This window comes from Caulobacter sp. GW821-FHT12A07 (assembly GCF_058807655.1).
The window spans coordinates 112,513-167,974 of the sequence record NZ_JBXAQX010000005.1; the positions used below are offsets into that span (position 1 = coordinate 112,513).

A 55,462-nucleotide genomic window follows, 5' to 3' on the forward strand; every position below is an offset into this window, starting at 1 on the left:
GCGCCCTGGCGCAAGGGATTCCTCAGCGCGTCGAGATCCGCACGATCCCGGCGCCGCCCCAGCCGGGCGCGATCCCCCTCTGGCCCGGCGTCGCGCCGGGTTCGGAGGGCGCGACCCAGGTGGAGCACTGGAACTACCTGATCGACGGCGTGGCCGTGCGCAACGTCACCAAGCCGACCCTGACGCCGTACCTGCCGGCCAAGGGCAAGGCGACGGGCGCGGCGGTGATCGTCGCCCCGGGCGGCGCCTACATGCTGCTGTCGATGGAGTGGGAAGGCGAGCGGGTCGCGCAATGGCTCGCCGATCACGGCATCGCCGCCTTCGTCCTCAAGTACCGCCTCGACCCGACGCCGGACAACGACCAGGAGACGCTGCAGGTGCTGGGCGCGCGCTTCGGCGCGGCGGCCAAGGCGGGCGCCGACAGGGCCCCGCCGATCAGCCAGCCCCTGGCGCTGGACGACGCCCAGCAGGCCCTGCGCCTGGTGCGCTCGCGGGCCGGCGAGTGGGGCGTGGATCCCAAGCGGGTAGGGCTGATGGGCTTCTCCGCCGGGGCCATGACCACCCTGGGCGCGACCCTGCGCAACGCTCCGGACGCCCGGCCCGACTTCATCGCGCCGATCTACGGCCCGATGAACACGGTGAACCCGCCGGCCGATCCGCCGCCGATGTTCACCGCCATCGCCAATGACGACCCGCTGTTCGGCAATACTGACTACGGCCTCGTCCAGGCCTGGAAGCAGGCCGGCGGCAAGGTCGAGATGCACGTCTACGAGAAGGGCGACCACGGTTTTGGCCTGCACAAGCGGGGCACGACCAGCGATCTCTGGATCGACCAGTTCTACGCCTGGATGGCCGCCCGCGGCCTGCTGAAGCCCGCCCAGTGACCCTTCCAGTGACCCTTATTGCGTTCCTTTTCCGGAGATCCCGATGACCTTCCGTGACCTCCCGCTCACCCGCCGGCTGCTGATGGCGGCCGGCGCCGCGGCCGCCGCCACTCCCGCCGTCTCCCAGGCCAAGGCCGCCAGCGGCGACTTTCCCAAGGGCTTCCTCTGGGGTGCGGCGACCTCCGGCCACCAGGTCGAGGGCAACAACGTCAACGGCGACACCTGGGCCCTGGAGCAGTTGAAGCCCAGCCCCTTCAAGGAGCCCTCGGGCGACGCCTGCGACCACTATCACCGCTATGAAGCCGACATCGCCATGCTGGCGAAGCTGGGCTTCAACACCTACCGATTCTCGCTGGAATGGGCGCGGATCGAGCCCGCGAAGGGCCAGTTCTCGGCCGCCGAGCTGGAGCACTATCGCCGGGTGGCCCAGACCTGCCGCCGGCACGGCGTGACGCCGATGATCAGCTTCAACCACTTCACCGTGCCGCTCTGGTTCGCCGCCCAAGGCGGGTGGGAAAACCCGGAGTCGCCGGCGTTGTTCGCCCGCTACTGCGCCTACGCCGTCAAGGGCGTGGGCGACCTGGCCGGCGCGGCCACGACCTTCAACGAGCCCAATCTCGGCACGCTGCTGGGGTGGATCCTGCCGCCGTTCATCCTCGACCAGATGGCGCAGGCCATGACCGGCGCGGCGAAGGCCTATGGCGTCGAGCGCTTCTCCAGCGCCCAGTTCGGCCGCCAGGACGTCATGCTGCCCAACCTGATCGAGGCGCATCGCCTGGGCTATGCGGCGATCAAGGCTGGACCGGGCGACTTCCCGGTGGGCGCGTCGCTGGCGATGCTCGACGATCAGGCCGTGGGCGAAAACAGCCGCCGCGACGAAAAGCGGGCCAAGTGCTACGTGCCCTGGCTGGAAGTGCTGAAGGCGACGGGCGACTTCGTCGGCGTCCAGACCTACAGCCGCGCCCAGATCGACTCCAAGGGCCAGATGCCGCCGCCCCAGGGCGCCGAAGTGACCCAGACCGGGGAAGAGTTCTCGCCCCAGGCCCTGGGCGGGACCGTCCGCTACGCTCACGCCCTTACCGGCAAGCCGATCTACGTCACCGAGAACGGCGTCGCCGTCGAGGACGACACGCGTCGCGTGGCCTACATCAAGACCGCGCTGCAGGAACTGAAGGCGGCGATGGACGACGGGGTCCCGGTGAAGGGCTACGTCCACTGGTCGCTGCTGGACAATTTCGAGTGGGTGTTCGGCTATGGGCCGAAGTTCGGCCTCGTCGCCGTCGACCGCGCCACCCAGGCCCGCACGCCCAAGCCCAGCGCCGTGCTGCTGGGCCAGATCGCCCGCGCCAACCGGATCTGACGCCATGAAGAACGCCATCATCGCCGGCCTGATCGGCGGGCTCATCGGCGCGGTGATCAGCGCCGCCGTCGGCTATGTCGTCCCGTTGCCGCCCCACGCCGCCGCAAACGCGCTCGGCAACGGGATCAGCGGCTTGTTCAGCGGCTTCTTCGGCGGCTTCATGGCCCTGCTGGTCGAGGGCCTGAAGGCCCGTCGCGCCGCTTCCGCCGCCTGACGTCCTGTTTGTTTGGGCGGCCGGCGCGCGGCCGCCTCTGGAGTATCTGCCCATGACCCTCGCCCGACGCCTGATCGCCGGAGCGGCCCTGGCCGCCATGCTCGCCGGATCGCCGGCCCTGGCCCAGCAGCAGGCCGACGCCCTCGGCGCGAGCTTCGTCGATCCGCCGAACACGGCCCGGCCGCGGGTCTGGTGGCACTGGATGAGCGGCAACGTCACCCAGGACGGCATCGACAAGGACCTGGCCTGGATGAAGCGCATCGGCCTGGCCGGGGTGCAGAACTTCGACGCCGGCTTCAACGACGGCGGCTTCTTCGACACCCCGCACATCGTCGACAAGCGCCTGGTGTTCATGACGCCGGAGTGGCGGGCGGCGTTCAAGCACGCCGTCGAGACGGCCGACGCCGACGGCTTCGAGTTCGCCATCGCCGGCTCGCCCGGCTGGAGCGAGACCGGCGGCCCGTGGGTCAAGCCCGAGCAGGCGATGAAGAAGCTGGTCTGGAGCGAGACGATCGTCGAAGGCGGCCGCAAGCTCGACAAGCCCCTGGCCGCGCCGCCGTCGGTGGCCGGACCGTTCCTGGGCGTGCCGGGCGGCGGCTCGGCCATGGCGGCGATCAAGGGTCCGCTGCCGACCTATTATCGCGACGCGGCCGTGGTCGCCTACCGCCTGCCGGCCGCCGAGCAGGCTCCGCTCGCACCCGCGAAGATCACCGCCAGCAACCCGGTCGACGTCGGCCTGCTGACCGACGGCGACCTGGTGCGCCAGGTCGAGCTGCCCTTCGCGCCCGACAAGGAAACCTGGATCCAGGTCGAGTACGCCAAGCCCCAGACCCTACGGGCGCTGCGGCTGGTGGCCGCCCACGCCGGCGGTTTCGGCGAGTTCGGGGCCACCGCGCCGGAGGGCCGCATCGAGGCCAGCGACGACGGCAAGACCTTCCGTCCGGTCGTCAAGCTGCCGGTCCACGGCGCGTTGCAGCAGACCGTGGCCTTCCCGGCGACGACGGCGCGCTACTTCCGGGTCGTCTTCCTGCCGCGCCCCTCCAATCCGGCCCTGGCCATGGCCGGGCTGAAGGATCCGACCAGCCACCAGATCGCCGAACTGGCCTTCGAGGCCGGCGCGCGGGTGCACCGTTTCGAGGACAAGGCCGGCTGGTCGTCGGCCGGCGGCCTGGACGAGGATCCGACGCCGCAGGCCTCGGCCGACACCATCGTGCATCGCGCCGACGTCATCGACCTGACCGACCGTCTCAAGCCCGACGGGACCCTGGACTGGACGCCGCCGGCCGGCCGCTGGGAGGTGCTGCGCTACGGCTATTCGCTGACCGGCCGCCAGAACAGCCCGGCCTCGGCCGAAGGCACCGGCCTGGAGGTCGACAAGCTCAGCCGCGAGCACGTCACCGCCTATGCCGACACCTATCTGGACCTCTACCAGCAGACCGTCGGCCCCGAGCTGATGGGCAAGCGCGGCGTCCAGGCGATGATCACCGACAGCTGGGAGGCCGGCTCGGCCAACTGGACCGAAAAGATGCTGGCCCAGTTCCAGGCCCGGCGCGGCTATGACCCCAGGCCATGGCTGCCGGTGCTTAGCGGCCGGGTGGTCGAGAGCGCCGCGGCCAGCGACGCCTTCCTGTGGGACTTCCGCAAGACCATCGGCGACCTGATCGCCGACGAGCACTACGGCGCGCTGTCGGACGCCCTGCATGCGCGAGGCATGAAGCGATACGGCGAGTCCCACGAGACCGGCCGCGCCTTCGTCGGCGACGGCATGCAGGTCAAGAAGAGCGCCGACGTGCCGATGGGCGCGACCTGGACCGAGGTGCCGGTCACCAACGATCCCTTCAGCTACGACGCCGACATTCGTGAATCAGCGTCGGTGGCCCACCTCTACGGCCAGAACCTGGTGGCGGCGGAGTCGTTCACCAGCGCCAGCAGCACCTTCGGCTACGACCCGGCCAAGCTGAAACCGACCGCCGACGCGATGATGGCCAACGGCCTGAACCGCTTCATCATCCACACCTCGGTGCATCAGCCGCTCGACACGGCTGGGCCCGGCATGACCCTGGCCATCTTCGGCCAGTGGTTCACCCGCAAGGAGACCTGGGCCGAGCAGGCGGGGCCGTGGATCGACTATCTGTCGCGCAGCTCGCTGCTGCTGCAGCAGGGCCGCTTCGTCGCCGACGTGGCCTGGTTCTACGGCGAGGACGGCAACATCACCGAGCTCTACGGCAAGGCCATGCCGAAGGTCCCGGCAGGCCACGCCTACGACTTCGTCAACGGCGACGCCTTGGTGAACCTGCTGGACGCTAAGGACAGCCAGGTCGCCACGCCTTCGGGCATGCGCTACCGCGTGCTGGCCATCGATCCGGCGGTGCGCCGCATGACTGTGCCGGTGCTGCGCAAGCTGGCGGCGCTGAAGGCGGCCGGCGTGCCGATCGTCGGCGTCCGCCCCGACGCCACGCCCAGCCTGTCGGACGATCCGGCCGAGTTCCAGCGCCTGGCCGACCAGGTCTTCGCGGGCGTGAGCGCCGACCTCGGCGCGGCCCTGGCGGGGATCGGTCCGGACGCCGACGACGGCGGCGCGGGCCTGCGCTTCGTGCATCGCCAGCTGCCGGACGGCGACCTCTATTTCGTCAGCAATCCGGGCGAGGCCAAGACCGCCTCTGTCAGCTTCCGCACCAACGGCCGCGAGGCCGAGATCTGGCGGGCCGACACCGGTTCGATCGCGCCGGCCAGCTACAAGACCGCCGGCGGCCGCACCACCGTGCCCCTGGCGCTGAACGCCCATGACGCGGTGTTCGTGGTGTTCCGCAAGCCCGGCCCGCCCGAGCGCGCCGTTCCGGCCAAGGTCCGCACCGTGGCCGCCACGATCGACGGCGGCTGGACGCTGAGCTTCCCGCAAGGCCCGACCGTGAAGGACGTCAAGCCCGGCTCCTGGACCGACAGCGCCGACCCCGCCGTCCGCTACTTCTCCGGAACGGCAGCCTACACGACCAGCTTCAAGGCTCCGAAGGCGGGGAAGGGGGCCCGCGTCGTGCTCGACCTGGGCGCGGTCAAGAACCTGGCCAGCGTCAGCGTCAACGGCAAGGACCTGGGCGTGCTGTGGAAGGCGCCGTTCGAGGTCGATGTCACCGACGCCCTGAAGGCCGGCGACAACAAGCTCGAGGTCAAGGTGGTCAATCTTTGGCCCAACCGCCTGATCGGCGACAAGCAGCCGGGCTACGCCGGGCCCAAGACCTTCGCCACCTTCGATCCCTATCCGCCCCAGGCGCCGCTGTCGCCGTCGGGCCTGCTCGAGCCGGCCAAGCTGATCGTCGAGCGCCAGGAGTAATCGCGTATGGGCAACCCGCTTCTTGGGCTCGTCTTCCACTGGCTGGGCGGGCTGTCCTCGGCCAGCTTCTACGTGCCCTACAAGGGCGTGCGGAAGTGGTCGTGGGAGATCTTCTGGCTGACCGGCGGCATCGTCAGCTGGCTGATCGCGCCGTGGCTGTTCGCGTCCTTGCAGACCAAGGACCTGCTGGCCGTGCTGGCGGCGACGCCGCGCGACACCCTGTTCTGGTGCTGGCTGTTCGGCGCCCTGTGGGGCCTGGGCGGCCTGACCTTCGGCCTGACGATGCGGTATCTGGGCCTATCGCTGGGCATGGCCGTGGCGCTGGGCCTGACGACGGCCTTCGGCACGCTGGTTCCGCCGCTGTTCGATGGCACCTTCGCCGACAAGCTTCTGGTCAACACCAGCGGCCGGGTGATCCTGGCCGGCGTCGTCGTCACCCTGCTGGGCATCGTGCTGGTGGCCCTGGCTGGCAAGGCCAAGGAGGCCGAGCTTTCGCACGAGGCCAAGACCGCCGCCGTCGGCGAGTTCGACCTCAGGAAGGGCCTGGCGGTCGCCGTGTTCTCCGGGATCATGAGCGCCTGTTTCGCCTTCGGCCTGGCCGCCGGCGAGCCGATCCGCAAGCTGTCGCTGGCTCACGGCACGGGCGTCTTGTGGCAAGGCCTGCCGGTGCTGTGCGTGGTGCTGCTGGGCGGCCTCTCGACCAACCTCGTCTGGTGCGGCGGGCTGATCCTCAAGAACCGCAGCGCCGGCGAATGGCTGGGCCGGGGAGGGGGGCAGGGCGCCCCGCTGGCCCTCAACTTCGGCCTCTGCGCCCTGGGCGGCCTGGCCTGGTACCTGCAGTTCTTCTTCTACACCATGGGCGAGAGCCAGATGGGCCGGTTCGGCTTCTCCAGCTGGACCCTGCACATGGCCAGCATCATCATCTTCTCGACCCTTTGGGGCTTCGCCCTGAAGGAGTGGGCGGCGGCCAGCAAAAAGACGCGCGGCCTGGTGATCGCCGGCATCGCCGTGCTGGTGGCCTCGACCGTCGTCATCGGTATCGGCAACGCGCTGGCGGCGTAGGATGGCCCGATGACCGACAGCGCCCAAAAGCTCTCCCAGACCCTGCATCGCGGCCTCGACATCCTCGAGGCCGTGGCCGCCGGCTGCGCCAGTCCCGCGCAGATCGCCGAGCGCCTGTCGCTGAGCCGCAGCACGACCTACCGGCTAGCCGCGCTGCTGGCAGAACGCGGTCATCTGAACGTCGGCGGCCACGGCTACAAGCTGGGACCGCGGATGTTCGCCCTGGGCGCCAGCGCCGCGCGCGCCGTCGATCTGCCCAGGCTGGCCCAGCCGATCCTGGAGGGCCTGACCCGCGACACCGGCGATGCGGCCAATCTGGGCGTGCGCGACGGCGACGAGGTGATCTACGTCGCCCAGTCGCCAGGCACGCGCCGGCTGGTCGTCCGCCACGGCGTCGGCGCGCGCAACCGGCTGCGCCAGACGGCCATGGGCCAGGCGCTGATGCTCGATAGCGACGACGAAGCCGACGAAGCGCCAGAATGGACCGTCGTCATGCGCCAGGCGCGCGCTCGCGGCCTGGGCTTTCACCGCGACGAATTCGGCGACGCCATCGTCTGTATTGCAGCCCCGGTGCGCGACGCCGCCGGCGCGATCGTCGCGGCCATCAGCCTGTCGACCATCCCGCAGTATCTCGACGACGAACGCCTGGAGCGCCTGAGAGACCAGGTGCGAGAGGCAGGCCAGGCTCTGAGCCGCAGGATCGGCGGGGAATAGGAATTTAGTCCTAGATACACGCCACAGCGGACGCATCAATATACATCGCCTAAGGAATATTATCGGAAATAGTATCTTGAACCGAGCCCAACACGCTTTCCGGCCTAGTCCTCAGCCCAGCGCCGCCACCACGGCCTCCAGTTCGCCCTTCACCGCGATCTTGCGTGCGGCGCTGACGACGAAACAGACGCTGGCGACCTGCGGATGCGGCACGACGCTGGTGACCCGCGCCGGATTGATCCAGACATGGTCGAAGTCCAGCGACGCCGCCGCCAGCCGTCGCAGATCGGCGTCGAGCCGCGCCGCGGCCTCGTCGGCGGTATGCAGCGCCAACACGCTCCTGGGCGCGTCGTAACGGATTTCGCAGTCAGCCGCCGGTGTCTGCGGCTCCGGCACGATGCAGAACACGTCGGTGGAATTGACCGCCACCGGTCCTTGCGGAGTGTTCATGATCACCAGCGGCATAGATCCCTCTCCAGTTCCAAGCACGCAATAGTCGCAAACCTCGCCGCTACAAGTCCAGGACGCGATTGCCTCCGGCAAACACGGCGACGCATTGACAGATCCGCTCGGCGCACCGACCATCTCATTAATTAGAACAAAGTTCCAAATTACGGGAGTTGGCGTTGAATCCGCTGTTGGGCGTCCTTTTCCATTGGCTGGGCGGTTTGGCCTCGGCCAGTTTCTACGTGCCCTATCGCGGCATTCGGCGCTGGTCCTGGGAGATCTACTGGCTGACCGGCGGCGTGTTCTCCTGGCTGCTGGCACCCTGGTTCTTCGCTTCCTTGCAAACGCACGATCTACTCGGCGTCATGGCCCAGGTTCCGTCGAGCGTTGTCGGCCTCTGCGTGCTGTTCGGCGTGCTGTGGGGCTTCGGCGGCCTGACCTACGGGCTGACCATGCGGTATCTGGGCCTGTCGCTGGGCATGGCCGTGGTGCTGGGCCTCTGCACCGTGTTCGGCACCCTGATCCCGCCGCTGGTGCGCGGCACCTTCGCCGACGCCCTGCTGGCCACGACCTCTGGCCGGATCATCCTGTTGGGCTTGCTGATGACCCTGGCCGGCATCGTCGTGGTGGCCTGGGCCGGCGCCAAGAAGGACGGCGACCTGTCGCCGGAGGAAAAGCGCGCGGCGGTGGCCGAGTTCGATTTCCGCAAGGGCATCGCCGTGGCGGTGTTCTCGGGCGTCATGTCGGCCTGCTTCGCCTTCGGTCTTGCGGCCGGCGAGCCGATCAAGGCGATCTCGGCGGCGGCCGGCACCGGCCCGCTGTGGACCGGCCTGCCGGTGCTGTGCCTGGTGATGTTCGGCGGCCTGATCACCAACGGCGTCTGGTGCGCCTTCCTGATCGTCAGGAACCGCAGCGCCGGCCAATGGATCGGCCGCACGCCCGACGCCAAGGAATCGGCGGACCGGCCGCCGCTGCTGGCCAACTACCTGCTCAGCGCCCTGGCCGGCACGGCCTGGTACTTCCAGTTCTTCTTCTACACCATGGGCGAAAGCCAGATGGGCAAGTTCGGCTTCTCCAGCTGGACCCTGCACATGGCCAGCATCATCATCTTCGGCACGCTGTGGGGCTTCGCCTTCAAGGAATGGAAGGACGCCCGTCCCGCCGTGCGCAACATGGTCTGGGCCGGCGTCGCCCTGCTGGTCGGCGCGACGGTGGTGATCGGCTACGGCAACATGCTGGGGGCCTGAAACCGCCATGCGCCCCCTGCCCCGTCGCCGCCTGCGCAAACTCCTGACGGCGACGGCGGCGCTGGCCCTGCTGGCCGCGCCGGTCGTCGCCCTCGCCCAGGACGGCGACCTGAAGCCGACGGGCCGCTGGACAGCCCGGAAGCCGGGCGCGGCGGCCAAACCGCCTATGGGCTGGAACGCCTGGAACGCCTTCCGCACCGAGGTCGACGAGGCCAAGGTCATGGGCTCGGCCCAGGCCCTGGTCGACACCGGCCTGGCCAGGCTGGGCTACGTGCACGTCAATCTCGACGACGGCTGGTGGCTGAGGCGCCGGCAGAGCGACGGCCGGCTGGAGATCCGCACGGCGATCTTTCCCAGCGCCGAGGTTCCCGGCGGCGACTCCAGCTTCAAGCCGTTCGTCGATCGCCTGCACGGCATGGGCCTGAAGGCCGGCATCTATACCGACATCGGCCGTAACGCCTGCTCGCAGGCCTGGGACCTGAAGTCGCCCAACCTGCCGGTCGGCTCGACGGCCGAGCGCGAGGTCGGGCTTGAGGGCCATGTCGATCAGGACATCGATCTCTTCTTCGGAACCTGGGGCTTCGACTATGTGAAGGTCGACGCCTGCGGCCTGGCCGACTACGCGCCCGGCGCGCCGGTCTTGAGCCGCAACGGCTATCGGCCGCGCGAGCCGCTGATCGTCCGCCGCGAACCGGCCAAGGACGCCTCGGCCCAGATCGAGGCGATGTATCGCCAGGTCGCCGCCGCCATGGCCCGCCACGGCGCCGACGGCGAGCGCGTGCTGTCGATCTGCACCTGGGGCCGCGGCGACGTGCGCGCCTGGGGCGGCGAGGTCGGCGCCCTGTGGCGCACCAGCCCCGACATCAGCCCGCGCTGGAGCGCGATGCTGCGCTCGTTCGACAGCGTGGCGACGCGCTCGCTCTACGCCCGCCCAGGGGCCTGGAACGACCCGGACATGCTCCACATCGGGGCCGGCGACTTCGACGAAAACCACCTGACCGAGGCCCGCAGCCACTTTGCGTTGTGGGCCATGACCGCCGCCCCGCTGCTGATCGGCTACGACCTGCGCCAGGTGCCCAAGGCGCTGCTCGACATCTGGGGCGCCGCCGATCTCGTCGCAGTGAACCAGGACCCGCTGGGTGACCAGGCCGTGCTGGTCCACCACGAGGGCGAGGCGCAGATTCTGCTCAAGACGCTAAGCGGCGGGCGCAAGGCCGTGGCTCTGTTCAACCGCGGCGACCAGCCGGCGAAGATCACGCTGACGAACGAACAGCTGAAGTTGTCCGCCGACACGCCCGTGGCCCTGCGGGACCTCTGGACCGGCAAGGACGCGCCGAGCTTCACCGGCCGGGCCGCCTTCGACCTGGCGCCGCGCGAGACCAAGGTGTTCGAGATCCGGGGCGCGCCGCTGATCGCCGACGGCGTGCTGCTGTCGGAAATCCCCGCCCGCATCCACGTGGCCCAGGAGCCCTCATGGCCGCCGCCGGCCGACGGCTTCGACGGACCGGTCGGGCCTGCCGGCCACACCGGCGGCGGCCAGGCCGACTTCTCGCCCTACCGCACGCCGCTGGCGGTGAACGGCCGCCGCTTCGCCCACGGGATCGGCGTGCTGGCCAATTCGCGCCTGGAGGTGCTGGCCGCCGGCGAGTTTCAACGCTTCTCCGCCAGCGTCGGCGTCGATGACGCCTCGAAGGCCTCGGGCGCGAGCGTGCGGCTGGCCGTCTATGGCGACGGTCGCCTCCTGGCGCGCAGCAAGCCGCTGCGGGCCGGCGACGCGCCGGTGGCGCTGAACGCGCCGATCAAAGGCGTGAAGGTGGTCGAGCTGGTAGCCGTCTCCAGCGACGCGGCCGCGCCGCCGGCGGTCGTCTGGGGCGGCGCGCGGATGACACATTGAGACGCTGCGAGCCGCCCGAACCGCCTTTCTGGCGATCCGGCCGATCGGCTACAATCGGTGGTTAGGTGACTCGTTTTCGTCCATGGGGGGCGCGGGCCTCACCTCGAGACCGTCGCAATCCATGGCCGCGCCCGAGCAGGATCTTCTTCGCACCCGCAACGCGCTGCTGACGGGCAAGCCCGCCGTGGCCCTGCACACGGCCAAGGCCGCCGTCGCCAAGGCGCCGGGCACGGCCGAGCCGCTCTACTGGCTGGCCTCGGCCCAGGCGGCCAATCGCGATCCCGCCGCCGCCCAGACCCTGAACGACGCGCGCCTGACCCACGGCCTAGCGGTCATCCGCGCCATCGGCGGCGACGCCAAGCGGCTGACGACCGACGGCGAGTACGCGCTGCAGATCGGCCATCGCCTCTACAACGCCAACTATCCGGCCTGCGCCTCCGTCGCCTTCGGCCTGGCGGTCATCGCCGGTCGGGAGGAGCCGCAGGCGCTGGTGTCGCTGGGGCTGGCCTTCCTGCACCAGGGCCGCGCCGAAGAGGCCAACAACATCTTCCGCGCGCTTTCGGAAGCCATGCCAAACAGCGCGCCGGCCCAGCAGTTCGAGCTCTACAGCCTGTTCATGGTCGCCGACGGCGTGGCGCGGCACGCCCAGGCCGCCAGAGCCTGGGCCGAGCGCTTCGAGACACCTGTGCTGACGTCCGCCCAGCCCCCGGCCCCGCTGGCCGGCCGCCGGCTGCGCGTCGGCTATGTGGCGCCAGTGTTCTCCAGCGGCCAGATCCGCCAGTTCATGGCTCCGCTGCTCGACCATCACGACACCGAGCGGTTCGAGATCTTCCTCTATCCGAATGAGGCCGACACGACGGACTGGGCCGCCAGACCGACCGTGCGCCCGATCGGCGCGCTGAAGGACGACGAAGCCGTCGCCCTTATCCGTCAGGACCAGATCGACGTGCTGATCGACGCCTGGGGCCACACCTCCGGCTCGCGGCTGGGCATCTTCGCCCGCCGGGCGGCGCCCGTGCAGGCCACCTGGCTGAACTACCAGCAGACCACGGGCCTGCGCGCGATGGACTTCGCCATCCACTCGCAGTCGATCCTGACGCCCGGCATGGAGACGCTGTTCACCGAGACCGTCTGGTCGGTGGAGCCGATCTCGGCCCCGTTCCGCGCCGATCCGGCGACGCCCTCCCCCGCCCCCAGCCTGACCAGCGGAAGCGTCACCTTCGGCAGCTTCATCAATCCGTCGAAGCTGAGCGACGAGGCGGTCGCCGGCTGGTCGCGGCTGCTGCTCGCCGTCGCGGGCTCGCGGCTGCTGCTCAAGTACCGCTATTTCGAGGATCCGGTGCTGGCCCGCGCCACGACGGCGCGCTTCGCCGCCCATGGCGTGGACCCCGATCGGCTGGTCTACGAGGGCCACGCGCAGGGCGACGAGTACGAGCAGGCCTTCGCCAGGATCGACCTGTCGCTCGACCCCTCCCCCTGCCCCGGCGGCACCACCACCCTGGAAGCCCTCGCCCGCGGCGTGCCGGTGATCACCCTGCGCGGGCCGACCTTCTACAGCCGCATCGGCGTTCAACTCGTCGAGGGCGCGGGCCTGCCCGACCTGGTGGCCGACAGCTGGGACGACTACGTCGCCAAGGCCGCGGCGGCGGCGGCCGATCCGGCCAGCCTGCAGGCCCTGCGCGACCGCACCTGGGCAGGCTTCGCCAAGGCCTCGTTCCGCGACGAGGCGCTGGTGGCGCGGACGCTGGAGAAGGCCTATCTCGGGATGTTCGCGGCGAAGTGGCCGGATCAAGTCTAGCCGCCCGACAGGATCCCTCTCTCTTTGAGAGAGGGAGGGGCCCGCGCCGAAGGCGTGGGAGGGTGAGAGGTAACAAACTCTCCGAACGAGGCGCGGCGTCACACAACGCGAGTCTAGGCCATTTATCCGATTATTTTTCAGATACTTACCGACACATAATCACACGTCCGAATTTGCCTGCCGGCGGTGAAACCTCTCACCCTCCCACCGCTTCGCGGCGGGCCCCTCCCTCTCTCTAAGAGAGAGGGGTTTTCATCGCCGACAGCCGCTCATGCAGGAGCCGCAGGCGCTCTTCGGATCGTGCGAAGGCCCGCTGGGGCTTTTCCAGGTCGTAGGCGGGGCTGACGCGTTCGCAGATCTGGCGATCCTCGTCGAAGATCCGACGGTTCATCTCGGCGCTGGAGTCGAGGAAGGCCTCGACCGCCCGTTCGGCGCCGGGGCGCACGCGGCCGTCGAGCAAGCGGGTGCAGAAGTGGGTCCGCCGCCCCTCGCGGGCCGGGAAATAGGTCTGTACGGCGTAGGAATAGCCGAAGGTCGACGAGATCATCGCGAACGGAAAGACGTGGATGGTCCAGTAGCCCTGATAGGCCTCGGCGGCGTCGAAGTAACGCCCCAGGGCGGAGAGACCGCGCAGGGTGCGCTTGTCGGTGACCTCGCCCTCCCAGGTCAGGTTGGGGCCGTCGACGACCAGGCTCTTCTCGACCATGGCCAGGCTCGCCAGGGTTTCGCCGTGGATCAGGTTGACGTGGTAGGTCTCCAGTGCGTTCTCGACCGCTACCCGCCAGTCGCATTCGAACGGCAGGGCGTGGAAGTCGCGGCGCGCGGTGATCAGCTTCGACACCGTCTCCAGCTGCGCCGCCGCGCCGCCCAGTTGCTCGGCGAGGTCCTGCTCGGGTTCGACGCCGACGAACAGGAAGTCGCCGCACCAGGCGGTGCGATAGCGGCCGATGGTCTGGGCGGCCAGCACCTCGGGATCGAAGCTCTTGGCCAGGGCCGGCTTCAGGGCGCCGCCGCCGTAGCGCCAGCCGTGATAGGGGCACAGCATCGGCCCGACGCCATGGTCGCCGACGAAGAAGCGCGCGCCGCGATGCGGGCAGACATTGTCGAAGGCCCCGATCTCGCCGTCGTCGTTGAACACCAGCAGGTCGCCGAACGCCCAGTCCAGGCGCAACCAGGCGCCCGGCTCGGCCACTTCCGAGCGGTGGGCGACCAGGTGCCAGTAGCGGCGGTAGAGCGCGTCGACCTGAGGCGTCATCAGAGCTTTCGAACTTACAGCTTTCTGGCGGGCGCGGCGTAGTAGGTGCCGCCCGCGACGGTGTCGCGGACGATCACCGCGCCGGCCCCGATCGTTCCGCCCGCCCCGATGCTCACGCCGGGCAGCACCCGCGCGCCGGAGCCGAAGAACACCCCCTCGCCCACCTTCACCCGGCCCGTCAGGTCGACGTGGCAGCTGAGGGTCGAACCGGCGCCCAGCACCACGTCGTGACCGACGCCGGAATGGCCGTTGATGGTGACGAGGTCCTCGACCTTGCTGTCGGACGAGACATTGGCGAACGGCCCCACCAGCACGCCCTCGCCCAGCCTGGCCGAGGCGGTGACGAAGGCCCGGTCGTGAACCAGGGTGGCGAACCTGCCGCCAGCCGCGCGCAGGGCCTTGCCGACCGCCGTCTTGCCCGCCGGCGTGCCGATGCCCATCACCAGCTGGACGCCGGCCGCCGGAACGTGGCCGGCGATCTTGCCGAGGTACGGCAGGTCGCGGCCGAAAGCGGCCATCGGCGCGTCGCCGTCGTCGAGATAGCCGATGAAGCGGTCGCCGCTCTTGGCGAACTGCGGGCCGAACCAGTCGAGAATTTCCCGGGCGAGCGCGCCGCCCCCGACCATCACGTAGTCCATCTGTCGTTCCTCCGTGTAGTCTTGTCAGGCGGCCCAGTCATGCTGCCTTGTAGCCGCCGTCCACGTCCCAGATCGCGCCGGTGACCCAGGCCGCGGCCGGGGTCAGCAGAAAGGCCGCCACGGTCGCTACGTCCTGCGGCCGGCCGAAGCCCAGAAGGTGGCGCGCGCGATAGGCCTCGATCCCGTCGCCCGTCAGGCCGCGGGTGATCCGCTCGTGCATCTCGGTCTCGACCGCGCCGGCCGCCAGGCCGTTGACGCGGATGCGGCGTGGCGCGAGTTCGCAGGCCAGCGACCGCACGAGGCCTTCCACGGCGGCCTTGGAGGCGGCGTAGGCGGTCATGCCCGCACGGCCACGCTCGGCGGCGACCGAGCTGACCACGACGATCGAGCCCTCGTCCTTCATCACCTTGGCCTTGGCGGCGGCGCGGGCGACGGCGAAGGCGCTGCCGAAGGACGCGCCCATCACCTCGTCGAGCTTGGCGTCCTTGGTCATGCGGATGGGCAGGACCATCTCGATCCCGGCGGCGTGGAAGATCCCGTCCAGCCCGCCGGCTTCGATGGCGGCCTTGGCCACCGCGTCGGTGGCGGCGTCGCCCTCGGAGAGATCCTGGATCAGGGAGACGTGGCCTTCGCCGGCGAGGCTGGCCAGAGTCTGGTCGAGCCGCCCTGCGTCGCGGCCGGCGGCGATCACACGGGCGCCGACCGCCGCCAGGGCCTGGGCCGTCGCCCGCCCAAGGCCCGACGAGGCGCCGGTGACGAGAATGGTCTTATCCGCCAGGGCTTCGGGATGCAGGCTCACAGGTACAGCGTCTCCACGCAGTCGAGAGGGCCGAAGCGGCCGGCGACCGCGCCCCAGGAATAGCCCACGCCGAACCCGGCCAGGACCAGGGTCGCGGCTTCACCGCTCAAGCGCTCTGCCACGGCGTCGGTCAGCAGCAGCGGCAGGGTCGCCGAGCTGGTGTTGCCGAACTTGCCGATGTTGATCGGCAGGCGCTCGGGCGGGGCCTTCGCCTTCTTGCCGATGTGGCGCAACATGAACTGGTTGGCCTGGTGCAGCAGGTGGAAGTCGACGTCCTCGGCCGTCAGGCCGGCGTCGGCGCGCACGGCCTCGATCAGGGCCGGCACCGCGCGCAGGGTGAAGGCGAAGACGGCGTTGCCGTCCATCTTCAGGGTCGGGGCGATGGCGCCGGCGGGACCGCAGGGCGAGCGGAAGCCGCCGTCCTGCACGATCAGGTCGGTCGCGCCGGTCCCGTCGGTGCCGAGGCGAAAATGCAGGGGCGCGGCGGACGCCTCGCGCTCCAGCGCGGTGGCCGAGCCGGCGTCGCCGAACAGCACGGCGGTGGCGCGGTCGTCGGGATCGAGCAAGGGACTAATCGTGTCGCCGGCCAGCAGCAGCACGCGCTTCAGGCCGGCTTGCAGCAGGCACGACGCCAGCCACAGGCCGTAGACGTATCCCGAGCAGCCCATGCCGACGTCGAAGGCCTGGGCGTGCGGCGAAAGACCAAGCTTGCCGTGCAGCAGGCAGGCGCTGGCCGGCAGGGCGTGGTCGGGGGTCTGGGAGACGAAGATCACCCCGTCGATCGAGGCGCGGTCCCAGGCCAGGCGCTCGATCAGCCGCTCGGCCGCGGCCTGGCAGAGGTCGGCCGTGGTCTGGCCCGGCTCGACCCAGTAGCGGGTCTGCACGCCGGTCATCTTGGCGACGTCGGCGACGGCCGCCTCGCCGAGACGGTCCTCGAACGCCTGGTTCTCCAGCCGCCTGGCGGGCACGGTCGAGACCACGCCCGCCAGACGGACGCCTTCGACCCGATAGCCGCCGGGCGCGGGCTGCATCAGGCGGTTTCCTTGGCGACCAGCGCCTCGATATCGGCCACGGTCTCGCACTTGGCCAGGGCCTGACCGTCGACGAGCACGCCATGGACCTCGTCGACCAGGGCCAGGGTCGAGATGATCGCCAGCGAGTCCCAGTTGAAGGCGGCCAGCTCGGCCGCCGGCGAGATCTCGGACTCGTCGACCTCGAAGATCTCGGCCAGTCCGGCGTAAAGGGCGCTCATTCTTGTCTCCTCAAATGACGACGCTGGCGGCGGCCCACGACAGGCCCACGCCGAAGCCCACCAGCATCGCTCGTCTGGGGGCTCCTCTAGGGGCGCCCGCGCCCTGCAACAATGGGGCGAGCGCCAGCGGAATGGTCGACGACACGGTGTTGCCCACCTCGCGCATGTCGATGACGAAGCGCTCGGGTTCGATGGCGAGCTTCTTGCGCAGGCGCTCCAGGATGAAGCCGTTCGCCTGGTGGAAGACGAAGAGGTCGTGCTCCTCCATCGTCCGCCCGGTGCGTTGCAGCAGGCCGTCCACGGCCTTGGGCACGTGGCCGAGGGTGAAGGCCATCACCGCCGGACCGTCCATCCGCAGCACCATGTCGCCGCCGGCCGAGGGCTCGCGGAAGCCGCCACGTCGAACCATCAGGTGCTCGCCGCCCTTGCCGTCGGTGCCGAACACCACGGGATCGATCAGAGGCGCGTCGGCCTCGACCGCCTCGACCAGGGTGGCGGCGGCGCCGTCGCCAAACAGGGTGCGCACGCTCTGGTCGTCGGGATCCAGCAGCTTGGAATAGGTGTCGGCGGTGACCAGCAGCACGCGCCGGGCCTGGCCGCTCTCGATCAGGGCCTTGGCGAGGCTGAGACCGTAGACGAAGCCCGAGCAGCCCAGGTTGAAGTCCAGGGCCCCGGCGCTGGTCGGCAGGCCAAGGCGGGCCTGCAACAGGCAGGCGCTGGTCGGCAGCACGTAGTCGGGCGTCTGGGTGCACAGCAGCAGAAAGTCGACCTCGCCCGGATCGAGGCCTTCCTTCGCCAGCAGGGCCCGCGCGGCGCCCTCGGCGAGGTCGAGCGCGGTCTCGCCGTCGGCCGCGATGCGGCGCTCGGCTATGCCCGTCTTTTCCAGGATCTTGTCGGCGCTCCAGTCGGGGAAGCGTGCGGCCAAGGCGTCGTTGGTCAGGCGGCCTTCGGGCAGGTGACCTGCGATCGCCTTGATCCTGGCGGTCAACATATACGCCTCGCGGCCGCGGAATGAATCATTGCAGAACAATGTCGAGCGCAATCTAAGCGCGTCGTTGGCCCAAGGGCCAGCCGTTTGATTTGCGGGAAACCTTCAATGTCGGCGCAAGACGTGTTCCCCCGGGCGATGGAGCTGCTCCTGGCCGGCGACGCCGTCGGCGCCGAGACGCTGCTGGGTCCGCTGGCCGCCCGGAACGGCGACGACGTGCAGGTCCACTACTTCCACGCCGCCGCCCTGAGCGCGATGGGCGAGGAGGCCCGCGCCCGAGCGGCCTTCGAGACCGCGTGGATGAACCACGCTTTCACGGTGATGGGCGAGAACGACATCGCGCTGGACCGGGTCGCCCGCGACGCCGCCTTCGCCCTCGATGTGGGCCGGCTGTTTTACGCCGAGGACTATGTCGGGGTCGCCGCCGCGGCCTGCGGCTGCGCGCTGAACGACCCCACGGTGGCGGCCAACGAGGGCCTCTTCGTCTACGGCCAGTCGCTGCACCACGCCGGCCGCATCGAGGCGGCGCTGGCGGCCTTCGACAAGGCGGTGGGTCTGACCGGGGCGTCCTATCTTTCAGGCTTCGTCCTCTATTCGCTGATGTTCGCCAAGGACGGCCTGCAGCGCCAGGCCGACACCGCCCGCCGCTGGGGCGAGGTGATGCGCAAGGTCAGGCCCGCCGCCCCGACCTTCCCGCCCGCCTGGGACGGCGCGCGCAAGCTGCGCGTCGGCTATGTGGCGCCCAGCTTCGCCAACCAGCTGCGCCACTTCGTCGACCTGGTGTTCGAGAACCACGACACAGAGCGCTTCGAGGTCTTCGCCTATGTGGATCATGCCACGAGTGAACGCCTGCCCGGCCACGTCACGGTGCGGTCCTGCAAGACCCTGACCTACGACGCCCACGCCGACCTGATCCGGGCCGACGCGATCGATGTGCTGGTCGATGTCTGGGGCCACGCCTCGGGCAACCGCCTGGCGGTGTTCGCCCGCCGGCCCGCGCCGGTGCAGGTCGCCTGGCTGAACTGGATCCAGACCACGGGCCTGGAGGCCATGGACTACTCCATGCTCGGCTCGCACATGCTGACCGCCGACGCCCCGCCGCTGTTCGTCGAGACGCTGCACGACATCGGCCCGATCCTGGCGGCGTTCAGGCCGACGCCGACGGCGGCCCCCTCGCCTTCCCCGGCGATCGAGACTGGCCGTCTGACCTTCGGCAGCTTCAACCATCCGGCCAAGATCAGCGACGAGACCGTCGCCGGCTGGGCAGGTTTGCTGGCCGCCTGCCCGACGGCCGACCTGCTGTTCAAGTACAGCTACTTCGTTGATCCGGTGCTGCAGACCACGATCCAGTGCCGGTTCCTCGCTCACGGGATCGCGCCCCAGCGCATCCTGTTCGAGGGCAAGACGACCGGCGAGGAATACGAGCAGGCCTTCACGCAGATCGACTTCGCGCTGGACCCCAGTCCCGTCGGCGGCGGCACCACGACCATGGAGGCCGTCTCGCGTGGCGTGCCGGTGCTGGCGATCCGAGGCCGCGACTACTACAGCCGCGTCGCCGTCGAGGCCCTCAGCGCCATGGGGCTGGAAGAGCTGCTGTTCGACGACTGGAGCGCCATGGCCGCCTTCGCCGCGCGTCTGGACCAGGACCACGAGGCCCTGGCCGCCCTGCGCGCCAGGATCCGGCCGGCTCTGGACGCCTCTCCCTATCGCGATGAGGCAGGCTTCACGCGGCGGATGGAGGCGGCGTTCGCGGAGATGGCCGCTAAGACCCAATAAGGTCTCACTTTCTCACCCGAGCATCCCCGCGAAGGCGGGGATCCAAGCCGAGTCTGCAGGTGATCAACGGCCGCGCTCCATCCTGAACGCCAGCTTGGGTCCCCGCCTTCGCGGGGACGCTCGGATAAGGGAGACTTCGAGGAAACGCCCCCTAAGCCTCGTTGACGCTGTTGGCCTTCACCTTGGCCGCCCCGGCCTCGTCCAGATCGTTGCGCGTCGCCGTCAGGCTCAGCGGGCCCTTCAGCGTGGCGTTGACCGCGTCGATGCCGGTGTCCTTGCGGGTCGGCTTGCGGGCGATCAGGTAGCGCAGCGACAGGCGTTCGTGGTCGGCCGCGTCGGGCTGGGTGCCGTGCAGGGTGCAGGCGTGCCACATGGCGGCATAACCGGCCGGGCCGACCAGCAGGTGCTGCGGGCAGTGCACTTGCCCGCCCTTGCGATCGCTGTAGGTCCAGCCGCTCTCGTCCTTGGTCAGGTCGTGCGGAAACAGCGTGCCGCCCAGGGTCTGGCTGTTCTCCAGCAGGAACAGCGGCGCGTCCCGCTCGCCCACGTCGTGCAGGTAGACATAGAGGGTGATGAAGTCGGCTTCCCGGTCCTTGTAGTCGATCAGGTCCTGGTGGAAGTCGATGCCGTAGAAATAGGTCACGTCCCGGTACTGCGGCCTCACATAGGGGCCCAGGTTGTTGACCGGGTTGCCGTGGATCCGCGTCTTCAGCCACTGGGGCACGGCCGAGGCCGGCACGCCGCAGATCAGCTTCTTGAGCAGGATCTCGTAGTCGTCGCCCAGCAGGCCGGCCACCGCGCCGGTCAGGCCCGTGTCCTTCTCGACGAAGGCCAGCTCCTCGTCGAAGCGCTCCAGCAGGTTGCGGCCGGGGGCCGGATTGACGCCGACATACTGCGGGTTGGCGTCGAACTCTTCCTCGCTGAGGAACAGCTCCTCGCCGAAACTGCGCAGATAACGGATGCGGGCGAGCAGTCGGCCCGCCGCGTCGGCGTCCAGGCCGCCAGGAAGCACGTGATAGCCGCGCTCGATCAGATCCCGCACCGGGCCGGGCGACGTAGCCGACATCGAAAGCTTCTCCATGACCGCCGAACACGACGGCGACGGATGAGATGAATACCGCTTCAAGGCGACGAGGCAATCCGTCGCAACCCGTACACGGCGACGGTTAGCGTCCGTTAACCATGTGACGCACAGGCTACGTACCGCATTCGGGGATTCTCAATGGCCAAGACCGCCCGCAATCCGCGCGCCGACATCATTTCGCCAATCGCGGTCGCGAAACCTCGCCTGCCCCTGGCCGACGCCATTCTTCCCTATCTTCGCCGCATCGACACCGCCCGCTGGTATTCGAACTTCGGCCCGCTGGTGCAGGAGCTGGAAGAGCGCCTGGCCCATCGATTCGGCCCCTCCGCCCTTGCCGTCACCTGCAGCAACGCCACCCAGGGACTGACCCTGACCCTCAAGGCCCTCGGCGCGACGCCGGGAACGCTGTGCGCCATGCCGTCCTGGACCTTCGTGGCCACGGCGCACGCGGCCGTGCAGGCCGGGCTGATGCCCTGGTTCCTCGACGCCGACCACGACAGCTGGATGCTGACGCCGCAGACGCTGGAAGCGGCCCTGCCCCGCGCGCCCGGGCCGGTCAGCGCCGTGATCATCGTCGCCCCGTTCGGCCGCATGCCCGACGTCGACGCCTGGCTCGATTTCCAGGACCGCACCGGCGTGAAAGTGATCCTCGACGCGGCGGCCGCTTTCGACGCCGCCAGCGACGCGCGCCTGCCGACGGTCGTCAGCCTGCACGCCACCAAGGTTCTGGGCATGGGCGAAGGCGGCTATGTCGTCACCGACGACCCGGCCATGGCCAGCCGCCTGCGTCGCCTGACGGGCTTCGGCTTCGAAGGCTCGCGCCTGTCGCAGCACGCCGCCACAAACGCCAAGATCAGCGAGTACGCCGCGGCCGTGGGCCTGGCCGCGCTCGACGCCTGGCCGGGCGATCGCCTGCGCTGGTTCACCGCCGCCCAGACGCTGCGTCAGGCCCTGTTCGCCTCCGACCTGAGCTTCCAGCCGGGCTGGGGCCACGACTGGACGACCAGCGTCTGCGTGGTCGGCACGCCGGACGGCGCCGCGCCGCGGCTGGCCGCCGCCCTCAAGGCCGCCGACATCGACACCCGCCAGTGGTGGGGCGACGGCTGCCACGCCTCGCCCGCCTTCGCCGAGTGCCCGCGCACCGACCTGCCCAACACCGAGCGCCTGGCGCGCTCGACCCTGGGCCTGCCGTTCTACATGGACCTCGACGCGGCGGACGCCGCGCGGATCGCCGACATCCTCAAGACGGCTGGCTGAGCCGCCAGTCGGCGCCGGTCGCGGCGAACAGCCGGATCGCATCGGCCAGCCGGCGCCCTTCGGCGCGGGCGCGGGTAGAACGCGCGCCGTTCAGCGCCCGCTGGGCGTCGATCACCTCCAGCATCGTGCCGCCGCCGCGATCCACGGCCAGGCGCGCCAGGCGCAGGCGTTCGCTCGCCTGGGCCTCGACGCGGTCCTGCGCCGCCAGGCTGGCCTCGTCGGCCGACAGGGCCGCCAGCGCATCGGCCACCTGGCCGAAGGCGCTCAGCACCGTCTGCTGGTAGCGGGCCGAGGCGACGCGGGCGGCCGCCCTCGCCTGCTCGCGCCGCGCCTTCAGCGTTCCGCCGTCAAACAGCGGCGCCGTCAGGCCCACGCCCACGTCCCAGCCGCTGGCGTCGTAGCTGAAGATGTCCTTAGGCTTCAGCGCGCCCTGGGTCAGCGAGGCGCTGAGCTTGAGGTTCGGATAGAGGTCGGCCGTGGCCACGCCGATATCGGCGGTGGCCGCATGCAGCTCGGCCTCGGCCGCCAGGATGTCCGGACGCTTGCGCACCAGAGCCGACGGCAGGACCACCGGCACGGGGGCCGACAGCTTCAGGGTGTCGAGCGTGAAGGCCGGCGCCGTCCAGTCGGCCGGGGCCTTGCCGACCAGCAGGGCCAGGGCGTGACGGGCGGCCGCCAGTTCGCCTTGCAGCGGCGGCAGCTGCGCGCGGTCCTGCTCGAGCTGGGCCTGGGCCGAGACGCCGGCCAGGCGGGTCGCCCCGCCCAGGGCGTCGGCGCGGCGCACCAGGGCGATGTTGGCCTCATCGTCGGCGATCATCCGCTCGACGCTGGCGATCTGGGCCTGGAGCGTGGCGATGGTCGCCGCCTGCAGGGCGATATTGGCCGTCAGGCTGAGATAGGCCGCCTCCGCGCGCCGGCCTTCCGCCTCGGCGCGCGCCGTCGCGCCCTCGATCCGGCGCTTCTGGCCGCCCCAGAGGTCGAGGTCGTAGCCGACGCCCGCTCCCACCGAATAGAGGCTGAAGGTCGGGTTGCTCAGCGTGATGTCGCCGAAGCTGGTGAAGCCGAAGGCCTGGAGATTGGCGCGCTCGCGGTCGATCCCGGCGTTGGCGCTGACCTGCGGCCCGGCCTGGCCGCGCGCGGCGGCTAGCGCCGAACGGGCCTGCGCCAGGGTGGCGTCGGCCTCGACCAGCGAGGGGTTGTCGGCCAGGGCCTGGCGGATCACCGCGTCGAGCTCGGGCGAGCCCAGCGCCGTCCACCATGGGCCGACGCCAGCTTGGTCCAGCGTCGCGGCGGCGGCCGGAGAGGCCTCGTCCTTGGCCAGGTAGCCGGCCGTCTTCGGCGCTTCTGGCGCCTGGAAGTTCGGACCGACGGTGGTGCAGGCCGAGGCGAGCGCAGCGAGGCTGATCGCGCCGGCGAGGGCGGCCAGGCGGGAGGTCTTAGTGGTCGGCGACATGAACGGTCTCGCCCCCTTTGGCTTTCGGGGTTCGCATGAGCAGGATGAGCGGTGAGCAGGCCACGGTGATGACCAGCATCAGGCGGAAGTCGTCGAGATAGGCCAGCATCGAGGCCTGGCGGTTGATGACGCCGTTGAAGGCCGCCATGGCGCTGTGGGTCAGGAACACGCTCTTGGCGTAGGCTTGGTAGAGCGGATTGTCGGGCCGGGCGTGCTCGACCAGCACGGCGTGGTGCTTCTCGATGCCGCTGACGAACAGGGCCTGCATGATCGAGATGCCGGCCGCCGAGCCGATATTGCGCACCAGGGTGAACAGGCCCGCGCCCTCGGCCCGCAGCTCCGGCTTCACCGTGGCGAAGGCGATGGTGCTGAGCGGCACGAAGATCAGGCCCGTCCCCGCCCCCGACAGGAAGCCGGAGATGATGATCAGGTGGGTGTCCATGCCCAGGCTGAAATGGCTCATCTGCCACAGCGACACGATGCTGACAGCCATGCCGATCGCCAGGATCAGCTTGATGTTCATCCGCCCGACCAGTTGGCCGACGGCGAACATGGCGATGAACGAGCCCAGGCCCCGGGGCATCGAGACCAGGCCCGTGAAGGCCACCGGATAGCCCAGCAGGGTCTGCATCATCGGCGGCAGCAGGGCCAGGGTGCTGTAGAGCAGTATGCCGATGAAGAAGCCGAAGAAGCAGCAGGTCATGAAGTTGGCGTCGGCCAGCAGGGCGCGCGAGACGAACGGCTTCTGCGCCGTCGCCAGCTGCACGGCGAACACCCACAGCGAGATCCCGCAGACGATCAGATAGGTCCAGATCTCGGCCGAGCCGAGCCAGTCCTGTCCAGGGCCGCGGTCGAGCATCAGCTGGAAGGCGCCGATGGCGATGGCCAGGCTGGCGAAGCCAAGGATGTCGAAGCGCTTCTTCTCGGTTCCCTTCTTCTCGGACAGGAAGAAGAACACCCCGCAGAAGGCCAGCACCCCGACCGGCAGGTTGATGAAGAACACCCAGCGCCAGTCGAGATTGTCGGTCAGCCAGCCGCCCAGGGCCGGGCCGAGGATCGGCCCCAGCACCGCGCCGGCGCCCCACACGGCCATGGCCTGGCCGTGACGCTCGGGCGGGTTGATGTCGAGCAGCACCGCCTGCGACAGCGGGATCAGCGCCGCGCCGAACAGGCCCTGCAGCAGCCGGAACAGCACGATCTCGACGAGGCTGTTGGCCACGCCGCACAGCATCGAGGCGATGGTGAAGCCGACGATGCAGACGTTCAGCACCATCTTGCGGCCCAGGCGCTCGGTCATGAAGCCGGTCAGCGGCGTCATGATCGTGGCGGCCACGATGTAGGAGGTCAGCACCCAGGTGATCTGGTCGGCCGAGGCCGAGACGCTGCCCTGGATGTGCGGCAGGGCGACGTTGGCGATCGTCGTGTCCAGCGAGATCATGATCGTCGCCAGCATCACCGAGACGGTGATGGGCCCGCGGTTGGCGACGTCGCGATCGTGGCCGGAAAGGGCCCGCGCGGCGTTCATCCCTGGCGGCCCGAGCGGACGTCCACCGTCGCCTTGGCGCTGAGGCCCGCGCCCAGATTGCCCGGGACGGCCTCATCGAGGATCAGGCGCACGGGCACGCGCTGCACCACCTTGACCCAGTTGCCGCTGGCGTTCTCGGCCGGCAGCAGGGCGAAGCTGGAGCCGGTGCCGGGGCTGAAGCTGGCGACGTGGGCCTTCAGCGGATGGTCGTAGGCGTCGACCTTGATGCTGGCCGGCTGGCCGACGCGCATGTGGGCCAGCTGGTCTTCCTTGAAGTTGGCCTCGACCCAGGGCTTGCCCGAGATCAGCCAGAACACCGGCTGCGAGGCGGTGACACGGGCGCCGACCTGCAGCTGCTCGACCTTGGCCACCACGCCGTCGGCGGGAGCGACCACGGCGGCGTAGGAGCGATCCAGCCTGGCGCGCTCGAGACGGGCCTGGGCTTCCAGCACCTTGGGCTGGCGCTCGGTCGGGGCGTCGGGCGAACCGCCCAGGTCGGCCAGGGCGGTGGCGATCTGCTGGCGGACGACGCCGATCTGGCGCTGGGCCTGGTCGGCGGCGTGGCCGGCCTCGTCGGCCTGGGCCTGGGTGGCGACGCCGGCGGCGGCCAGGTCGCGCTGGCGGGCGGCCTCGCGCTTGGCATAGGCGGCGGTTTCCTCGGCCGCGGCCATGTCGGCCAGCCGCTGGCCGTAGACGGCGCGGCGGGCCTGGACGTCGTAGCGGGCCTGGGCCAGGGCCGCCTCGGCCTCCGACACCGCGACCTGATAGTCGGCCGGATCCAGGCGGAACAGCACCTGGCCCTTCTTCACGGCCTGGTTCTCGCCCACCTCGATGCCGACCACGCGGCCGTCGACGCTGGCGCTGATGGCCGTGCGGCTGGACTGGATATAGGCGTTGTCGGTGGTCTCGAACTTGCCGCCGGTCAGCACCACGACGCCCACGCCGGCCAGCACGACCAGCGGAACGCCGATCATCAGCGGCAGGCGCAGCCGCTGGCCCAGCGTCTTGCCTTGCACCTTGCCTTGCCGCTTGCGGGCCGCCTCGGCTTCGGCGATGGCGTCATAACCTTCAGCGTCGCTCACGCGCTGCTCCACGTCTCTTCGAGTTTTCGGGAATCGCTAGGTCCGTTCGATCGCGAACCTTGAGCGGGCAGATAGGACTCCACCCATCATGAGTGAAATGATATCTCTTCACGTCAGCCATGAACGCCGTGAATTTCAGAACCGCCGACCTCAATCTCTTCCGGGTTTTCGTGACCCTGCTGGAGGAGAACAACGCCACCCGCGCCGGTGAGCGCCTGGGGCTTTCGCAGTCGGCCGTGAGCCACGCCCTGCGCCGCCTGCGCGAGATGGTCGGCGACGACCTCTTCGTGCGCGGCCAGACCGGCCTGCGCCCCACGCCCCGCGCGCTGGAGATCGCCGAGACCGCCCGCACCGCCCTGAAGCTGCTGGAGACGGCGGTCCTGGCCCCGCGCTTCGACCCGTCCGTCGACCAGCACGCCTTCAACGTCGCGGCGGGCACCTACATCACCTACGTGCTGGGTCCGCTGATCGCCGAGCGGGTGATGGCGGTGGCGCCCAACGTCCAGGTCCACTTCCGCAATCTCTACGCCGGCATGACCGAGGATCTCGACACCGGCCGGCTCGACATGGTCATCGGCTGTTTCGAGGCCGTGCCGGGCCGCTTCACCCACACCCGGCTGTTCGACGAGAGCGGCGTCTGGGTCGCGCGGATCGGCCACCCGGCGATCGCCCAGGGACTGGACCACGCCGCCCTCGCCCGCCTGCCGCGCCTGGGCGTGACCGGCGGCAACGACGATCCCGACCGCACCTCGGCCGGGCACCTTGGCCTGCGCCGGGTGACCTCCTGGGGCGAGCGCTACGGCCTGGGCGAAAGCCCCGATCCGTCGTTCTCGGTGCAGGACTCGTTCAGCGCCCTGAACATGGTCGCCCGCTCGGACATGATCTGCATCCTGCCCCGCCGTCTCGCCCAGACCGCCGCCGAGCGCGGCAAGGTGGTGATGATCGAGCCGCCAAACGCCCCGCCGCCCACGCCGTTCGGCGCCGTGATGCGGGCCAGCGACGCCCCGGACTCGCCTAACGGCTGGCTGCTGGAGCTCTGCCGCGAGGCTGGCGCGCTGCTCTGAGGCCTTGAGCCGGCTTCTCGACCGGCGTCACCGGCAGCCCGATCAGCTACCCCTGAGATATTTCGAAATACAATTGCGAGTGATTTGCAATCCCATCCTCCCCTCGCTATAGCCTGCCGGACGCCGACACCGTCGGCGTCCGGATTATCTGGCGCCGCTCTCCCTTTGCGTGATCGCAAGCGGCGCAACCAAGGGGTGGCCCATGTTCCTGAAGACCACGCTGCTGGCGAGCGGCGCTTTCCTGGCGCTCGCCGGGCCCGCTCTCGCGCAGACGACGACCGACGACACCGACGTCGAGGGCGTGGTCGTCACCGGCGCCTACACCGTCAACAGCCGCATCGACACGGCGACGGGCCTGGGCCTGACCCTGCGCGAGACGCCGCAGTCGGTCACGGTGATCACCGCCCAGCGCATCCAGGACCAGAACCTGTCGACGATCGCCGACGTCGTGCGCAACACCGCCGGCGTCTCGATGGTCGAGGTCGACGACGTGCGCAACGTGTTCAACGCCCGCGGCTTCGAGATCAAGAACTACCAGATCGACGGCGTGCCGCTGTCGTGGAGCCTGGCCGGCGATAGCGGCGAGACCGTCGCCGACGTGTCGATCTACGAGCGCATCGAGATCGTGCGCGGCGCCACCGGCCTGCTGACCGGCGCCGGCGACCCGTCGGCCTCGATCAACCTGGTGCGCAAGCACGCCGACTCCCGTGAATTCAAGGGTTCGGTCACCGGCTCGCTCAGCAGCTGGGACCGCCGCCGTCTCGAAACCGACCTGTCGGGCGCGATCAAGGACGGCGCGATCCGCGGCCGCTTCGTGGCCAAGTACGAGCAGGGCGACACCTATTTCGACCGCCAGACCACCGAGAAGCACGTGCTCTACGGCGTCGTCGAGGCCGACCTGACCGACACCACCCTGCTGCGCGTCGGCGCCAGCCAGCAGGTCACCACGCCGAACGCGGCGTTCTGGGGCTCGCTGCCGAGCTTCTACACCGACGGCACGCGCACGAACCTGCCGATCTCGACCAACACGGCCGCCAACTGGTCGTACTGGGACACGACCAACACCAACTACTTCGCCAACCTGACGCACAGCTTCGCGAACGGCTGGAAGGTCTCGTTCAACTACAACCGCATGATCAACGAGCAGGATTCCCAGCTGCTCTATCTCTACGGCACCATCGACCGCACCACGGGCGTCGGCCTGGCCACCTGGCCCTACAAGAGCAAGGGCGAGACCACCCAGGACAGCTTCGACATCCAGCTGCACGGCGACTACTCGCTGTTCGGCCGCGAGCACGACTTCACCGTCGGCGCCCTGCGCAGCGTCCAGAAGTCGGACGTGGTCTACTACCAGGCCGGCGGCGCCAACGCCTTCCTGCCGGCGACCAGCATCTACAGCTGGGACGGCAACTTCCCGCAGCCGACCTTCGCCACGACGCCGACCCAGTACACCGACAACGAGACCGAGCAGAGCGGCTTCTTCGCCGCCACCCGCCTCAACGTCACCGACGCCCTGAAGGTGGTCGGCGGGGCGCGGATCTCGGCCTGGAAGCGCAGCGGCCTGAACGGCGGCACGCAAGAGAACTACTCGTCGGACAACGTCGTCATTCCCTATGTCGGCGTGCTCTACGACCTGACCCCGACGCACCGCCTCTACGGCAGCTACACGGAAATCTTCCAGCCGCAGAACCTGCGCGACGTCAACGGCACGGTGCTCGATCCGGTCACCGGCAAGGCCTATGAGCTGGGCCTCAAGAGCGCGTTCTTCGGCGACGTGCTGCAATCGACCATCGCCGTCTTCAAGATCCAGCAGGACGGCGTGGGTCAGGCGACCGGCCAGTTCGTGATCGGCAACCCGACCGAGCAGGCCTATGCGCCGGCCGACGGCGCCGAGAGCACCGGCTTCGAGCTGGAACTGCTGGGCCGCGTCACCCCCAACTGGAAGGTCAGCGCCAACTACGCCCAGTTCGAGGTCGAGGACTCGAGCGGCGCCAAGGTCAACACCGACCAGCCGCGCAAGAGCTTCTCGCTGTTCACGACCTACGAGTTCAACGGCGCGCTTGACGGCCTGACCGTCGGCGGCGGCGTCAACTGGCGCGACACCATCTACTCGGTCACCGGCTCGGCCCGGATCGAGCAGGAGGCCTTCGCCCTGGTGAACCTGATGGCTCGCTACGAGATCAACGAGAACCTGTCGGTGCAGGCCAACGTCGATAACCTGTTCGACGAGACCTACTACAGCCAGATCAGCTATTTCAGCCAGTACCGCTACGGCGCGCCGCGCAACTACACGGTCGCCCTGAAGTACGCGTTCTGATTACTGGGAGGCGGATCACGCCTCCCGCCTGATCCAGTCGAAGAAGCCACCGGGTTCGCCTGGCGGCTTTTTTCGTGTCGGCGATGTCGGCAAGGCGAGGCGGCCGGCGTCCTTGGTCAGCGGCCCCGCGGCCGCGGGAGACGCCAGGATGCCCGACGCCATTCTCTGCTATCAGATGCGGGACGACGCTGGCGCATCTGGCTGCGCCTCTGTTTTGGGAGCAGAGGGTCGCCGGCCCGACCGGCGTTGTGGAGCCGACCGATGACCGATCCCGACTGGATCGACGCCGCCCTCGTCTCGGCCCGCCCCCGGGCCATGGCCGCCCTGTTGCGCTATTTCCGCAACCTCGACACGGCCGAAGAGGCCTATCAGGACGCCTGCCTTCGCGCCCTGAAGTCCTGGCCGCAGAAAGGCCCGCCGCGCGATCCGACCGCCTGGCTGATCCTGGTCGGGCGCAACAGCGGCGTCGACGCCGCCCGCCGCCGGGGCCGCCAGACCGCCCTGCCCTCCGACGAAGTGCTGACCGACCTCCAGGCCGGGCTCGACGACGCCGAGGCCGCCGCGGCCGAGCGGATCGACGGCGCCGACTGGCGCGACGACATCCTGCGGCTGCTGTTCGTCTGCTGCCATCCCGACCTGCCGGCCACCCAGCAGATCGCGCTCGCCCTGCGCATCGTCTCGGGCCTGTCTGTGCGCCAGATCGCCCGCGCCTTCCTGGTCGGCGAAGCCGCCATGGAGCAGCGGATCACCCGCGCCAAGGCCCGCATCGCCAAGGGCGACACGCCGTTCGAAGCCCCCAGCCTGACCGAGCGCGCCGAGCGGCTGCTGGTGGTCATGGCCATGGTCTATCTGGTGTTCAACGAGGGCTATTCGGCCGGCGGGGCCGAGGCCGACGCCCGGAGGCCGCTGTGCGACGAGGCGATCCGCCTGTCGCGCCTGCTGCTGGTCCTGTTTCCAGACGAGGCCGAGGTCATGGGCCTGACGGCGCTGATGCTGCTGCAGCACGCCCGCTCGCCCGCTCGGCTCGACGCCGACGGCCTCGTCGTTCTGCTCGAGAACCAGGACCGGTCGCTGTGGAACCGGGCGATGATCGACGAGGGCCTGGCCCTGCTCGACCAGGCCATGCTGCGCCGGGATCCCGGCCCCTACCAGGCGCAGGCCGCCATCGCCGCCCTGCACGCCCGCGCCGAGCGCCCCGAAGATACCGACTGGGCCCAGATCGACCTGCTGTATGCGGTGCTGGAGCGCATGACCCCCTCGCCCGTCGTCACCCTCAACCGCGCGGTCGCCGTCTCCAAGGTCGCCGGACCGGAGGCCGCCCTGGCGATGATCGCGCCGCTGGAGGAGCGGCTTGCGGGCTATTTCCACTTCCACGGCCTGCGCGGCGCGCTGAATCAGCAGCTGGGCCGCGACGACGACGCCCGCGAAGCCTTCGGACGCGCCATCGCCCTGGCCGGCGGCGCGGCCGAGGCCGTCTACATCCGCCAGCAGCTCGATCTCCTTCAGACCGGCCCCGAGAAAAATCGCGGGCGAGTGTCGGAAGCCTGACGGTTCGAACGTCCTCGTCGCGAACGGCCCGGCAAGGGCCTCGCCTTCAAGGGAGTTTCCGATGCTGAAGATCATCGCCGCCGTCGTCGTGCTGGGCCTGGCCGCCCTGCTGATCGCCGCCGCCCTGCGTCCGCCGACCTTCCGCGTCGAGCGCTCGATCCTGGTCAATGCCCCGCCCGAGGCCGTGTTGGCCCAGGTCTCCGACTTCAAGGCCTGGCGCGGCTGGTCGCCCTACGAGACCTTCGACGCCGACCTTTCGCGCACTTACGCCGGTTCAGATCGCGGCGTCGGCGCGACCTACGCCTGGGCCGGCAGGAAGGCCGGAACCGGCCGCATGCGCATCGACGAGGCTGCGAGCCGCCAGGTGCGCATCGCGCTCGACTTCGAAAAGCCCTTCAAGGCCAGCAACACCGCCCTCTTCACCGCTGTTCCCGAAGGCGACGTCACCCGCGTGACCTGGTCGATGTCGGGCCCCGCGCCGTTCGTCTCGCGGCTGATGGGCCTGGTGTTCAACATGGACAAGATGATCGGCCGCGATTTCGAGACGGGTCTGTTCAATCTCAAGACCGTGGTCGAGCGTTCATAATCCGTCGTCGCCCAAAGACCCGTCGCCCCAGGAGTCCGACATGGCCCGCTTCCTCCTGCTGAAGTTCGAACCGTCTTCAGAGCCGCGGGTTTTCCCCGGCGACCAGGAGACGAGCCATCCGGCGGCCCACAAGGGCGGCAAGGAAGGCGGCGAGGCCTCGGCCGGCGACAGCGCCGCCGATCGTTCGGCTTCCGCCAGGAAAGCTGCGGCCACCCGCAAGCGAAACGCCGAGCAGCACGCGCATCACTGAGCCGCGCGGCTGAAAGCTCTCTTAGAAAAACTGACGCGCTCGAATCCATACTAATCCAGTAGTGATTTCTCAGCGCCGTCTTCCTCCCCTTTGGCGGCGCCGAGCGGAGCGCCGCCCCGCCAGGACTTCACGGACGGCTCCCGTGTCCTGGTCCCGTCCTTCGGGGGAAGGACTGGGGCGGCGCTCACTCTTGGACTCGCTCTTCCACCCCTTCCTCTTGCGCTTTGGCGCACGGCGGCCCGCCCGAGGCCGCACAGGCCCCGCGAAGATTGACTTTGCGGCGATTGCGCCTATTTATCCCCACCTTCGGAGCAGGTCTGGCGAATCCGCGCCGCCCGCTCGCCCAAGCACGGGCGGCTCCGAGTTCAGACCAGCGTGAAATGACAGAATTCTCCGATCTCGGGCTCTCGCCCACGACCCTTCAAGCGGTCGCCGACACCGGCTACACGACCGCCACTCCGATCCAGGCCCAGGCGATCCCGGTCGCCCTCGCCGGCCAGGACGTCCTGGGCATCGCCCAGACCGGCACCGGCAAGACCGCCGCCTTCACCCTGCCGCTGATCGACAAGCTGCAGTCGGGCCGGGCCAAGGCTCGCATGCCGCGCGCCCTGGTCATCGCCCCGACCCGCGAACTGGCCGACCAGGTCGCCTCCAGCTTCGAGAAGTACGCCAAGGGCACCAAGCTCTCGTGGGCGCTGCTGATCGGCGGCGTCTCGTTCGGCGACCAGGAAAAGAAGCTCGATCGCGGCGTCGACGTGCTGATCGCCACCCCGGGCCGCCTGCTCGACCACTTCGAGCGCGGCAAGCTGCTGATGACCGGCGTGCAGTTCCTCGTCGTCGACGAAGCCGACCGCATGCTCGACATGGGCTTCATTCCGGACATCGAGCGCATCTTCAAGATGACGCCGCCGAAGAAGCAGACCCTGTTCTTCTCGGCGACGATGCCGCCGGAAATCACCCGCCTCACCAAGCAGTTCCTGAAGGATCCGGTGCGGATCGAGGTCGCCAAGCCGGCCACGACCAACGCCAACATCACCCAGCTGCTGATCAAGGTGCCGTCCTCGGACCCCAAGGCCAAGCGCCTGGCCCTGCGCACCATCGTCGAGAAGGCCGCGCCGGAAACCGGCATCGTCTTCTGCAACCGCAAGACCGAAGTCGACATCGTCGCCAAGTCGCTGAAGGTGCACGGCTTCGACGCCGCCGCCATCCACGGCGACCTCGACCAGAGCCAGCGCATGAAGACCCTGGCGGCCTTCCGCGACGGCTCGCTGAAGATCCTGGTGGCCTCCGACGTCGCCGCCCGCGGCCTCGACATCCCGGCCGTCAGCCACGTCTTCAACTACGACGTCCCGCACCACGCCGACGACTATGTGCACCGCATCGGCCGCACCGGCCGCGCCGGCCGCTCGGGCGTCGCCTACATGCTGGTGACCCCGGCCGACGACAAGGGCTTCGACAAGGTCGTCAAGCTGATCGGTTCGACGCCCACCGAAGAAGTCATCGACGTCGATTACAGCGACGCCGTCACCGTGCCGCGCGAAGGCGATCGCCGTCGCGGCCGCAGCGAGCGTCCGGGCCGTGAACGCGGCGAGCGGAGCGAGCGCGGTGAACGCAGCGGCCGGGGCCGTCGCGAACGCGCCGAGGCCGCTCCGGCCGAGGGCGAAGTCGTCGAAACCGTCGCCGTCGCCGTCGAGGCCGCTCCGGAAGCGCCCGTCGTCGAACGGGCCGAACGTTCGGAGCGTCCGGAACGCGAACGCAAGCCGCGCCGCGAACGCACCCGCGACCGTGAGCGCGCGCCCGCCGCCGTGGTCGAGGCCGCTCCCGTCGAGGAAGTCGCTCCCGCGGCCCGCCCCTCGCGCGAGCGTCCGCCGATGCCGGTGCGCGGCGTCCAGCCGGTCCGCGCCCGCGACGACGACGACGATCGCCGCGTGGTCGGCTTCGGCAACGACATCCCCGCCTTCCTGCTGCGGGCTCCGCCTCGCCTGGCCAAGGTCGAGGACTGACGAACCGCCCATTCGGGCGTAGAGTGGCCGGCGTGCTCCACGGAGCCGCCGGCTTTTCTTTGTTTCCTCGACGGTTCCGCGCGTTTGCCAAGAACGAGCAAAAAGCCCGGAGGAACCGCCATGGCCAATTTCACGCCGTCCCAATCAGACGCCGACCTGCTGACCCACGAACGCACCTACCACGCCTTCAGCGTGCTGATCCGCTGGTGCGTCGTCGCCCTGGCGGTCGCCATCACCACCCTGACCCTGTGGTTCGCCACGCCGGCGGGCTTCTTCGGCGGACTGATCACGGGCGTCGTGCTGGCCGTGGCCGGCTATTTCGCGGTCATCCGCCACGAGGCCAAGCAGCCGCTGGACCTGTGGACCGAGGGTCGGTGAAGCGCGCCTTCGGCGCTCCCCCTCCGGCCCTTCGGGCCACCTCCCCCAGAGGGGGAGGATCTGCGCCGCGCTAAATGCTCCCCCAATGGGGGAGCTGTCGGCAAAGCCGACTGAGGGGGGTCGCCGCAGGCGACTACCGCTTGATCTGCCCCGCCAGATACTTCCGGATCGCCGCGCCATAAGGCGGGCGCAGGGCCAGCATCGGACCGATGTCCTTCTTCAGCTGGTGGAACACCGCCTTGCGGTGGCTGAACTCGCGGAAGCCGTCGTGGCCGTGATAGGCGCCCGTACCGGCCGGGCCGACGCCGCCGAACGGCAGATCCTCCTGGGCGACGTGAAAGATCACGTCATTGACCGTGGCCCCGCCGCTGGTCGTGCCGTCCAGCACCTTCTCGCGCTCAGCATCGTCGGTCCCGAACCAATAGAGAGCCAGCGGCCGGGCGTGGGCGTTGACGTAGCCGATGGCGTCCTCGACGCGGTCATAGGCCTTCACCGGCAGCAGCGGACCGAAGATCTCGTCCTGCATCACCGTCATGTCGTCGGTGGGATCCAGGATCAGGGTCGGCGGCATCTTGCGGTGCTCCTGCTGGGCGAAGTCCTCGCCGGCCGGATTGAGTTCGACCACTCTGGCGCCCTTGGCCCGCGCGTCATCGACATAGCCCTTCACCCGGTCATAGTGGCGCTGGGCGACCAGGGCCGTGTAGTCGGGATTGTCCTTCAGGGTCGGGAAGCTCTTGGCGACCGCCGCCTTGGCCGCCTCGACGAAGCGGTCGACGTCCTCGGCCGGGGCCAGCACGTAGTCGGGCGCCAGGCAGATCTGGCCGGCGTTCAGCGTCTTGCCGGCCATCACCCGCGCCGCGGCGGTCTCCAGATCCGCCCCGCGCGACAGGATCACCGGGCTCTTGCCGCCCAGCTCCAGCGTCACCGGCACCAGGTTCTCGGCCGCCGCCCGCATCACGTGGCGCGCCACCGAGGTCGCGCCGGTGAACAGCAGGTGGTCGAAGGCCAGGCCCGAAAACGCCTGCCCCACGTCCGGACCGCCGGTGACGACCGCGATCTCCTCCTCGTCGAAGGCCTTGGCGAACATCGCCTTCATCAGCTCCGACGTCGCCGGCGTGAACTCCGACGGCTTGATCATCGCCCGGTTGCCGGCCGACAACACCCCGGCCAGCGGCGCGAAGGTCAGGTTGATCGGGAAGTTCCAGGGGCTGATCACGCCGACCACGCCCTTGGGCTGCCAGCGCACCTCGGCCTTGGCCCCGAACACGCCCAGCAGCGCCGGCGTGGTGCGTCGCTTCTCGGTCTTCATCCACTGGCGCAGATGGTCGCGGGCGAACTTCAGCGGCCCGATCGAGCCGGCGACGTCGGTCAGGGCCGTGGCGTCCTTGGAGCGCACGCCGAAATCGTCGCTCACCGCCTTGGCGATGTCGTCCTGGTGATCGACCAGAAGGCCGATGCAGCGGTTCAGCCAGCCGATACGCCGTCCGGCCGACGGCGCGCCGTCGCGCAGGTGGGCGGCCTTCTGCTTCTGCAGCACCGTCTCCAGGCCGGCCCGGACGGCCTCCGGACCAAGGTTGGCGGGGGCGTTCATACGGCGTCTCTCCCGAAAACGGCCTCTCGGCTCATCTTATCAGCGTTCAGGATGCGTTGAAGTTGTGACCGGCGCAAGCGCGCCCGTCCGGCCTTAACCGCTCGTTTGAACTCTTGCGCTTATGTTTGGCGCGCAAGCGATCGGCCTCGGAGAAACCGGGACCGAACGGGGGAATGAAAGATGTCGGACGTCGAGACCACGCTGCGCGGCCCTGAAGCCTACAAGATCGCCCGTCGGGCCCTGGACCTGATGGAGCGTCATCAGATCTGGCCGACCGCGCTGAACTTCGAGCTCTGGACCCACTATGTGGCCGATCCGGACGGCGCCCTGGCGCGCGAGATCACCCGCCTGATCTCGATGGGCGAGCCCATCACCGAGATGCTGAGCGAAGAGCTGGCCGCCGCCTATCTTCCCAAGGCTCGCCTCAACGAACAGATCCGCGACGCCGGCGACCTGCTCTCCAAGGAGCTGGAATCGGTTTCGAAGGCCATCCAGAACGCCCAGAAGACCAACGCCGCCTTCGGCAAGACCCTGGCCGGGGTCTCCAAGGACCTCGACGGCCCCACCGCCGTCGAAGGCATCAAGGCCGTGGTCACCAGCCTGGCGGCCGCCACCCGGCAGGTCGCCAAGGAAAACAAGGCGCTGGAGAACCGCCTGGCCGAGTCCACCGCCGAGGTCGACCGCCTGCGCGAGCACCTGGAGCAGGTGCGCCGCGACGCCACCACCGACGGCCTGACCAACCTGGCCAACCGCAAGGCCTTCGACGAAGAGCTGGAGCGGGCCTGCGCCGAGGCCGACGAGGCCGGTTCGGCCATCTGCCTGGCCGTGCTCGACATCGACCACTTCAAGGGCTTCAACGACACCTGGGGCCACCAGACCGGCGACCAGGTCATCCGCTACGTCGCCAGCGTCATCGGCCGCGTCGCCGCCCTGCCCCGCTTCGCGGCCCGCTACGGCGGCGAGGAATTCGCGATGATCTTCCCGGGCGAAGCCGCCACCGTGGTCAACGCCACGCTGGAAGAGATCCGCGTCGAGGTCTCCTCGCGCATGCTCAAGCGTCGCTCGACCAACGAGGACCTGGGCGCCATCACCCTGTCGTCCGGCTTCGCCGAGCGCCGCAAGGGCGAGACCGCCCACTCGGTCATGGAACGCGCCGACACCGCGCTCTACGCCTCCAAGCGCAGCGGCCGCAACCGCGTCACCGCCGCCGAGACCCAGCAGGAATCGGCCAACGCGGCTTAAGAACAGAACACGCGTTCTTCTCCAGAGAACCGCGTCCGGAGCCCGTCGATCCCAGGATCGGCGGGCTCTTTCTTTTGGCGCAAGCCCTCTTGCGTTCCCCCGGGGCATCCGCGCCTAGCTTGCCTTCAGGCGCGAAAAGACGCCCGGAGGATGTGATGGCCTACGAGAAGATCCGGCTGGAAACCGAAGGCGGCGCAGCCGTCGTCACCCTTTCCGATCCCGCCACGCTCAACGCCGCCAGCCCCGAGGTCGCCCGCGAACTGGCCCACGCCTTCGGCGCGATCGCCGCCGGCCAGCTCGAGGCGCGCGCGGTCGTCCTCACAGGCGAAGGCCGCGGCTTCTGCTCGGGCGCCAACCTTTCGGCGGGCGCCACCGCCGGCCGGCCGATGGACGCCGACGGCAAGCCCGACGCCGGCGCGGCGCTGGAAAGCGTCTACAATCCGCTGGTGACGCTGCTGCGCGACTTCCCGCTGCCGATCGTCACCGCCGTCAACGGCCCGGCCGCCGGCATCGGCTGCTCCCTGGCCCTGCTCGGCGACATCGTGGTGGCCGCCGAAAGCGCCTACTTCCTGCAGGCCTTCCGCCGCATCGGCCTGGTGCCCGACGGCGGCTCGACCTGGCTGCTGCCGCGCCTGGTGGGCAAGGCCCGGGCGATGGAGATGATGCTGCTGGGCGACAAGATCCCCGCCGCCAAGGCCCTGGACTGGGGCCTGGTCAACCGCTGCGTCCCCGACGCCGAGCTGATGCCGACCGCCCTGGAGCTGGCCCGCGCCCTGGCCGAAGGCCCGGCCTCGCTGGGCGCGATCCGGCGGCTGGTCTGGGACAGCCTGGAGAGCGACTGGATCGGCCAGCTGCACGCCGAACGCCAGGCCCAGCGCGCCGCCGGCAAGACCGAGGACTTCATCGAAGGCGTCTCGGCCTTCCTGCAAAAGCGCCCGGCGACCTTCAAGGGGCGGTGAGGCCGAAATGGAGGGCGCGGATGGTCGAAACCGCCCGCGCCCCAGTCGCCTAGCAATCAGTACTTCAGCCTGAACCCCACCGACATGCTGCGCCCGGTCGAGCCGTAGTTGGTGACCAGGTGGTTGGCGTCGTAGGCCCAGCGCTCGGTCTTCTGGTTGGTCAGGTTCAGCGCCTCGATGTTCAGCGTGATGAACTTGTTGACCGTGTAGGTGGCCGAGCCGTCGAGGTTGAAGGTGGCGTTGGAGCCGCCGAAGTCGTTGACGTAGGGCGACGAGCAGTCGCCCGGCGCACAGGTGCCCGAGGCCAGCGGATAGGTCGTGTAGTAGGCCGCGCGATAGGCGCTCGACAGGCGGGCCGACCACTTGTCGGCGTCGTAGTAGACCGTGAAGTTCACCGCGTCGGGCGAGGCGCCCAGCCAGGGTCCTTCGACGATCCCGTCGGCCTTGTCGGGGTTGAGGATGTAGCCCAGCTTGGATTCCAGGTGGGTGTAGTTGGCCTGGACGCCCAGCTTGTCGAACGGCGCGGGCAGGAAGGTCAGGTTCTGCTGGTAGCTGAACTCGACGCCCGAGATCCGCCCGCCGGGCGCATCGACGTACTGGCGGATGGTCCAGTCGCCGTCGGCGGCGATATAGGCCAGCAGCGCCGTATTGGTCAGGGCGTCCTTCACCGAGGCCAGACTGTCGCTGTCGAGCAGCTGGCTCAGCGGCCCCGAACGCGTCACGTTCTGCGGGAAGCTGCTGATCTCCTTGGTGAAGATCGCCGCCGAGAACAACGCCCCTGGCGCGAAGTACCATTCGAACGACAGGTCGTAGTTGGTGGCCCGGAACGGCTTCAGCTCCGGATTGCCCAGGGTGATCGACGGTAGCGAGCTCGACGGCAGCGAAGTGCTGAGCGAGGAGATGCCCGGCGACAGGTTGGCCAGCTGCGGCCGCGCCATCACCTTGGCCGCGCCGAAGCGCAGCAGCATGTTGTCCTTCAGCTCGTAGGCCAGGTTCAGCGACGGCAGGAGGTCGTGGTACTTGTTGGTCGCCGTCAGAGCTCGGGCCGAGGTCGAGTAGCCGTTCGATTCCAGCTCGGTCAGGGCATAGCGCACCCCGACATTGCCGCGCAGGGTGCGATCGAACAGCCCACTGCGGAAGTCGAACTGGTTGTAGAAGCTGGTGTCGGTCTCGGTCACCGAATAGGCGTTGCCGGGGTTGGACTTCGACGACAGTCGCCAGTCGCCCCACTTGTTCACGCAGTTGCAGTCGAAGCCGAACAGGCTGCGGAACTTGTCGATGTCGGGCACGATGAAGCTGGTCGGCGTGCCGGACGAGACGTCCAGACCCGCGCCCCAGTTCACCAGCTTGCTCATCGCCGCCGTCGTGGTGCCGGCTTCCAGCAGCGTCGGGTTCAGGGTCTCGGTCGACAGGCGTTGGTACTGCGCCGTCGTGAACTGATAGACGCGCCGGGCGACGCCGCCGCTCCAGGTCAGGTCGTCGTCGATGTCGTACTTGAGATCGACCTTGGCGGTCTCGTAGCGGTTATCGACATAGCGCTCGTAGTGGCGCAGGGCCGAGAAGCCCTTGACCGTGTCCCACTGGGTCGGGTCGGCCACGTTGAAGCCGAAGTTGAGGATCGGCATCGAGCCGCCGCCCCGCTCGTCATAGACCACCCCGTCGGCGTCCATGTGGTTGAACTCGACCAAGAGGCCGGTGTTCTGGGTGCGCGAACGTGACAGGCCGTAGGTGGCGTTCAGGGTGAAGCGGTCGCTGAACTCGTGGGCGACGTTGAACGAGGCCTGCTGGAAGGTGGTGGTGTAGTAGCTCTCGTCGGCGGCCGAGCGGACGTCGACATTGTCCATCACCAGATAGTCGGCCTGGTTGGCGTCGTTGACGTGGGCTTCCAGCACCTGGGTCGCCGGCCGGCCGACCAGGGCCTGGATCGCGCCCAGCACGCCCGCCGTCCCCGTCTGCCCGTTGTAGCCGTACTTGTAATAGTAGTCGTAGGGCTCGAGGTTGTTGGGATTGTAGCTGTAGCTCGTGCCCGACACGAGCGAGGAGCCGTAGAGGTCCGTGCCGCAGTCGATGGCGTCGCGATAGGCCGTGCCCGTCTGGCTGGTGCAGTACGGCAGGATCTGGCGCTGCACGCTCGCCGGCGCGGTCGAGGCGTTGTAGGTCGAATAGGTCTTGCCGCCCGAGGTCACCGTCTTGGTGTTGTTGCGGTTCAGGCCCACGGTCTGCAGCTGGTAGTTCGTCTGGTCCTGCCACAGCCGCGAATAGACCAGATCCGTGGTCACCGTGGTCTTCGGCGTCGGCCGCCACTGGAAGGCCGCCGTCGCCCCGATCCGCTCCTGTTGCAGTTCGGCGTGGTTCAGGGTCGCAAGCGCCGGGATCACCGTCAGGTCGTTCATCTGCGCCAGGGCGTCGGCGCTGGAGCCTTCGGCCACCGTCGCGAAGCCCGTGGCCGTCGTCGTCGCGCCAGTGTGGGTGGCGTTGCGGTACAGCAGGTCGCTCTGGCCCGCCTGGCGCTGGTAGCTGTCGATGGTCTGCTTGCGCGAGTTGTAGGCCAGCGAGAACAGCGCCCCGAGGTCGCCGATCTTGGTGTCGTTCCAGCGGTCGGAGACGAGGCCCGCGATGCGCGGCACGTGGTTGCCGCCGTTCTCGTAGTAGGAATCCTGGATCGACAGGGCCAGGCGCCGGCCCTTGAAGTCGAACGGCCGGCCGGTCTGCAGGTCGACCGTCGCCCCCAGCGAGCCCTCGTCGGTCTCGGCCGAGGCGGTCTTCTGGACCTTCAGCGAGTTGAACAGCTCCGAGGCGAAGGTGTTGAAGTCGAAGCCGCGCGAGCGGTTGGGGCTGGTGCCGGAATCGGTGGCCGCCGCCGTCGACAGGGCCTCCAGGCCGTTCAGGCGAACGCGGGTGAAGTCGCTGCCCAGGCCCCGGACGGTGATCGTACGCCCCTCGCCGTTCTCGCGGTCGATCGACACGCCCGGCAGGCGCTGCAACGACTCGGCGAGGTTGGCGTCCGGGAAGTCGGCGATGTCCTCGGCGTTGATGGCGTCGACCATCACGTTGGCGTTGCGCTTGACGCTGATCGCGCTCTGCAGGGCCGCGCGGTAGCCCGTGACCACCACCTCCTCGACGGCGGTGCTCTCGACGGACTGGCCCGAAGCCTGAGCAACCTCTTGAGCGTGAGCCGCCCCGGTGCTCAGAGCCAGCACGGACGCGGCCGCGCACAGACGCGCCGCGGCGCGACGTTGGAATGTCGTTTGAAGCATGATGCCTCCCCCTCCCTGTCGTTTCCTTCGGAGGAGGCCCGTGTGATCCGCGCCGCCCTCCGGTCGCCGCCCAGAAGCGGTAACCGGTGTCATTATCGGCGAGACCTCTTTGGCGGCGGATTTCGTCAGATTGCCAAAGAGCGTCGTTAGGTGTCGCCGACGCAGCGAGACGCTAGGCGACGGAACGACGAAGGGCGGCCCGCTCGCGCGGACCGCCCTCGAAAGACGCCAGAAAATTCAGACGCAAGAATTTGATTTCAAAGCGCTATCAATACTGCTTGTAGCTCTTTTCCTCGAAGATCTCCGAACCGCTGAGGCTGTTGATCTGGCGCTTCACGGCGGCGCGCTTGTCGTTGTCGAGATAGACCCGACGGGCCAGCTGGATGAACTCGGGACCGAAATCCTGGGTCCGTTCGCAGGCCCGCTTGCCCTCTTCGATGTCCCAGAGCGCCGCGTTGATTTCGGTCAGTTCGGCCGTCAGGCGGTCGAGCTCGGCGCTGGGCGTCAGCTTTTCGGCGGCGATTCCCTCCAGCAGGGCCAGCTCCTTGCGGACATTGGCCTCCTTGGCCGGATCACCGATGCGCACGGCCTTCACGCGCAGGATGGTGATCTTGTCGACGAGCTCGCCGGCGGAAATGGGGGCGAGGATGGACATCAGGAAACTCCGGCGATCAGGGTGTCGAGGGCGGCCTTCACGACATCGGTCGGAAGTGCGGCCATGCCCTCTCCGTAGTCCTCGGCGCATAGCACCTCAAGACGGCGCGCGGCAGGCCGGAACTTGACCGCCTTGCGGCGATTCAGTTGCAGCGACAGCAAGGAAGCCCCACCGGCCGCCAGCATGTGTCCGGGGCCGGCGTCATTGGCGACCGCCGCCGCCAGCCGCCCAGCCAGGGCGATGGCCAGCAGCGGCCCCTTCACCGAGGTGAAGCCGTCGCCGCGATCGGCCTCGGGAAACAGGGCCCCGGGAACCTCGGCGCGGGCGATCGCCGCGTCGGCCGCCTCGTCGGGCCCGAAGAAGAACACCGGCGTGCGCCCAGCCGCCTGCTGGTCGCGTGCGAGATCGAGATAGCGTTCCAGCGGCCAGCGCTTTTCCTGGCCGCCGGCGCCGGGCGCGAGACCCACATAGACGGGGCCGTCCGGCAGCAGGGCCCTGGCGGCCGAAAGCGCGTCGGTCTCGGTCAGGGTAAGCGGCCGCAAGGCGCCCTGCCCGTCGCTCGCCAGGCTCAGCAACCTTGCCAGCCGGTCGACCACGGCCGCCGGCCAGTCGCTCTTGCGGGCTTCCATCGCGGCGGAAACGAACCGCCCCTTGGCTGCCCGACGCGCGACGAGGCTGCGCCGCAGGTTCTCCTGGGTGTCGATGACTAGGTCGAAGGTCCGGCCGCCGAACGGCCTGACCCACGGCAGCACGTCCAGCGCGCCCGCGCCGGTGACGCCGTCCTTGAGAATCTCGTCGACATAGCCGGCAACGACGCGCTTCAGCGGGCCGTCATAGACCGTCTCGCCCTTGGCCGCGCACCAGGTGACGCGCGCATCGGGAAAGGCCGCGCGCAGGCCGGCCACGAAGGGCAGCTTGATCAGGCCGTCGCCGATCACCTCGCCCATGGAATAGATCAGAACCGTCTGGACCATGGCCGTGCATGACCGCGCCCGCCTCAATCGTCAATCTCCAGGGCGTATGTGAGCGTTTACTTGCAATCCGCTCGATCTGATGTAACGTCGGTCTCATGAGCGCCAAGCCCCGCATCGAACGCGCCGCCCTCGAGGTCTTCGCCGCCCAGGGCGTCGACGCGGCCACCACCAAGCTGATCGCCGCCCGCGCCGAGGTCTCGGAAGGCGCGATCTACCGTCACTGGAAGAGCAAGGACGAACTGGCCATCGGCCTGTTCATGGCCGCCCACCGGCGGCTGTCCGAGCTGATCGAGGCCGAGGCGAGCGCCGTCCACGGCGTCGAGGCCAAGGCCGGCGCCATCGTCCGCGCCTACTGCACGGCGGCCGACGAGGACTGGACCCTGTTCTCGTTCCACCTGCTGCAACTGCACCACTTCCTGCCCTACTACCAGGAGGACGGCCGCGACCCGGTCACCCTGGTCGAGACGATCATCAAGCACGCCATGCTGAAGATGGAGCTGCCGCCGGGCGACCCGCGCGTCATCGCCGCCATGGCCATCGGCGTCATCACCCAGACCGCCCAGAACCGCGCCTACGGCCGCCTGGGCGAAGACCTGCTGTCGGCCCACGCTCCTTTGATGACCGCGGCGGTCCTCGCCGTGCTGAAAGCCCGATAACCCTTAGGACACCCGGACCATGCGCAGCGCGCTGTTCAACGCCTACTACTGGGTGCTGTCGATCTTCTACGGCCTGTCGGCGGCGCTCTCGGCGCTGCTGCCGGGCCGCCGGCCGGTCACCTTCGCCCTGCGGCTCTATTCGAAGCGCATGCTGTGGGCCCTGCGGGTCTTCGCCGGGGTCGAGGTCGAGCTGAAGGGCCAGGAAAACCTGCCGAAGGGCGCCTTCATCATCGCCGCCAAGCACCACAGCTGGGGCGACGGCTTCGTGATGTTCGCCAATCTCGACAACCTCAGCTTCGTCACCGGCGACCACCTGGAGAAGTTCCCGCTGCTGGGCGGCATTCTCAAGAAGTTCGGGGCCATCGTCGTCGACAGCTGCGGCGGACCGGAAGCCCGCGCCGCCCTCTCCAAGAGCGCCGCCCAGGTGGCCGCCGAGGGCCGCCGTATCCTGATCTATCCCGAGGGCCACCTGGCCGCGCCGGGCGAGCGCTTCCGCTATCGCACCGGCGTCTATCACATGAGCCAGGACTTCGGCCTGCCGGTGGTGCCCGTCGCCACCAATCTCGGCTGCTTCTGGAAGCAGCAGGAAAAGAAGAAGACCCCCGGCCGCGCCACGGTGGAGTTCCTGCCCGCCCTGCCCCAGGACCTGCAGAAGGTCGAGTTCATGAAGCTGCTGGAAAACACCGTCGAAGGCCGCACCAACGAACTGATCGCCGAAGCCACCGGCCAGCCGGTGAGGGCCTCGGTGCTGGTCGATCCGCCGCGCAAGAAGCCGGCGGCCGACGCCGAACCGCTGTCGGCCTGACGCCATGCTGGGGCTGGCGACCATCCTGCTGCTCCAGGGCGTGGCGACCTTCGCGGCCATCGCCATCGCACGGGCGACGGGGGCGGAGAAGCGGCGATCCCTGCTCCTGCTGATCCTTCCCGCTCCGATGCTGCTCGGCCTGGCCTGGGGCCTCCTGTTCAAGGCGACGCCGGACTCGACCTTTCCGCGCCCGACCTGGCTCATCGACATCGCCTGCGCGATCCCGCTGTCGATCCTGCCGGCGACGGTGGTCGTGGTTATCTACGCCCGCAAGTTCCGCCTGCTGGCGGCCACGTTCGGCCTGTTGCAGATGCCCTTCACCCTCGTCGTCGGCTTCTTCTCGGCCATCCTGGTCAGCGGAGTCGCTCCATGACCCTCAATCCAGCCAGGACCCCCATGGCCGCCAGCTTCCGCGCCGCCCGCTTCGCCGCCTTGCTGCCTCTGCTCGCCCCGATCCCCGCCGCCGCCCAGATCACCAAGGCCGTGATCCCCACGGAAGCGGGCTTCGAGCCGCATTGGTGGCCCGAGATCACCGCCCCGGCGGGGTGGAGCGCGCTTGAAGAGGTCAGGCACGAGAACAACTGCAAGGCTCTCACGCCAGCGGGCCAGACCTTCAGGGACGCTCCGGCGGTCATCTATGCCTGCGCCACTCGGCGGAACGGCGACGCCGACGACCTGGCGGGGTTCCTCGAGCAGGACCAGGCCAAGTTCCTGGCCGACGATCCGGGCCTGAAGCTCGAGCGCCTGCCGGACATGGCGACCGCCGTCGGCGACCCGCTGACGCTATACCGCCAGACGCCTGGCAAGGGCGCCAACTGGGAACTCGTCGCCTATGGCCAGGAGACCGACGCCGACGGCCAGACCTTTTTCCTGACCTTTGTGCTCAGCGCCCGCTCGCCGGAAGCGCTGGCCAAGAGCCAGGCCGCCTACCGGACGATGGTCACCGCCTATCGCTAGAAGGAGGCCGACATGCTGGCCAACCTGCTGACCGCGCTTCGCCTGCTCGCCCTGCCCTTCCTGGCCTGGGCCGTTCTCGCCGACGCCGGCTGGATCGCCCTGGCCCTGTTCCTCGGGGCGGGCCTGACCGACGTGCTCGACGGCTGGGTCGCCCGGCGCTTCGGCCAGACCTCAACGTTCGGAGCGATGTTCGACCTGCTGGCCGACCGGCTGCTGACCCTGGTCAGCCTCGCCGCCCTGATGGCGGCCGGCGCCTTTCCGGGCGCCTGGATCTCGGTTCCGCTGCTGCTGATCGCCCGCAACTTCTTCGTCGCGGGCCTGCAGCAGGCCCAGCCCGAACGCGACTTCAACTTCCCGCCGCTGGAGCACCCGAAGATCGCGCTGAACTTCCTGGGCGTCGGCCTGCTGCTGGCCCCGCTCGGCGCACAGACGGCCGGCCTCTGGGCCCTGGCCGCCAGCGCGGCGCTGTCGGTCGTGACGGTGGCGATCTATGCGCGCCGGGTCGCACCCGGCTTCGTCGGCGCCGAAAACCCGGCCAGCGCAACCAGCAGCCCGTCCCAATGACGATCAGCGAAGGGCGAAGGTTGCGACCAGGAGCATGATGGGGACCAGAGGCGCGCAATATCCCCACGTCGCCAGTTTTCGACGGCTCCGCGCAACGCCGAGAAAACAACAGATGGCGCCGCCCATCGCCACGGTTGGCGTCAGGATCAGAGCCAAGGCGAAGGCCGGACCCCGGCTCGCACTCAGATCGACACCCGGAACCAGCAGCATGGCGATGATCAGCGCCGGCAAGCTGAACAGAAGCCAGATGACGCCGAAAACGGCCGCCATCCCGCGCCAGAACTGACTGCTTGCCGCTATGGTCTTGGCCAACGACCTGTTCGCTTTCTCGCTATGGCCGTCGGCCTCGCTTGATCCAGCGATCAAGCCTTTCGATCGTCTACGGCGTCACGCCTCGGAGGGCTCAGGCGCCGGCTGAATGGTCACGCTCTCGCCGCAGCCGCAGGCGTCGGTCTCGTTCGGGTTATGGAACACGAACTTCGACGACAGCTTGGTGACCTCGTAGTCGATTTCGGTGCCGATCAGGAACAGCACCGCCTTCGGCTCGATCAGGATGGTGACGCCCTTGTCCTCGACGACCTCGTCGATCGGACCCTTCTCCTTGGCGTATTCGAAGACGTATTCCTGGCCCGCGCAGCCGCCGTTCTTCACGCCAACGCGCAAACCCGCATAGGGCTGGTCGGCCCTGTCCATGATCTCCTTCACGCGCGCGGCCGCGGCCTCGGTCAGGGTGACGACCTTGGGGCGCGGGCGGCGCGGACGGGTGGTGACGGCGGCTTCCATGGCGGGTCCTGCCTCTAGAACATGTTCAGCTGCAACTTGGCCTCGTCGCTCATCCGCGACGGGTCCCACGGCGGGTCGAAGGTCAGGTCGACATTGCACGAGCGGATGCCGTCGATCTCCATGACCGCGTCCTTGACCCAACCCGGCATGTCGCCGGCCACCGGGCAGCCCGGCGCGGTCAGGGTCATGTCGATGGCCACGTCCTTGTCGTCGCTGACGTCGACCTTGTAGATCAGGCCCAGCTCATAGATGTCGACCGGGATTTCCGGGTCGAACACCGTCTTCAGCTTCTCGATCAGCTGGTCGGTCAGGCGGTTCAGCTCTTCCGAGGAAAGAGCCGTCGCGGCTTGCGGGACTTCGGCTTGGTCGGTCATAGGCTCAACTGAAGAAGCTGCGGGCCTTGTCCAGCGCGTCCACGAACGCGTCGGCTTCGGCAGGCGTATTATATAGGGCGAAGGAAGCCCGGGCGCTCGACGTCACCCCGAACCTTTTCATCAGCGGCTCGGCGCAGTGCGTCCCGGCCCGCACGGCCACGCCGTAGCGGTCCAGCACCTGGGCCACGTCATGGGCGTGGGCGCCCTCGACGACGAAGCTCATCACCGCGCCCTTGCCGGGCGCCGTACCGAGGATCCGCACGCCGTTGACGCCTTCGAGGCGCTGGGCGACCCGCTCATAGAGCGCGTGCTCATGGGCCAGGGCCGCTTCGCGGTCGACGCCGTTCAGCCACTCGATGGCCGCGCCCAGGCCGACGGCCTCAAGGATCGCCGGCGTGCCGGCCTCGAAGCGGTGGGGCGGGTCGGCATAGGTGATCTTGTCGAGGCTGACCGAACCGATCATCTCGCCGCCGCCCTGGTAGGGCGGCAGGGCGGCCAGGCGCTCGGCCTTGCCGTAGAGCACGCCGATGCCGGTGGGGCCGTAGAGCTTGTGGCCGCTGAAGACGTAGAAATCGACGTCGAGCGCCTTCACGTCCACCTTGGTGTGGACGATCCCCTGGCAGCCGTCGAGCAGCACCGGCGCGCCGGCCGCATGGGCCAGGCGCACGATCTCGGCCACGTCGTTGACCGTGCCCAGCACGTTCGACATGTGGGTGACGGCGACCATCCTGGTCTTTTCCGACAGCAGGCCCTTGTAGGCCTCCATGTCGAGCCGGCCGTCGTCGAGCACCGGGATGAACTTCAGCACGACGCCGTAGCGCTCGCGCAGGAAGTGCCAGGGCACGATGTTGGCGTGGTGCTCCATCTCCGAGGCGATGATCTCGTCGCCGGCCTTCAGCGAACGGCCAAAGGTGTCGGCCACCAGGTTCACCGCTTCCGTGGCGCTCTTGGTGTAGACGATCTCGCCCACGTCGGCGTTGATGAAGCGCGCGATGGTTTCCCGCGCCTTTTCATAGAGTTCCGTCGTTTCGTTGGCCAGCGTGTGCAGGCCGCGATGGACGTTGGCGTAGGAGGTGCGGGCCAGGCCCATCATGGCGTCCAGCACCGCGTCGGGCTTCTGGGCGCTGGCGGCGCTGTCCAGGTAAACGAGCGGCTTGCCGTGCACCGTGCGCGACAGGATCGGGAACTGGGCGCGGATGGCCTCGACGTCGAAGGCGGCGGTCATTCTTCACGCCCCAGCTGCTTGGCGACCCAGGCGGCGGCGATCTCGCGCGCGCCGGCGTGCTCGATGCGCTCGACCACCTCGCCGACGAAGGCCTGCGTCAGCATCGCCCGGGCTTCCAGCTCGGGAATGCCGCGCTGGCGGGCGTAGAACACCGCTTCCTCGTCCAGGGCGCCGATGGTGTTGCCGTGGGCGCAGGCGACGTCGTCGGCGAAGATCAACAGCTCGGGCTTGGCGTCGATCTCGGCCTTGTCCGACAGGATCAGGGCGTGGTGGCCCATCCGCGCGTCGGTCTGGTCGGCGCCGGGCTGGACGATGATCCGGCCCTGGAACACGCCGCGCGCCTGGTCGGCGACCATGCCCTTGGTCAATTGGCTGGTCACGCCGTCGACGCCGTCGTGGGTGACCACGGTGGTCTGGTCGGCATGGCGCTGGCCGTTCAGCAGATAGATCCCATCCAGGCGAGCCTGGGCGTGGGCGCCGGGATGAGCGACGTGGGTCTCGATCCGCTGGCGGCGCGCGCCGCTGGTCAGGACGGTCTGGGCAAAGATCGCGCCGGCGCCGAGTTCGACGCGGGCGGTGACGACGTCGACGGCCTCGGCGTCATCCTCGACCAGCACGATGCGCGTCAGGCTCGCGCCCTCGCCCACGGCGATGTCGAGCGACACGTCCGAGATGTAGCCGGCTGCGCGGCCCTCGTGGCTTTCCAGCAGAGTCAGGCTGGCGCCCGGCTCGACCACGACCGCATACGAGGCGGCCTGCGAGACCTTGTCGGTCGCCGCGACGAAGCGCAGCGCCAGGACGTCGCCCTGCCCGCTCGTGGCCACGTGGCGGCCGTTGACGAACAGGATCTCGCCGTCGACCAGGCCCGCGAACGGACCGGCCGCGACCTCGCCGTCGAACTTCGGCGCGGGATCGGGCAGCACGCGGATCAGGCCGCGCAGGTCGGTCCAGCGCCAATCCTCGTCGCGGCGCGACGGCAGCGCGGTGACGTCGCCCGTCTTGAGAGCGGTCGAAAGGCTCACGCGGCGGCCCCGACGTACTTGTCGTAGCCCTCGGCTTCCAGCTGCAGGGCCAGCTCCGGGCCGCCCGAGGCGACGATGCGGCCGGCGGCCAGCACGTGCACGCGGTCGGGTTTGATGTAGTCGAGCAGGCGCTGGTAGTGGGTGATCACCAGCATGCCGCGCTCAGGCGAGCGTAGAGCGTTGACGCCTTCGGAGACGATCTTCAGGGCGTCGATGTCGAGGCCCGAATCCGTCTCGTCGAGGATCAGGAACTTCGGCGACAGCATCGCCATCTGGAAGATTTCCATCCGCTTCTTCTCGCCGCCCGAGAAGCCGACGTTCAGGCCGCGCTTGAGCATCTCGAAGTCGATCTTCAGCGAAGCGGCCTTTTCCTTGGCCAGCTTCAGGAAGGCAGGCGCGGCGATCTCGTCCTCGCCGCGGGCGCGGCGTTGGGCGTTCACCGCGGTGCGGATGAAGGTCAGGGCCGGCACGCCGGGGATCTCCAGCGGATACTGGAACGACAGGAACACGCCCTTGGCCGCCCGCTCGTTGGGCTCCAGGCTCAGCAGGTCCTCGCCGTTGAGCGTGGCCGTTCCTTCGGTGACCTCATAGCCGCCGCGGCCGCTCAGCACGTAGGACAGCGTCGACTTGCCGGCGCCGTTCGGACCCATGATGGCGTGCACCTCGCCGGCCGGCACCTCGAGCGTGACGCCCTTCAGGATCGGCTTGTCTTCGACGCGGGCGTGGAGGTTTTCGATCTTAAGCATGGGTCTCGTTGGTCTTTTCGAGCGTCGTATCGGCGCCGACAAAGGTCTCGACGACCTCGATCTGGCCCTCGATGGCGGCGTTGAACAGCGAAAGTTCCTCGGCGGGAATCCAGTATTCCTCGTGCTCCTTGCCGCCCACGACCTTGGGGTCGTAGCCGGCGAGGAAATCGGCCGAGACGTTGAAACGGGTGACGTAGCCCCGCTTGTCGTCGTTGTGCACGGCGTTCCAGTCACGGGCGATCTGGGCGGCGTAGGCCTGGTTGGTCACCGGATAGAAAATCGGCTGCTCGGGCAGGCGCGGCGGGAATTCCGTCCAGCCGGACGCCTCGATCAGCTTCAGTTCCGCCGTACCGACCGGCCGGTAGAGCGTGACGGCCACCGTCATCCCACCGAGCCTTCGAGAGAAATCGCCACCAGCTTCTGGGCTTCGACGGCGAACTCCATCGGCAGTTGCTGCAGCACGTCGCGGACGAAGCCGTTGACCAGCAGGGCCACGGCCTCTTCCTGCGAAAGGCCGCGCTGCTGGCAGTAGAACAGCTGGTCGTCCGACAGGCGGGTGGTGGTGGCCTCGTGCTCGAACACCGACTGGCCGTTGCGGGCCTCGATATAGGGCACGGTGTGGGCCGCGCAGGTCTTGCCGATCAGCAAGCTGTCGCACTGGGTGAAGTTGCGCGCGCCCTTGGCTTTCGGGTGGGCCGAGACCAGGCCGCGATAGGTGCTGGTCGACTTGCCCGCGCTGATGCCCTTGGCGACGATCCGCGACTTCGTATTGGCGCCCAGGTGGATCATCTTGGTGCCGGTGTCGGCCTGCTGATGGCCGTTGGTGACGGCGATCGAGTAGAACTCGCCCGACGAGCCCTCGCCGCGCAGCACGCAGGACGGATACTTCCAGGTGATGGCCGAACCGGTCTCGACCTGGGTCCACGACACCTTGGAGCGGTCGCCGCGGCAGTCGGCGCGCTTGGTCACGAAGTTGTAGATGCCGCCCTTGCCGGTCTCCGGATCGCCCGGATACCAGTTCTGGACGGTGGAATACTTGATCTCGGCGTCGTCCAGCAGGACGAGCTCGACCACGGCTGCGTGCAGCTGGTTCTCGTCGCGCATCGGGGCCGTGCAGCCCTCCAGGTACGAGACGTAGGCGCCCTTGTCGGCGATGATCAGGGTGCGCTCGAACTGGCCGGAATCCTTGGCGTTGATCCGGAAATAGGTCGACAGCTCCATCGGGCAGCGCACGCCCGGCGGCACGTAGACGAACGAGCCGTCCGAGAACACCGCGCTGTTGAGGCAGGCGAAATAGTTGTCCGAGGTCGGCACGACGCTGCCCAGATACTGCTTGACCAGTTCCGGGTGCTCGCGGATCGCCTCGCTCATCGAGCAGAAGATGACGCCGGCCTGGGCCAGCTCCTTCTTGAAGGTCGTGACGACCGACACGCTATCGAACACCGCGTCCACGGCGTAGCGCGGCGCGCCTTCGACGCCGGCCAGCACGGCCTGCTCCTTCAGCGGGATGCCCAGCTTTTCGTAGACGGCCAGCAGCTCGGGATCGACCTCGTCCAGGCTTTTCGGCCCTTCCTTGGTCTTCGGCGCGGCGTAGTAGTAGGTGTCCTGGTAGTCGATCTTCGGATAGTTGACGTTGGCCCAGTCCGGCTCCTCGAGCTCGAGCCAGCGGCGATAGGCCTCCAGACGCCATTCCAGCATCCACGCCGGCTCGTCCTTCTTGGCCGAGATGAAGCGCACGATGTCCTCGGAGAGCCCCTTGGGGGCGAACTCCTGGTCGATATCGGTCGTAAAGCCGTGCTCGTATTTCTCGAGCGCGGCGACGGTGTCGATCGTTTCCTTGACCGCGGCCATCAAGCCACCTCCCGGCGCCGGGCGCCGATACGCTTCCAGGCGGCGAGCCAGGCGTCGCCGCACACAATCCAATCCGCTTCCGTGCTCGCCCAACCGCCGCTGACACGCAGCGCATAGGGGGCGAGATCGGAGCGGCCCATGGCCTCGACCACGCGACTGGCCTTGACCTTGCCCGACGAGCAGGCGCTGCCGGCGCTGACCATCACCCCGGCGAGATCCAGGTTCATGACCTGGACCTGCGAGGCGAAGCCCTCGGCGGCCAAACAAAGAGTCTGGGGCAGGCGAGCAGCGCCCTCCCCGAGCACCACGCCGCCGGCGTCCTTGACCCGCTGGGCCAAGGCGTCGCGCCAAATGCCCTGATCGGCCGCCCGGGGCAAGTCCCGCAGGGCCGCCGAAGCCGCCGCGCCGAAGCCCGAAATCCCGGCGACGTTCTCGGTGCCCGCCCGGCGGCCACGCTCCTGGCCGCCGCCGTGCTGGCGACGCACCACATTGGCCCGCGTGCCGGCCACCAGCGCGCCGACGCCTTGCGGGCCGCCGATCTTGTGGGCCGACAGCGCCAGGGTGTCGGCGCCCAGGGCGGAGAAATCGATGGCGATCTTGCCGGCCGCCTGCACGGCGTCGACATGCAGCAGGCCGTCGGCCGCGCGCACGATCACCGAGGCCCCGGCGACGGGCTGGATCACGCCCGTCTCGTTGTTGGCCAGCATCAGGCAGACCAGGGTGCGGCCCTCGCCGGCCAGCAGGTCCGAAAGCTTGGAAAGGTCGGCCACGCCGTCGGCGTCGACCGGCAGCACCGCGACCGAAACGCCGCTGGCCGCGGCCGTCTCGACCACGGCGTCGTGCTCGATGGCGCTGACCACGATGCGTTTGACGCCCGAGGCGACCGCGCTGTCGATGGCCAGGGCGTTGGCTTCGGTGCCGCCGCTGACGAAGGTGACCGAGCCAGCGACCACGCCGACCAGTTCGCCAACCTGCTTGCGGGCGGTCTCCACGACGTCGCGAGCGGCGCGGCCGGCCGCGTGCACCGAGCTGGGATTGCCGGCCAGCTCAAAGGCGCGCAGCACCGCGTCCCGCGCCTCGGGGCGGATCGGGGCGGTGGCGTTGTAGTCCAGATAGATGGCGGGCTTGCTGGTCACGCCGCGGCCTTCGCCTCCGGCCGCAGGCGGCCTTCCAGAACGTCGGCGATGGTCACCGAGGCCAGGTAGGAATGGATCTGGCGGCCCATCTCCTCCCACAGGTCGTGAGTCAGGCACTTGGCGCCGCCGGCCATGCAGCCCTTGTGGCCGGTCTTGCCGACGCCGCAGCGGGTGGCGCGCAGGGGCTCGTCCACGGCCATGACGATGTCGGAGATTCGGGTCGAACGGGCGTCGGTCGCCAGGCGATAGCCGCCGCCGGGACCTCGGGCGCTGACCACCAGCCCCTTGCGGCGCAGGCGGGCGAAAAGCTGTTCGAGATAGGAAAGAGAAATCTGCTGGCGGGCGGCGATCTCGGCCAGGGCCACCGCGCGGCCCTCCGCCTCGTCCTGCTTGCGGGCGAGGTCGGTCATGGCCATCACGGCGTAACGTCCCTTCGTGCTCAGGCGCATCAGGCGCTCTCCCTTGCAGATTCCCCGCGCAACCGCATTTGCGTATGCTACAAGCCGCGACTTCGCGCCGCGCCCTGCTGGGCGGTGCGCGCGATGCGGATTTAGGAAGACCAAGCGCGGCGGTCAAGTATTCCATGCGCCTTTCACGGCGAATGGTACAGGCCCCGACGCCCCAACTCGTGACGGGGACCTGTATGCCTGACGTGATTTTGACCGGCGCCGCGGGCCGTATCGAAGGCCGCTATTCGCCGGGCAAGACGGACAATGCGCCCATCGCGCTGATCCTGCACCCGCACCCCAAGGCCGGCGGTCACATGAACCACCCGGTGTCGGTGCAGCTGTACCACCTGTTCATGAAGCGCGGTTTCGCGACCCTGCGCTTCAACTTCCGCGGCGTCGGCCGCAGCCAGGGCGAATTCGACAGCGGCATCGGCGAGCTGGCCGACGCGGCCACGGCGCTCGACTGGCTGCAAGCCAACAACCCCGCCGCCGCCCAGACCTGGGTCGCCGGCTACAGCTTCGGCGCCTATATCGGCATGCAGCTGCTGATGCGCCGCCCGGAGACGGACGGCTTCATCTCGGTGTCGCCGCCGACCAACATGTACGACTTCAGCTTCCTGGCCCCCTGCCCGGCCTCGGGCCTGATCCTGACCGGCGGCGCCGACACCGTCGTGCCGCCCGTCGAGGTCGAGCGCGTGGTCTCCAAGCTGCGCACCCAGAAGGGCATCGTCATCGACTATGAAGTCGTCGACAAGGCCACCCACTTCTGGGCCGAACACCTGCCTAGCGTCGAGCAGGCCGTCGGCGGCTATCTCGACAAGCGCCTGGAAGCCAACCCGATCCCGTAGGGGTTGGAGGCTTCAAGGTTCTGGAATTCGAAGCCCGCCCTCGGTCGCCGAGGGCGGGTTTTTCGTTTGCCCCGTTTTTTCCTCCGAGCATCCCCGCGAAGGCGGGGATGCAAGCCGAGTCGGCAGATAGGTCAGGGCCGTGCCGTAACCTGGAAGTCAGTTTGGATCCCCGCCTTCGCGGGGATGCTCGGAGATGTGGAGCAAGAGTAAGCGGCAAGGTCGGAGGAAATCCGCCGCTCGACCACCCCAACCTTCGCAACCGCGAGACAGACTCGCCGCCGCCCTCTAAAACCGTCGTTATCGCTCCCATCGCAGAACGGTCGGCCCATGCATTATGACATCGTGATCGTCGGCGGCGGGGCGGGCGGGCTGGAACTGGCCGCGCAGCTGGGCCGCAAGCTGGGACGCCGGGCCGGCAAGGAGCGGATCCTGCTGATCGACCGCTCCAGCTTCCACATCTGGAAGCCGACCCTGCACGAAGTGGCGGCCGGCACGCTCGACGTGCACCAGGAGGGGCTGTCCTATTCGATCCTGGGCCGCGCCAACCATTTCAGCTTCCTGCTGGGCGATCTGGCCGCGCTCGATCCCACCGCCAAGCGCCTGACCCTGAAGCCCATCGCCGCGCCCGACGGCGGCGTGCTGGTGCCCGAGCGCTCGATCACCTTCACCTGGGGCGTGCTGGCCATCGGCAGCGGCTCCAACCTGTTCGGCACGCCGGGCGCGGAGACCGCCCACCTGTTGGAGCGGACGGAAGACGCCGAGGCCTTCCACACCCGCCTCCTGGCCACCTTCATGAAGGCCTCGTTCGCGCCCGAGCGAACCATGGGCGTGGCCATCGTCGGCGGCGGCGCCACGGGGGTCGAACTGTCGGCCGAACTGCTGGAAGCCCATCGCGCCCTTCTGGACGCCCTCGGCGCCGAGCAGCGCTTCCGCCTCGACATCACCATCGTCGAGGCCGCGCCGCGCATCCTCGGCGGCCTGCCCGACAAGACCTCGGCCCAGGCCACCGTCGCCCTGGAGCGCAAGGGCGTGCGGGTGCGCACCGGCGCCAAGGTGCTGGCCGTCCACCCCGACCGCCTGGAAACCAGCCACGGCGACATTCCCGCCGACCTGATCGTCTGGGCCGCCGGCGTGAAGGCCGCCGAGAGCAATCTCGCGCTCGGGC

The 55,462-nt window shown here is 69.1% G+C and carries 52 protein-coding genes (2 of these 52 running past the window's edge); 27 read left to right on the forward strand and 25 right to left on the reverse strand.

The window, feature by feature from the left end:
* The 6 genes in view from AC1RRS_RS12170 to AC1RRS_RS12195 are tightly spaced (at most 52 nt apart) and all read left to right on the forward strand, a layout consistent with a single transcriptional unit that may run on beyond the window.
* On the forward strand, positions 1-884 hold the 3' portion of the coding sequence (locus tag AC1RRS_RS12170) for an alpha/beta hydrolase (RefSeq protein WP_492855392.1). Its footprint begins 55 nt before the window's first position; only the last 884 of its 939 coding nucleotides appear in the window; the start codon falls outside the window, past its left edge; it ends in the stop codon at positions 882-884.
* Between the two features lie 43 nt (positions 885-927).
* Positions 928-2,244, forward strand: a complete 1,317-nt coding sequence (locus tag AC1RRS_RS12175; RefSeq protein WP_492855393.1) for a glycoside hydrolase family 1 protein — start codon at positions 928-930, stop codon at positions 2,242-2,244.
* Positions 2,245-2,248: 4 nt separating this feature from the next.
* Entirely contained in the window at positions 2,249-2,458 is a 210-nt protein-coding gene (locus AC1RRS_RS12180; protein WP_492855394.1) for a hypothetical protein, read from the forward strand.
* A gap of 52 nt (positions 2,459-2,510) precedes the next feature.
* Complete coding sequence (locus AC1RRS_RS12185; RefSeq protein ID WP_492855395.1) at positions 2,511-5,786, forward strand: glycosyl hydrolase; 3,276 nt, start codon at positions 2,511-2,513, stop codon at positions 5,784-5,786.
* A gap of 6 nt (positions 5,787-5,792) precedes the next feature.
* Positions 5,793-6,848, forward strand: coding sequence for an L-rhamnose/proton symporter RhaT (rhaT, locus tag AC1RRS_RS12190; protein ID WP_492855396.1), 1,056 nt, complete (start codon positions 5,793-5,795; stop codon positions 6,846-6,848).
* A gap of 9 nt (positions 6,849-6,857) precedes the next feature.
* Positions 6,858-7,562 (forward strand): IclR family transcriptional regulator, encoded by a 705-nt coding sequence (locus tag AC1RRS_RS12195; RefSeq protein ID WP_492855397.1) that lies wholly within the window; start codon positions 6,858-6,860, stop codon positions 7,560-7,562.
* A gap of 111 nt (positions 7,563-7,673) precedes the next feature.
* Here AC1RRS_RS12195 and AC1RRS_RS12200 read toward each other — a convergent pair whose 3' ends face one another.
* Positions 7,674-8,027, reverse strand: coding sequence for a hypothetical protein (locus AC1RRS_RS12200; RefSeq protein ID WP_487289353.1), 354 nt, complete (start codon positions 8,025-8,027; stop codon positions 7,674-7,676).
* 173 nt (positions 8,028-8,200) lie between these two features.
* Here AC1RRS_RS12200 and rhaT (AC1RRS_RS12205) point away from each other — a divergent pair, with 173 nt between their 5' ends.
* The 3 genes from rhaT (AC1RRS_RS12205) (at position 8,201) to AC1RRS_RS12215 (ending at position 12,948) form a co-directional block, all read left to right on the forward strand.
* On the forward strand, positions 8,201-9,256 hold the full coding sequence (rhaT, locus tag AC1RRS_RS12205) for an L-rhamnose/proton symporter RhaT (protein ID WP_492855399.1): 1,056 nt from the start codon (positions 8,201-8,203) through the stop codon (positions 9,254-9,256).
* A gap of 7 nt (positions 9,257-9,263) precedes the next feature.
* Complete coding sequence (locus tag AC1RRS_RS12210) at positions 9,264-11,150, forward strand: NPCBM/NEW2 domain-containing protein (RefSeq protein WP_492855400.1); 1,887 nt, start codon at positions 9,264-9,266, stop codon at positions 11,148-11,150.
* A 121-nt stretch (positions 11,151-11,271) separates the two neighbouring features.
* Complete coding sequence (locus AC1RRS_RS12215) at positions 11,272-12,948, forward strand: O-linked N-acetylglucosamine transferase, SPINDLY family protein (protein ID WP_492855401.1); 1,677 nt, start codon at positions 11,272-11,274, stop codon at positions 12,946-12,948.
* Positions 12,949-13,183: 235 nt separating this feature from the next.
* Here AC1RRS_RS12215 and AC1RRS_RS12220 read toward each other — a convergent pair whose 3' ends face one another.
* The 6 genes from AC1RRS_RS12220 to AC1RRS_RS12245 are packed head-to-tail and all read right to left on the reverse strand — an operon-like array spanning position 13,184 to position 17,883.
* Complete coding sequence (locus tag AC1RRS_RS12220; protein ID WP_492855403.1) at positions 13,184-14,203, reverse strand: aromatic ring-hydroxylating oxygenase subunit alpha; 1,020 nt, start codon at positions 14,201-14,203, stop codon at positions 13,184-13,186.
* Positions 14,204-14,217: 14 nt separating this feature from the next.
* On the reverse strand, positions 14,218-14,841 hold the full coding sequence (locus AC1RRS_RS12225; RefSeq protein WP_492855404.1) for an LbetaH domain-containing protein: 624 nt from the start codon (positions 14,839-14,841) through the stop codon (positions 14,218-14,220).
* Between the two features lie 37 nt (positions 14,842-14,878).
* A complete protein-coding gene (locus AC1RRS_RS12230) occupies positions 14,879-15,640 on the reverse strand; it encodes an SDR family NAD(P)-dependent oxidoreductase (RefSeq protein ID WP_492855405.1) in 762 nt (253 codons plus the stop codon).
* Positions 15,637-16,671, reverse strand: a complete 1,035-nt coding sequence (locus AC1RRS_RS12235; RefSeq protein WP_492855407.1) for a 3-oxoacyl-ACP synthase III family protein — start codon at positions 16,669-16,671, stop codon at positions 15,637-15,639. The genes AC1RRS_RS12230 and AC1RRS_RS12235 overlap by 4 nt, the downstream gene beginning before the upstream one ends.
* Positions 16,671-16,892: a phosphopantetheine-binding protein gene (locus AC1RRS_RS12240; protein ID WP_492855408.1), complete on the reverse strand. Its 222-nt coding sequence runs from the start codon at positions 16,890-16,892 to the stop codon at positions 16,671-16,673. Before AC1RRS_RS12240 ends, AC1RRS_RS12235 begins: the two co-directional genes overlap by 1 nt.
* A gap of 10 nt (positions 16,893-16,902) precedes the next feature.
* Complete coding sequence (locus AC1RRS_RS12245) at positions 16,903-17,883, reverse strand: 3-oxoacyl-ACP synthase III family protein (RefSeq protein WP_492855409.1); 981 nt, start codon at positions 17,881-17,883, stop codon at positions 16,903-16,905.
* Between the two features lie 105 nt (positions 17,884-17,988).
* Between AC1RRS_RS12245 and AC1RRS_RS12250 the strand changes: the two genes are divergently transcribed.
* Positions 17,989-19,656 carry an O-linked N-acetylglucosamine transferase, SPINDLY family protein gene (locus tag AC1RRS_RS12250; RefSeq protein ID WP_492855410.1) on the forward strand — a complete coding sequence of 556 codons (1,668 nt, stop codon included), beginning with the start codon at positions 17,989-17,991 and terminating at the stop codon, positions 19,654-19,656.
* A 151-nt stretch (positions 19,657-19,807) separates the two neighbouring features.
* On the opposite strand, the gene AC1RRS_RS12255 is transcribed toward AC1RRS_RS12250, so the two are convergent.
* The gene (locus AC1RRS_RS12255) at positions 19,808-20,722 is read right to left on the reverse strand and encodes a phytanoyl-CoA dioxygenase family protein (protein WP_492855411.1); all 915 of its coding nucleotides are present in this window, start codon (positions 20,720-20,722) and stop codon (positions 19,808-19,810) included.
* A 156-nt stretch (positions 20,723-20,878) separates the two neighbouring features.
* Here AC1RRS_RS12255 and AC1RRS_RS12260 point away from each other — a divergent pair, with 156 nt between their 5' ends.
* A complete protein-coding gene (locus AC1RRS_RS12260) occupies positions 20,879-21,997 on the forward strand; it encodes a DegT/DnrJ/EryC1/StrS family aminotransferase (protein WP_492855413.1) in 1,119 nt (372 codons plus the stop codon).
* On the opposite strand, the gene AC1RRS_RS12265 is transcribed toward AC1RRS_RS12260, so the two are convergent.
* Genes AC1RRS_RS12265 through AC1RRS_RS12275 form a run of 3 tightly spaced genes read right to left on the reverse strand, consistent with a single transcriptional unit; the run spans position 21,981 to position 26,057 of the window.
* A complete protein-coding gene (locus AC1RRS_RS12265) occupies positions 21,981-23,450 on the reverse strand; it encodes an efflux transporter outer membrane subunit (protein ID WP_492855414.1) in 1,470 nt (489 codons plus the stop codon). The genes AC1RRS_RS12260 and AC1RRS_RS12265 overlap by 17 nt on opposite strands.
* Complete coding sequence (locus AC1RRS_RS12270) at positions 23,434-24,975, reverse strand: MDR family MFS transporter (RefSeq protein WP_492855415.1); 1,542 nt, start codon at positions 24,973-24,975, stop codon at positions 23,434-23,436. The genes AC1RRS_RS12265 and AC1RRS_RS12270 overlap by 17 nt, the downstream gene beginning before the upstream one ends.
* Positions 24,972-26,057 carry an HlyD family secretion protein gene (locus AC1RRS_RS12275; protein ID WP_492855416.1) on the reverse strand — a complete coding sequence of 362 codons (1,086 nt, stop codon included), beginning with the start codon at positions 26,055-26,057 and terminating at the stop codon, positions 24,972-24,974. The genes AC1RRS_RS12270 and AC1RRS_RS12275 overlap by 4 nt, the downstream gene beginning before the upstream one ends.
* Before the next feature lie 119 nt (positions 26,058-26,176).
* On the opposite strand from AC1RRS_RS12275, the gene AC1RRS_RS12280 reads away from it, so the two are divergent.
* The 7 genes from AC1RRS_RS12280 to AC1RRS_RS12310 all read left to right on the forward strand — a co-directional run bounded on the left by AC1RRS_RS12280 (position 26,177) and on the right by AC1RRS_RS12310 (position 34,203).
* The gene (locus AC1RRS_RS12280; RefSeq protein ID WP_492855417.1) at positions 26,177-27,121 is read left to right on the forward strand and encodes a LysR family transcriptional regulator; all 945 of its coding nucleotides are present in this window, start codon (positions 26,177-26,179) and stop codon (positions 27,119-27,121) included.
* A 202-nt stretch (positions 27,122-27,323) separates the two neighbouring features.
* Complete coding sequence (locus AC1RRS_RS12285; RefSeq protein ID WP_492855419.1) at positions 27,324-29,438, forward strand: TonB-dependent siderophore receptor; 2,115 nt, start codon at positions 27,324-27,326, stop codon at positions 29,436-29,438.
* Between the two features lie 261 nt (positions 29,439-29,699).
* Entirely contained in the window at positions 29,700-30,986 is a 1,287-nt protein-coding gene (locus AC1RRS_RS12290; protein ID WP_492855420.1) for an RNA polymerase sigma factor, read from the forward strand.
* Between the two features lie 61 nt (positions 30,987-31,047).
* Positions 31,048-31,572: an SRPBCC family protein gene (locus tag AC1RRS_RS12295; protein WP_492855421.1), complete on the forward strand. Its 525-nt coding sequence runs from the start codon at positions 31,048-31,050 to the stop codon at positions 31,570-31,572.
* 40 nt (positions 31,573-31,612) lie between these two features.
* Positions 31,613-31,822: a hypothetical protein gene (locus tag AC1RRS_RS12300; RefSeq protein ID WP_492855422.1), complete on the forward strand. Its 210-nt coding sequence runs from the start codon at positions 31,613-31,615 to the stop codon at positions 31,820-31,822.
* 380 nt (positions 31,823-32,202) lie between these two features.
* Entirely contained in the window at positions 32,203-33,825 is a 1,623-nt protein-coding gene (locus AC1RRS_RS12305) for a DEAD/DEAH box helicase (protein ID WP_492855423.1), read from the forward strand.
* A gap of 120 nt (positions 33,826-33,945) precedes the next feature.
* Entirely contained in the window at positions 33,946-34,203 is a 258-nt protein-coding gene (locus AC1RRS_RS12310) for a hypothetical protein (protein ID WP_487289380.1), read from the forward strand.
* A gap of 133 nt (positions 34,204-34,336) precedes the next feature.
* Here AC1RRS_RS12310 and AC1RRS_RS12315 read toward each other — a convergent pair whose 3' ends face one another.
* On the reverse strand, positions 34,337-35,794 hold the full coding sequence (locus AC1RRS_RS12315; protein WP_492855424.1) for a coniferyl aldehyde dehydrogenase: 1,458 nt from the start codon (positions 35,792-35,794) through the stop codon (positions 34,337-34,339).
* A gap of 180 nt (positions 35,795-35,974) precedes the next feature.
* Between AC1RRS_RS12315 and AC1RRS_RS12320 the strand changes: the two genes are divergently transcribed.
* Both AC1RRS_RS12320 and AC1RRS_RS12325 read left to right on the forward strand, forming a co-directional pair.
* Positions 35,975-37,036 carry a GGDEF domain-containing protein gene (locus AC1RRS_RS12320; protein WP_487289383.1) on the forward strand — a complete coding sequence of 354 codons (1,062 nt, stop codon included), beginning with the start codon at positions 35,975-35,977 and terminating at the stop codon, positions 37,034-37,036.
* 155 nt (positions 37,037-37,191) lie between these two features.
* The gene (locus AC1RRS_RS12325; protein ID WP_492855426.1) at positions 37,192-37,995 is read left to right on the forward strand and encodes an enoyl-CoA hydratase/isomerase; all 804 of its coding nucleotides are present in this window, start codon (positions 37,192-37,194) and stop codon (positions 37,993-37,995) included.
* 56 nt (positions 37,996-38,051) lie between these two features.
* On the opposite strand, the gene AC1RRS_RS12330 is transcribed toward AC1RRS_RS12325, so the two are convergent.
* From AC1RRS_RS12330 to AC1RRS_RS12340, 3 genes are all read right to left on the reverse strand, one after another.
* A complete protein-coding gene (locus AC1RRS_RS12330; protein ID WP_492855427.1) occupies positions 38,052-41,252 on the reverse strand; it encodes a TonB-dependent receptor in 3,201 nt (1,066 codons plus the stop codon).
* Positions 41,253-41,520: 268 nt separating this feature from the next.
* A complete protein-coding gene (locus tag AC1RRS_RS12335) occupies positions 41,521-41,907 on the reverse strand; it encodes a DUF6165 family protein (protein WP_492855428.1) in 387 nt (128 codons plus the stop codon).
* Complete coding sequence (locus AC1RRS_RS12340; protein ID WP_492855430.1) at positions 41,907-42,881, reverse strand: glycosyltransferase family 9 protein; 975 nt, start codon at positions 42,879-42,881, stop codon at positions 41,907-41,909. The genes AC1RRS_RS12335 and AC1RRS_RS12340 overlap by 1 nt, the downstream gene beginning before the upstream one ends.
* 95 nt (positions 42,882-42,976) lie before the next feature.
* Here AC1RRS_RS12340 and AC1RRS_RS12345 point away from each other — a divergent pair, with 95 nt between their 5' ends.
* From AC1RRS_RS12345 to AC1RRS_RS12365, 5 genes are read left to right on the forward strand one after another with little or no spacing between them, the layout of a single operon-like run.
* On the forward strand, positions 42,977-43,537 hold the full coding sequence (locus tag AC1RRS_RS12345) for a TetR/AcrR family transcriptional regulator (protein ID WP_110119797.1): 561 nt from the start codon (positions 42,977-42,979) through the stop codon (positions 43,535-43,537).
* A gap of 19 nt (positions 43,538-43,556) precedes the next feature.
* Positions 43,557-44,342, forward strand: coding sequence for a lysophospholipid acyltransferase family protein (locus AC1RRS_RS12350; protein ID WP_492855431.1), 786 nt, complete (start codon positions 43,557-43,559; stop codon positions 44,340-44,342).
* 4 nt (positions 44,343-44,346) lie between these two features.
* A complete protein-coding gene (locus tag AC1RRS_RS12355; protein ID WP_492855432.1) occupies positions 44,347-44,715 on the forward strand; it encodes a hypothetical protein in 369 nt (122 codons plus the stop codon).
* The gene (locus AC1RRS_RS12360) at positions 44,712-45,299 is read left to right on the forward strand and encodes a hypothetical protein (RefSeq protein WP_492855433.1); all 588 of its coding nucleotides are present in this window, start codon (positions 44,712-44,714) and stop codon (positions 45,297-45,299) included. The genes AC1RRS_RS12355 and AC1RRS_RS12360 overlap by 4 nt, the downstream gene beginning before the upstream one ends.
* Positions 45,300-45,311: 12 nt before the next feature.
* Positions 45,312-45,863 carry a CDP-alcohol phosphatidyltransferase family protein gene (locus tag AC1RRS_RS12365; RefSeq protein WP_492855434.1) on the forward strand — a complete coding sequence of 184 codons (552 nt, stop codon included), beginning with the start codon at positions 45,312-45,314 and terminating at the stop codon, positions 45,861-45,863.
* 3 nt (positions 45,864-45,866) lie between these two features.
* On the opposite strand, the gene AC1RRS_RS12370 is transcribed toward AC1RRS_RS12365, so the two are convergent.
* The 10 genes from AC1RRS_RS12370 to AC1RRS_RS12415 form a co-directional block, all read right to left on the reverse strand.
* Positions 45,867-46,175: a hypothetical protein gene (locus AC1RRS_RS12370; RefSeq protein ID WP_492855435.1), complete on the reverse strand. Its 309-nt coding sequence runs from the start codon at positions 46,173-46,175 to the stop codon at positions 45,867-45,869.
* A gap of 75 nt (positions 46,176-46,250) precedes the next feature.
* A complete protein-coding gene (locus tag AC1RRS_RS12375) occupies positions 46,251-46,646 on the reverse strand; it encodes a HesB/IscA family protein (RefSeq protein ID WP_492855436.1) in 396 nt (131 codons plus the stop codon).
* Between the two features lie 14 nt (positions 46,647-46,660).
* A complete protein-coding gene (locus tag AC1RRS_RS12380) occupies positions 46,661-47,020 on the reverse strand; it encodes an SUF system Fe-S cluster assembly protein (protein ID WP_110119803.1) in 360 nt (119 codons plus the stop codon).
* 4 nt (positions 47,021-47,024) lie between these two features.
* Positions 47,025-48,245: an aminotransferase class V-fold PLP-dependent enzyme gene (locus tag AC1RRS_RS12385; protein ID WP_492855437.1), complete on the reverse strand. Its 1,221-nt coding sequence runs from the start codon at positions 48,243-48,245 to the stop codon at positions 47,025-47,027.
* Positions 48,242-49,267, reverse strand: coding sequence for a Fe-S cluster assembly protein SufD (gene sufD / locus AC1RRS_RS12390; protein ID WP_492855439.1), 1,026 nt, complete (start codon positions 49,265-49,267; stop codon positions 48,242-48,244). The genes AC1RRS_RS12385 and sufD overlap by 4 nt, the downstream gene beginning before the upstream one ends.
* Positions 49,264-50,013, reverse strand: coding sequence for a Fe-S cluster assembly ATPase SufC (sufC, locus tag AC1RRS_RS12395; RefSeq protein WP_492855440.1), 750 nt, complete (start codon positions 50,011-50,013; stop codon positions 49,264-49,266). The genes sufD and sufC overlap by 4 nt, the downstream gene beginning before the upstream one ends.
* Positions 50,006-50,398 (reverse strand): hypothetical protein, encoded by a 393-nt coding sequence (locus AC1RRS_RS12400; protein WP_492855441.1) that lies wholly within the window; start codon positions 50,396-50,398, stop codon positions 50,006-50,008. Before AC1RRS_RS12400 ends, sufC begins: the two co-directional genes overlap by 8 nt.
* Positions 50,395-51,864: a Fe-S cluster assembly protein SufB gene (sufB, locus tag AC1RRS_RS12405; protein ID WP_492855442.1), complete on the reverse strand. Its 1,470-nt coding sequence runs from the start codon at positions 51,862-51,864 to the stop codon at positions 50,395-50,397. The genes AC1RRS_RS12400 and sufB overlap by 4 nt, the downstream gene beginning before the upstream one ends.
* The gene (locus tag AC1RRS_RS12410; protein WP_492855443.1) at positions 51,864-53,000 is read right to left on the reverse strand and encodes a cysteine desulfurase family protein; all 1,137 of its coding nucleotides are present in this window, start codon (positions 52,998-53,000) and stop codon (positions 51,864-51,866) included. The genes sufB and AC1RRS_RS12410 overlap by 1 nt, the downstream gene beginning before the upstream one ends.
* Positions 52,997-53,449: an Rrf2 family transcriptional regulator gene (locus AC1RRS_RS12415; protein ID WP_492855444.1), complete on the reverse strand. Its 453-nt coding sequence runs from the start codon at positions 53,447-53,449 to the stop codon at positions 52,997-52,999. Before AC1RRS_RS12415 ends, AC1RRS_RS12410 begins: the two co-directional genes overlap by 4 nt.
* A gap of 194 nt (positions 53,450-53,643) precedes the next feature.
* Here AC1RRS_RS12415 and AC1RRS_RS12420 point away from each other — a divergent pair, with 194 nt between their 5' ends.
* Both AC1RRS_RS12420 and AC1RRS_RS12425 read left to right on the forward strand, forming a co-directional pair.
* On the forward strand, positions 53,644-54,297 hold the full coding sequence (locus AC1RRS_RS12420) for an alpha/beta hydrolase (RefSeq protein WP_110119812.1): 654 nt from the start codon (positions 53,644-53,646) through the stop codon (positions 54,295-54,297).
* 327 nt (positions 54,298-54,624) lie between these two features.
* Positions 54,625-55,462: the 5' portion of an NAD(P)/FAD-dependent oxidoreductase gene (locus AC1RRS_RS12425; RefSeq protein WP_492855446.1), read on the forward strand. Its footprint extends 443 nt past the window's final position; the window shows 838 of its 1,281 coding nt (coding positions 1-838); the start codon lies at positions 54,625-54,627; its stop codon lies off the right edge, out of view.

Excerpts from the sequence above, each read along its gene's own strand:
- AC1RRS_RS12175 (WP_492855393.1), top strand. The coding sequence starts at position 928 with ATGACCTTCCGTGACCTCCCGCTCACCCGCCGGCTGCTGATGGCGGCC.
- AC1RRS_RS12180 (WP_492855394.1), top strand. The coding sequence starts at position 2,249 with ATGAAGAACGCCATCATCGCCGGCCTGATCGGCGGGCTCATCGGCGCG.
- AC1RRS_RS12185 (WP_492855395.1), top strand. The coding sequence starts at position 2,511 with ATGACCCTCGCCCGACGCCTGATCGCCGGAGCGGCCCTGGCCGCCATG.
- rhaT (WP_492855396.1), top strand. The coding sequence starts at position 5,793 with ATGGGCAACCCGCTTCTTGGGCTCGTCTTCCACTGGCTGGGCGGGCTG.
- AC1RRS_RS12195 (WP_492855397.1), top strand. The coding sequence starts at position 6,858 with ATGACCGACAGCGCCCAAAAGCTCTCCCAGACCCTGCATCGCGGCCTC.
- AC1RRS_RS12200 (WP_487289353.1), bottom strand. The coding sequence starts at position 8,027 with ATGCCGCTGGTGATCATGAACACTCCGCAAGGACCGGTGGCGGTCAAT.
- AC1RRS_RS12210 (WP_492855400.1), top strand. The coding sequence starts at position 9,264 with ATGCGCCCCCTGCCCCGTCGCCGCCTGCGCAAACTCCTGACGGCGACG.
- AC1RRS_RS12215 (WP_492855401.1), top strand. The coding sequence starts at position 11,272 with ATGGCCGCGCCCGAGCAGGATCTTCTTCGCACCCGCAACGCGCTGCTG.
- AC1RRS_RS12220 (WP_492855403.1), bottom strand. The coding sequence starts at position 14,203 with ATGACGCCTCAGGTCGACGCGCTCTACCGCCGCTACTGGCACCTGGTC.
- AC1RRS_RS12225 (WP_492855404.1), bottom strand. The coding sequence starts at position 14,841 with ATGGACTACGTGATGGTCGGGGGCGGCGCGCTCGCCCGGGAAATTCTC.
- AC1RRS_RS12235 (WP_492855407.1), bottom strand. The coding sequence starts at position 16,671 with ATGCAGCCCGCGCCCGGCGGCTATCGGGTCGAAGGCGTCCGTCTGGCG.
- AC1RRS_RS12240 (WP_492855408.1), bottom strand. The coding sequence starts at position 16,892 with ATGAGCGCCCTTTACGCCGGACTGGCCGAGATCTTCGAGGTCGACGAG.
- AC1RRS_RS12245 (WP_492855409.1), bottom strand. The coding sequence starts at position 17,883 with ATGTTGACCGCCAGGATCAAGGCGATCGCAGGTCACCTGCCCGAAGGC.
- AC1RRS_RS12250 (WP_492855410.1), top strand. The coding sequence starts at position 17,989 with ATGTCGGCGCAAGACGTGTTCCCCCGGGCGATGGAGCTGCTCCTGGCC.
- AC1RRS_RS12255 (WP_492855411.1), bottom strand. The coding sequence starts at position 20,722 with ATGTCGGCTACGTCGCCCGGCCCGGTGCGGGATCTGATCGAGCGCGGC.
- AC1RRS_RS12260 (WP_492855413.1), top strand. The coding sequence starts at position 20,879 with ATGGCCAAGACCGCCCGCAATCCGCGCGCCGACATCATTTCGCCAATC.
- AC1RRS_RS12265 (WP_492855414.1), bottom strand. The coding sequence starts at position 23,450 with ATGTCGCCGACCACTAAGACCTCCCGCCTGGCCGCCCTCGCCGGCGCG.
- AC1RRS_RS12270 (WP_492855415.1), bottom strand. The coding sequence starts at position 24,975 with ATGAACGCCGCGCGGGCCCTTTCCGGCCACGATCGCGACGTCGCCAAC.
- AC1RRS_RS12280 (WP_492855417.1), top strand. The coding sequence starts at position 26,177 with ATGAACGCCGTGAATTTCAGAACCGCCGACCTCAATCTCTTCCGGGTT.
- AC1RRS_RS12285 (WP_492855419.1), top strand. The coding sequence starts at position 27,324 with ATGTTCCTGAAGACCACGCTGCTGGCGAGCGGCGCTTTCCTGGCGCTC.
- AC1RRS_RS12290 (WP_492855420.1), top strand. The coding sequence starts at position 29,700 with ATGACCGATCCCGACTGGATCGACGCCGCCCTCGTCTCGGCCCGCCCC.
- AC1RRS_RS12295 (WP_492855421.1), top strand. The coding sequence starts at position 31,048 with ATGCTGAAGATCATCGCCGCCGTCGTCGTGCTGGGCCTGGCCGCCCTG.
- AC1RRS_RS12300 (WP_492855422.1), top strand. The coding sequence starts at position 31,613 with ATGGCCCGCTTCCTCCTGCTGAAGTTCGAACCGTCTTCAGAGCCGCGG.
- AC1RRS_RS12305 (WP_492855423.1), top strand. The coding sequence starts at position 32,203 with ATGACAGAATTCTCCGATCTCGGGCTCTCGCCCACGACCCTTCAAGCG.
- AC1RRS_RS12310 (WP_487289380.1), top strand. The coding sequence starts at position 33,946 with ATGGCCAATTTCACGCCGTCCCAATCAGACGCCGACCTGCTGACCCAC.
- AC1RRS_RS12315 (WP_492855424.1), bottom strand. The coding sequence starts at position 35,794 with ATGAACGCCCCCGCCAACCTTGGTCCGGAGGCCGTCCGGGCCGGCCTG.
- AC1RRS_RS12320 (WP_487289383.1), top strand. The coding sequence starts at position 35,975 with ATGTCGGACGTCGAGACCACGCTGCGCGGCCCTGAAGCCTACAAGATC.
- AC1RRS_RS12325 (WP_492855426.1), top strand. The coding sequence starts at position 37,192 with ATGGCCTACGAGAAGATCCGGCTGGAAACCGAAGGCGGCGCAGCCGTC.
- AC1RRS_RS12330 (WP_492855427.1), bottom strand. The coding sequence starts at position 41,252 with ATGCTTCAAACGACATTCCAACGTCGCGCCGCGGCGCGTCTGTGCGCG.
- AC1RRS_RS12335 (WP_492855428.1), bottom strand. The coding sequence starts at position 41,907 with ATGTCCATCCTCGCCCCCATTTCCGCCGGCGAGCTCGTCGACAAGATC.
- AC1RRS_RS12340 (WP_492855430.1), bottom strand. The coding sequence starts at position 42,881 with ATGGTCCAGACGGTTCTGATCTATTCCATGGGCGAGGTGATCGGCGAC.
- AC1RRS_RS12345 (WP_110119797.1), top strand. The coding sequence starts at position 42,977 with ATGAGCGCCAAGCCCCGCATCGAACGCGCCGCCCTCGAGGTCTTCGCC.
- AC1RRS_RS12350 (WP_492855431.1), top strand. The coding sequence starts at position 43,557 with ATGCGCAGCGCGCTGTTCAACGCCTACTACTGGGTGCTGTCGATCTTC.
- AC1RRS_RS12355 (WP_492855432.1), top strand. The coding sequence starts at position 44,347 with ATGCTGGGGCTGGCGACCATCCTGCTGCTCCAGGGCGTGGCGACCTTC.
- AC1RRS_RS12360 (WP_492855433.1), top strand. The coding sequence starts at position 44,712 with ATGACCCTCAATCCAGCCAGGACCCCCATGGCCGCCAGCTTCCGCGCC.
- AC1RRS_RS12365 (WP_492855434.1), top strand. The coding sequence starts at position 45,312 with ATGCTGGCCAACCTGCTGACCGCGCTTCGCCTGCTCGCCCTGCCCTTC.
- AC1RRS_RS12375 (WP_492855436.1), bottom strand. The coding sequence starts at position 46,646 with ATGGAAGCCGCCGTCACCACCCGTCCGCGCCGCCCGCGCCCCAAGGTC.
- AC1RRS_RS12380 (WP_110119803.1), bottom strand. The coding sequence starts at position 47,020 with ATGACCGACCAAGCCGAAGTCCCGCAAGCCGCGACGGCTCTTTCCTCG.
- AC1RRS_RS12385 (WP_492855437.1), bottom strand. The coding sequence starts at position 48,245 with ATGACCGCCGCCTTCGACGTCGAGGCCATCCGCGCCCAGTTCCCGATC.
- sufC (WP_492855440.1), bottom strand. The coding sequence starts at position 50,013 with ATGCTTAAGATCGAAAACCTCCACGCCCGCGTCGAAGACAAGCCGATC.
- AC1RRS_RS12400 (WP_492855441.1), bottom strand. The coding sequence starts at position 50,398 with ATGACGGTGGCCGTCACGCTCTACCGGCCGGTCGGTACGGCGGAACTG.
- sufB (WP_492855442.1), bottom strand. The coding sequence starts at position 51,864 with ATGGCCGCGGTCAAGGAAACGATCGACACCGTCGCCGCGCTCGAGAAA.
- AC1RRS_RS12415 (WP_492855444.1), bottom strand. The coding sequence starts at position 53,449 with ATGCGCCTGAGCACGAAGGGACGTTACGCCGTGATGGCCATGACCGAC.
- AC1RRS_RS12420 (WP_110119812.1), top strand. The coding sequence starts at position 53,644 with ATGCCTGACGTGATTTTGACCGGCGCCGCGGGCCGTATCGAAGGCCGC.